46 protein-coding genes and 1 tRNA gene (2 of these 47 cut by a window edge) are annotated in these 57,671 nt (G+C 36.8%); 19 read left to right on the plus strand and 28 right to left on the minus strand.

What is annotated here, in order from left to right:
- Window positions 1-736 carry the final stretch of a Gfo/Idh/MocA family protein gene (locus EV201_RS00220; RefSeq protein ID WP_130305398.1) on the plus strand. Its footprint begins 749 nt before the window's first position, so 736 of the gene's 1,485 nt are visible here — the last part of the coding sequence; the start codon falls outside the window, past its left edge; it ends in the stop codon at window positions 734-736.
- Window positions 737-862: 126 nt separating this feature from the next.
- Here the strand turns inward: EV201_RS00220 and EV201_RS00225 are convergent, their stop codons facing one another.
- Window positions 863-1,420: a 2'-5' RNA ligase family protein gene (locus EV201_RS00225; RefSeq protein WP_130305399.1), complete on the minus strand. Its 558-nt coding sequence runs from the start codon at window positions 1,418-1,420 to the stop codon at window positions 863-865.
- 360 nt (window positions 1,421-1,780) lie between these two features.
- Window positions 1,781-1,854, minus strand: a tRNA-Arg gene (locus tag EV201_RS00230).
- A 214-nt stretch (window positions 1,855-2,068) separates the two neighbouring features.
- Between EV201_RS00230 and EV201_RS00235 the strand changes: the two genes are divergently transcribed.
- The gene (locus EV201_RS00235) at window positions 2,069-2,662 is read left to right on the plus strand and encodes a YceI family protein (protein WP_130305400.1); all 594 of its coding nucleotides are present in this window, start codon (window positions 2,069-2,071) and stop codon (window positions 2,660-2,662) included.
- Between the two features lie 87 nt (window positions 2,663-2,749).
- Here the strand turns inward: EV201_RS00235 and EV201_RS00240 are convergent, their stop codons facing one another.
- The 4 genes from EV201_RS00240 to EV201_RS00255 form a co-directional block, all read right to left on the minus strand.
- Window positions 2,750-4,111 (minus strand): OmpP1/FadL family transporter, encoded by a 1,362-nt coding sequence (locus EV201_RS00240; protein ID WP_130305401.1) that lies wholly within the window; start codon window positions 4,109-4,111, stop codon window positions 2,750-2,752.
- 237 nt (window positions 4,112-4,348) lie between these two features.
- Window positions 4,349-5,422: an AMP-binding protein gene (locus EV201_RS00245; RefSeq protein WP_130305402.1), complete on the minus strand. Its 1,074-nt coding sequence runs from the start codon at window positions 5,420-5,422 to the stop codon at window positions 4,349-4,351.
- Entirely contained in the window at window positions 5,403-6,461 is a 1,059-nt protein-coding gene (gene menC, locus EV201_RS00250; protein ID WP_130305403.1) for an o-succinylbenzoate synthase, read from the minus strand. Before menC ends, EV201_RS00245 begins: the two co-directional genes overlap by 20 nt.
- A gap of 21 nt (window positions 6,462-6,482) precedes the next feature.
- Window positions 6,483-7,385 carry a 1,4-dihydroxy-2-naphthoate polyprenyltransferase gene (locus tag EV201_RS00255; RefSeq protein WP_130305404.1) on the minus strand — a complete coding sequence of 301 codons (903 nt, stop codon included), beginning with the start codon at window positions 7,383-7,385 and terminating at the stop codon, window positions 6,483-6,485.
- Window positions 7,386-7,596: 211 nt separating this feature from the next.
- Here EV201_RS00255 and EV201_RS00260 point away from each other — a divergent pair, with 211 nt between their 5' ends.
- The 3 genes from EV201_RS00260 (at window position 7,597) to EV201_RS00270 (ending at window position 10,760) form a co-directional block, all read left to right on the plus strand.
- Window positions 7,597-8,052 (plus strand): ferritin-like domain-containing protein, encoded by a 456-nt coding sequence (locus EV201_RS00260; RefSeq protein ID WP_130305405.1) that lies wholly within the window; start codon window positions 7,597-7,599, stop codon window positions 8,050-8,052.
- Window positions 8,053-8,102: 50 nt separating this feature from the next.
- Window positions 8,103-8,573: a ferritin family protein gene (locus tag EV201_RS00265; RefSeq protein ID WP_130305406.1), complete on the plus strand. Its 471-nt coding sequence runs from the start codon at window positions 8,103-8,105 to the stop codon at window positions 8,571-8,573.
- A gap of 114 nt (window positions 8,574-8,687) precedes the next feature.
- Complete coding sequence (locus EV201_RS00270) at window positions 8,688-10,760, plus strand: PKD domain-containing protein (RefSeq protein WP_165389545.1); 2,073 nt, start codon at window positions 8,688-8,690, stop codon at window positions 10,758-10,760.
- 48 nt (window positions 10,761-10,808) lie between these two features.
- On the opposite strand, the gene EV201_RS00275 is transcribed toward EV201_RS00270, so the two are convergent.
- Window positions 10,809-11,459 (minus strand): HAD family hydrolase, encoded by a 651-nt coding sequence (locus EV201_RS00275; protein ID WP_130305408.1) that lies wholly within the window; start codon window positions 11,457-11,459, stop codon window positions 10,809-10,811.
- A 174-nt stretch (window positions 11,460-11,633) separates the two neighbouring features.
- Between EV201_RS00275 and EV201_RS00280 the strand changes: the two genes are divergently transcribed.
- From EV201_RS00280 to EV201_RS00295, 4 genes are all read left to right on the plus strand, one after another.
- A complete protein-coding gene (locus EV201_RS00280) occupies window positions 11,634-12,926 on the plus strand; it encodes a Y-family DNA polymerase (RefSeq protein ID WP_207224355.1) in 1,293 nt (430 codons plus the stop codon).
- On the plus strand, window positions 12,919-13,353 hold the full coding sequence (locus EV201_RS00285) for a LexA family protein (RefSeq protein ID WP_130305409.1): 435 nt from the start codon (window positions 12,919-12,921) through the stop codon (window positions 13,351-13,353). The genes EV201_RS00280 and EV201_RS00285 overlap by 8 nt, the downstream gene beginning before the upstream one ends.
- Entirely contained in the window at window positions 13,353-13,811 is a 459-nt protein-coding gene (locus EV201_RS00290) for a 2-thiouracil desulfurase family protein (protein WP_130305410.1), read from the plus strand. The genes EV201_RS00285 and EV201_RS00290 overlap by 1 nt, the downstream gene beginning before the upstream one ends.
- Before the next feature lie 122 nt (window positions 13,812-13,933).
- Window positions 13,934-15,325 carry an MATE family efflux transporter gene (locus EV201_RS00295; RefSeq protein WP_130305411.1) on the plus strand — a complete coding sequence of 464 codons (1,392 nt, stop codon included), beginning with the start codon at window positions 13,934-13,936 and terminating at the stop codon, window positions 15,323-15,325.
- On the opposite strand, the gene EV201_RS00300 is transcribed toward EV201_RS00295, so the two are convergent.
- The 10 genes from EV201_RS00300 to uvrA all read right to left on the minus strand — a co-directional run bounded on the left by EV201_RS00300 (window position 15,303) and on the right by uvrA (window position 30,408).
- A complete protein-coding gene (locus EV201_RS00300; protein WP_130305412.1) occupies window positions 15,303-17,504 on the minus strand; it encodes a patatin-like phospholipase family protein in 2,202 nt (733 codons plus the stop codon). The genes EV201_RS00295 and EV201_RS00300 overlap by 23 nt on opposite strands.
- 45 nt (window positions 17,505-17,549) lie before the next feature.
- Window positions 17,550-19,919 carry a GAF domain-containing protein gene (locus EV201_RS00305; RefSeq protein WP_130305413.1) on the minus strand — a complete coding sequence of 790 codons (2,370 nt, stop codon included), beginning with the start codon at window positions 19,917-19,919 and terminating at the stop codon, window positions 17,550-17,552.
- A gap of 284 nt (window positions 19,920-20,203) precedes the next feature.
- Window positions 20,204-21,472: a DEAD/DEAH box helicase gene (locus EV201_RS00310; protein WP_130305414.1), complete on the minus strand. Its 1,269-nt coding sequence runs from the start codon at window positions 21,470-21,472 to the stop codon at window positions 20,204-20,206.
- Between the two features lie 105 nt (window positions 21,473-21,577).
- Window positions 21,578-21,916, minus strand: a complete 339-nt coding sequence (locus EV201_RS00315; protein WP_130305415.1) for a DUF5655 domain-containing protein — start codon at window positions 21,914-21,916, stop codon at window positions 21,578-21,580.
- Window positions 21,917-22,019: 103 nt separating this feature from the next.
- Window positions 22,020-23,537 (minus strand): DUF5686 and carboxypeptidase-like regulatory domain-containing protein, encoded by a 1,518-nt coding sequence (locus EV201_RS00320; RefSeq protein WP_165389546.1) that lies wholly within the window; start codon window positions 23,535-23,537, stop codon window positions 22,020-22,022.
- Window positions 23,538-23,675: 138 nt separating this feature from the next.
- The gene (locus tag EV201_RS00325; protein ID WP_130305417.1) at window positions 23,676-24,686 is read right to left on the minus strand and encodes a FecR family protein; all 1,011 of its coding nucleotides are present in this window, start codon (window positions 24,684-24,686) and stop codon (window positions 23,676-23,678) included.
- A gap of 82 nt (window positions 24,687-24,768) precedes the next feature.
- Complete coding sequence (locus EV201_RS00330) at window positions 24,769-25,317, minus strand: RNA polymerase sigma-70 factor (protein WP_130305418.1); 549 nt, start codon at window positions 25,315-25,317, stop codon at window positions 24,769-24,771.
- Window positions 25,318-25,454: 137 nt separating this feature from the next.
- Window positions 25,455-26,759 (minus strand): carboxypeptidase-like regulatory domain-containing protein, encoded by a 1,305-nt coding sequence (locus EV201_RS00335; protein ID WP_130305419.1) that lies wholly within the window; start codon window positions 26,757-26,759, stop codon window positions 25,455-25,457.
- Window positions 26,760-27,027: 268 nt separating this feature from the next.
- Complete coding sequence (locus tag EV201_RS00340; protein WP_130305420.1) at window positions 27,028-27,528, minus strand: hypothetical protein; 501 nt, start codon at window positions 27,526-27,528, stop codon at window positions 27,028-27,030.
- 87 nt (window positions 27,529-27,615) lie between these two features.
- Window positions 27,616-30,408, minus strand: a complete 2,793-nt coding sequence (gene uvrA, locus EV201_RS00345) for an excinuclease ABC subunit UvrA (protein WP_130305421.1) — start codon at window positions 30,406-30,408, stop codon at window positions 27,616-27,618.
- Window positions 30,409-30,582: 174 nt separating this feature from the next.
- On the opposite strand from uvrA, the gene EV201_RS00350 reads away from it, so the two are divergent.
- The gene (locus EV201_RS00350) at window positions 30,583-31,182 is read left to right on the plus strand and encodes an RNA polymerase sigma factor (protein WP_242610436.1); all 600 of its coding nucleotides are present in this window, start codon (window positions 30,583-30,585) and stop codon (window positions 31,180-31,182) included.
- Window positions 31,183-31,263: 81 nt separating this feature from the next.
- The gene (locus tag EV201_RS00355; protein ID WP_130305422.1) at window positions 31,264-31,503 is read left to right on the plus strand and encodes a hypothetical protein; all 240 of its coding nucleotides are present in this window, start codon (window positions 31,264-31,266) and stop codon (window positions 31,501-31,503) included.
- 45 nt (window positions 31,504-31,548) lie between these two features.
- Here EV201_RS00355 and EV201_RS00360 read toward each other — a convergent pair whose 3' ends face one another.
- Window positions 31,549-32,520: an MlaD family protein gene (locus tag EV201_RS00360; RefSeq protein WP_130305423.1), complete on the minus strand. Its 972-nt coding sequence runs from the start codon at window positions 32,518-32,520 to the stop codon at window positions 31,549-31,551.
- Between the two features lie 58 nt (window positions 32,521-32,578).
- Window positions 32,579-33,673 (minus strand): N-acetylmuramoyl-L-alanine amidase family protein, encoded by a 1,095-nt coding sequence (locus EV201_RS00365; protein WP_130305424.1) that lies wholly within the window; start codon window positions 33,671-33,673, stop codon window positions 32,579-32,581.
- A 265-nt stretch (window positions 33,674-33,938) separates the two neighbouring features.
- Here EV201_RS00365 and EV201_RS00370 point away from each other — a divergent pair, with 265 nt between their 5' ends.
- Window positions 33,939-36,563, plus strand: a complete 2,625-nt coding sequence (locus tag EV201_RS00370; RefSeq protein ID WP_130305425.1) for a putative LPS assembly protein LptD — start codon at window positions 33,939-33,941, stop codon at window positions 36,561-36,563.
- A gap of 36 nt (window positions 36,564-36,599) precedes the next feature.
- On the opposite strand, the gene EV201_RS00375 is transcribed toward EV201_RS00370, so the two are convergent.
- Genes EV201_RS00375 through EV201_RS00390 form a run of 4 tightly spaced genes read right to left on the minus strand, consistent with a single transcriptional unit; the run spans window position 36,600 to window position 39,590 of the window.
- Window positions 36,600-37,166, minus strand: coding sequence for an anthranilate synthase component II (locus tag EV201_RS00375; protein ID WP_130305426.1), 567 nt, complete (start codon window positions 37,164-37,166; stop codon window positions 36,600-36,602).
- A gap of 30 nt (window positions 37,167-37,196) precedes the next feature.
- Window positions 37,197-37,514, minus strand: a complete 318-nt coding sequence (locus EV201_RS00380; RefSeq protein ID WP_130305427.1) for a PQ-loop repeat-containing protein — start codon at window positions 37,512-37,514, stop codon at window positions 37,197-37,199.
- Between the two features lie 56 nt (window positions 37,515-37,570).
- Window positions 37,571-39,133, minus strand: a complete 1,563-nt coding sequence (locus tag EV201_RS00385) for a SpoIIE family protein phosphatase (protein ID WP_130305428.1) — start codon at window positions 39,131-39,133, stop codon at window positions 37,571-37,573.
- Between the two features lies 1 nt (window position 39,134).
- A complete protein-coding gene (locus EV201_RS00390) occupies window positions 39,135-39,590 on the minus strand; it encodes an Hpt domain-containing protein (RefSeq protein WP_130305429.1) in 456 nt (151 codons plus the stop codon).
- 361 nt (window positions 39,591-39,951) lie between these two features.
- On the opposite strand from EV201_RS00390, the gene EV201_RS00395 reads away from it, so the two are divergent.
- The 7 genes from EV201_RS00395 to EV201_RS00425 all read left to right on the plus strand — a co-directional run bounded on the left by EV201_RS00395 (window position 39,952) and on the right by EV201_RS00425 (window position 49,038).
- Window positions 39,952-41,667 carry an SPOR domain-containing protein gene (locus tag EV201_RS00395; RefSeq protein ID WP_130305430.1) on the plus strand — a complete coding sequence of 572 codons (1,716 nt, stop codon included), beginning with the start codon at window positions 39,952-39,954 and terminating at the stop codon, window positions 41,665-41,667.
- A 282-nt stretch (window positions 41,668-41,949) separates the two neighbouring features.
- On the plus strand, window positions 41,950-43,053 hold the full coding sequence (gene gcvT / locus EV201_RS00400; protein WP_130305431.1) for a glycine cleavage system aminomethyltransferase GcvT: 1,104 nt from the start codon (window positions 41,950-41,952) through the stop codon (window positions 43,051-43,053).
- Between the two features lie 313 nt (window positions 43,054-43,366).
- Window positions 43,367-44,443: a 3-phosphoserine/phosphohydroxythreonine transaminase gene (serC, locus tag EV201_RS00405; protein WP_130305432.1), complete on the plus strand. Its 1,077-nt coding sequence runs from the start codon at window positions 43,367-43,369 to the stop codon at window positions 44,441-44,443.
- Between the two features lie 151 nt (window positions 44,444-44,594).
- Window positions 44,595-45,518, plus strand: coding sequence for a 3-phosphoglycerate dehydrogenase (locus EV201_RS00410; RefSeq protein ID WP_130305433.1), 924 nt, complete (start codon window positions 44,595-44,597; stop codon window positions 45,516-45,518).
- A 74-nt stretch (window positions 45,519-45,592) separates the two neighbouring features.
- Window positions 45,593-46,843 (plus strand): DUF1015 domain-containing protein, encoded by a 1,251-nt coding sequence (locus EV201_RS00415; protein ID WP_130305434.1) that lies wholly within the window; start codon window positions 45,593-45,595, stop codon window positions 46,841-46,843.
- Between the two features lie 122 nt (window positions 46,844-46,965).
- Window positions 46,966-48,192: a DUF438 domain-containing protein gene (locus EV201_RS00420; protein ID WP_130305435.1), complete on the plus strand. Its 1,227-nt coding sequence runs from the start codon at window positions 46,966-46,968 to the stop codon at window positions 48,190-48,192.
- Window positions 48,193-48,315: 123 nt separating this feature from the next.
- Window positions 48,316-49,038: a hypothetical protein gene (locus tag EV201_RS00425; protein WP_130305436.1), complete on the plus strand. Its 723-nt coding sequence runs from the start codon at window positions 48,316-48,318 to the stop codon at window positions 49,036-49,038.
- A gap of 63 nt (window positions 49,039-49,101) precedes the next feature.
- On the opposite strand, the gene EV201_RS00430 is transcribed toward EV201_RS00425, so the two are convergent.
- The 5 genes from EV201_RS00430 to EV201_RS00450 all read right to left on the minus strand — a co-directional run.
- Window positions 49,102-51,126, minus strand: a complete 2,025-nt coding sequence (locus tag EV201_RS00430; RefSeq protein WP_130305437.1) for an MGH1-like glycoside hydrolase domain-containing protein — start codon at window positions 51,124-51,126, stop codon at window positions 49,102-49,104.
- Between the two features lie 66 nt (window positions 51,127-51,192).
- Entirely contained in the window at window positions 51,193-54,345 is a 3,153-nt protein-coding gene (lacZ, locus tag EV201_RS00435) for a beta-galactosidase, LacZ type (protein ID WP_130305438.1), read from the minus strand.
- Between the two features lie 88 nt (window positions 54,346-54,433).
- Complete coding sequence (locus tag EV201_RS00440) at window positions 54,434-56,065, minus strand: dipeptidase (RefSeq protein ID WP_130305439.1); 1,632 nt, start codon at window positions 56,063-56,065, stop codon at window positions 54,434-54,436.
- A gap of 59 nt (window positions 56,066-56,124) precedes the next feature.
- On the minus strand, window positions 56,125-57,435 hold the full coding sequence (locus EV201_RS00445) for a S28 family serine protease (protein WP_130305440.1): 1,311 nt from the start codon (window positions 57,433-57,435) through the stop codon (window positions 56,125-56,127).
- Window positions 57,436-57,598: 163 nt separating this feature from the next.
- Window positions 57,599-57,671, minus strand: the 3' end of a protein-coding gene (locus EV201_RS00450; protein WP_130305441.1) for a proline racemase family protein. The gene runs 968 nt beyond the window's last position; 73 of the gene's 1,041 nt are visible here — the last part of the coding sequence; the start codon falls outside the window, past its right edge; it ends in the stop codon at window positions 57,599-57,601.

The raw sequence follows: 57,671 nt of genomic DNA on the forward strand, positions 1-57,671 counted from the left end.
ACACGAGAATAAACGTAAAGCTAATGTTTACCCAACTCATGGTCTGGGGCCAATTTGCCAGGCTATGAACATCAACCGTGGTGATAAAATGGATTATTTAACCTCTATGATGTCAGAGGATTTTACCCTGAAGCATCGTATTGCTGAAATGGCTAAGAAAGACCCATTTTTTGAGCAGTTTGTAGGCTGGGAAATGAGGGGGAATATGGATATGCAGATGATTCGTACCAATAAGGGACGCACCATCATGATTCAGCATGATATCAGTTCGCCAAGACCTTACTCCCGAATTCATATGCTTAGCGGAACCAAGTGCTTTGCACAAAAATGGCCAATGCAGCATATTGCTTTTGGACATGATGTAATAGACGAAGCTAAATTTAAGGAATTAGAAGATAAGTATACCCCGGAAATCATTCGTCGAGTAGGTGAAATGGCCAAGCAAGTTGGAGGTCATGGAGGTATGGATTTCGTGATGGACTGGCGTTTGATCGACTGTTTACGTAATGGTTTACCAATGGATATGGATGTGTACGATGCTGCATCATGGTCTTGTATTACACCATTGAGCGAGTGGTCTATTGCCAATAAATCGAATTCAATTGAAATTCCAGACTTTACACGTGGTGCCTGGAAGACTAATAAACCAATTGATTTGACTTTAAATGGTGGAGGAACAACCGGCGTACGTAATCTTAAAAAGGCCGATTCAAAAGGCCAACTGGAAGTGCATTAAACTCAACAAACATATATTTTTTTTAGGGCGAATGGTTGATTCCAAATCGATAAGGTTTAAGAATTAGCTGTTCGCCATTTTTAATTGGATATTACAGTTTGGGATTATGCCTGATTAGTATGGTATTTATTGATTTTTAAAATCAAATTCCTGGAAAATATCCCAAAATTTCCCATTGTGTTTTAAGAGAAATAGACTTTTGCACAAAAAGGAGGCTTCAAATTCCCTGTTCTTAAATTCACCCCAGGCTTTATTGAAGTTCTGCGTACTTAAATCTCTTGTGGCAATGGTCATATGAGGATGAATGTTTTGACTGATTTCCTTTTTGCCAATCTCAACTTTTGTACTCAAATCAGGAATGAGTTTGGCATGAAGGGCTATGATGGGAGTGTGGTCAGAAACCTTTACAAAAATAACTCTAGGCTTAAAGCAGTCAAAACCTGATATACTTATTTTAAAACTGTCTTGTAGGGCTGCAAATTCGCCTAAAGTCTTGATTAACGATTGTTCTATTTTATTGCTGCTTCTGAAAGGCATTTGCAGGGTGATGTGTGCAGGGGATTTTAAGGCATGTTTGGCATTAAATCGTTCCTTCATTTCCTTTTTCAGAACCTCAATTTTCCCCCTCAGTTCCATATGAGGAATAAGAGCAATGAAATAGAGATTTGTTTTTTGAGCAGACATGTCATTTAAACTTGAAATTAGACTACGGTTTTAATTTCGCTATTTTTTTTCGATATCTAAATTATGACTATGAAAAACTCATTCGTCTCCCTGTGTTTTTTAAGTGAACATGGAGGGATTTTTCCTCATTTTATTCGTCATGAATATATTGCGCCCCCGGTTCTCATTTCATTTAGGATTTTAAAATTTGCGTATAAAAAAAACTCACCAGTTTCCTGATGAGTTTGTTGTGAACATGGAGGGATTATTCGCTCGTTCCTCGCTCATTAATGTATTACGAACCCCTATGGGTTCTCATCCATAAATTTTATTGCAAAAAAAAATCTTCCAAGTTTATTGGAAGATTCTCTATAATCTAGGTGAACATGGAGGGATTCGAACCCCCAACCTCCTCGGCCGTAACGAGGTGCACTATCCAGTTATGCTACACGTCCGTTTTGTCTCAAAGACCCTGCAAATATAGGCATTCTGAGATTTATATTACAAGTTTTTTTAGAGGTTTTTCTGAAAAAATCACTTTCCCCTTTTGAAGGGGAAGCTTAAGTGAAGATTAACAAGTGCTTAACAAATATTACTTTTTCATATCTCAAAATAGGAGTATATTTAAATTTAGTTTAAATAAAAGGATGGGTAATTAATTCAAATACTATGAAAACAAAAAGAATACTATTAGGACTGGCATTTGTAATGGGTGCTTTATTGGTGAATACCAATGTGAATGCTCAAAAAAGTATGAGTTTAAAGATTGATGACAGTAAAGTAGAATGGACTGGGAAGAAAGTAACTGGGGAGCATCATGGAACAGTGGTATTTAAATCGGGTAGTTTGCAGATGGATGGATCCAAAATTGTAGGGGGCGAATTTGTAATGGATATGACCAGTATTAAAAACACCGATATTACAAGTGATAAATATCGTGGTGATCTTGAAAAGCATCTCAAGTCTGACGATTTTTTTGGTGTTTCTAACTTCCCTGAGTCAAAGTTTGTAGTTAAGGAAAGTAAGAAATTACAGAATGGTAAAGTTTTGGTAAAAGGTGAGATTAGTATAAAAGGGATTACTAAACCCTTGGAATTTGAAGTTGACTCTCATCAGCACGGCGACTCTTTTCATATGAGTGGTGTAATGGTTATTGATCGTACTTTGTTCGGCATAAAGTATGGTTCGGGTTCATTCTTCGATAATCTGGGTGATAAGACCATTTATAACGACTTTGAACTAAAGTTCGATCTGATGTTTTAAGCATTGAGATTCATTTATAAAAAAACGCCACATCATAATGTGGCGTTTTTTGTGGATTGAGAATTATATTCTCTAATAAAATATTGATTAGAATGAATAGGCAATTTCCAATTCGATCTGACTCATTTTAATTTCAATAGTCTGGTTTGGTACCATTTTACCTTGCATTGCTTGTTCTGCATCGAAGTCCATAGGGTTATAACCTTTAACTGAACATTCTGGCGCATAAACAAGAGCAAAATGTAAGGCATTCCCTTTTTCATTTAATTCTTTAGAACAACCTAAAGTAATGTGATCGCACATGACACCAGGAGCTAGGATATTAAATAGAACTTCTGATTTTTGAATAGGTTGGTCACAATGTGAGTATCCTGCTCTTAAAGTCCAGGTTTCAATTCCTGAATATTCAGCACCAATTTTGTAACAATTAATATCTTCCCATCCAAAACCAGCACCGTTATCTGATCCCAGAGGGACATAATTTGGATTTGGGTTGTATCCACCTGCGCCATCGGGAATCATTGGAGCAAGAGCCATTGGATCCATTGGGTTTGAAACTGATGCTATATCAGTATAGTTGATGCGTTTGAAGTCAGCTGCAAATACCCAGTTTTCATTAGCCTGATATGCTAGACCTACTGTCCAGGTTGATGGAATATTGAAATCACCTTGTTCAGCAAAAAGTCCGGCATAGTCGTCAAATTCACTCATATAAACCATCGTCTGGTAACTGGCACCAACACTTAGTTTTTCAGTTAGTTGGCCTAAATACCCTAATTTAAAACCTAAACCATAAGCATTATCGTGGCCATTGTCTGTTAATTTCGTTGCGTCGCTAGACATACCATTCATGCCAAAAGCGCCTAATCCTTTAGCTTCGAAATATTGGTAAGCCGCAATTGCTGTCACCCCAAAACTATGCTTTTCACTTACTTGGTAGGCATAACTTAAGTTTAGGAAACATTGTCCCAAATCAACACCTGTATCAGCGTTTGGCATACCGAAAGTTCCAAAACCATTTTTAGGTGCATAGTCTGTATTCATACCGCCATTACCATATACAGCTACAGAGAAACTGCTTTTCTCATTTAATAACCAGTTGGCACCAAATGTTGGCATGAAAAAGACTTTGCTATCACTTTCGACAGTTCCGGGAGCTAAACCAAATGTACCATCCATCATAGAAGGGTTTCCGGTAACAGTGTATTCACGGTTTGGGTTAAACATGTTAACACCAAATTGGTATTGGTTACCAAGTTTCACTAAAGAAGCAGGGTTACCATTAATGAGTGAGTTTTTGTACCAAGCGATACCAGCTCCGGCCATACCTTTGTTTTGTGTACCGTAAGCAAGGCTAAAATAGCCATCTGTAGCGCTGGCTGATTGTGTTGTAATTATTCCAGCCAAAAGCAGGGAAGCTGAAATAAGAAATTTTGATCTCATTTTCATAGGTAAATAATATTTGAATATTAGTTGTTATCAATTCATGTGTAAAATACTAACTATAAGAATATACAAATATGTTATATATCAGATATGTACATATGGAGACTTTTATGATCGGTCTTAATGTGTTGATTATTAATTGTTGATGTGGGGTTGTTTTTTTTTGGAAGTAGGCTAATACTTATTTGGAACAAATAAGAGTGATTTTTGGACTTGTAAGATACTGTTAATTTGTATCAATTAATCCTCTTCTGTAAGTCTTGCCAGGCTGGCTTTTCGTTGAATCTTATTGGTTAAAGTGCGCTCAAATTTTGAAAGGAAAAAAATATCGCGTGGACGTTGGAATTTTTCTAAATAAGCATCAACTTTAGCCTGAATCTTCTTTTTTTTCTCGATGCTTTTGTTCTTTGATTCAATTATAAGAATCATTTTTTCACCCAGGTGTTCGTCTGGAATGCCAATAAGAAAGAATGGCTCATTTATAAAAGGATTCAGCTTTTCTTCAATTTGTTCAGGGAATAATTTTATTCCTCCTGAATTTATAACGTGATCAAATCTTCCAAGCCATTCAAATTCTGAATTGGAGATGAGTTTTACGATATCATTCGTTGTGATCCTTTGATTTAATAGTCTGGGAGCATCAATTTCTAAACACTCTCTTTTGTCTGTAGAAAGGGTTACACCATTTAGAGCTTTATATGTATCCGATTTATCAAGGCCATTTAAGTTTTTTATCGCGATATGCGAAAGGGTCTCGGTCATTCCGAAACTGGCATAACAATGTGAGCTGAGGTTTTGGATTTTCTTGTTTAACTTTTGATCAACAGCACCACCTCCAATTAAGATGGATTTGATCAATTGAATTTGATCCGTATTATGTATGCTGTTTTGAACCTGAAGAGGAATCATTGCAGCAAAATCGATTGGAGAATGGAGTCCGTTAAGGGGATGGCCATCGGGCTTGACACAGATCAGTTGCATTTGCCAGATTATGGCACGAATAAGCATCATTTTTCCCGCAATAAATTGGGGAGATAAGCAAAGAAGGGCCGTCTGTCCCTTTTCAAATTTGAAGAATTCGCCCGTCATTTTTGCAGACTGTATCATCTTCTCTTTTTCCAGATTGATTGGTTTTGGAGCTCCTGTTGATCCTGACGTTTTAGCTTGAACATAAAGATTTTCATCGAACCACTCCAGAATAAAGGCATAAATATCCTTTTGCCATTGCGCTTTACAGATCTGATTTTGTTCGTTGCAAAGCGCCAATAGCTGAGTTCGATTGAGTTGATGAAAATTAAGCTTCAAGCTGTTCATTAAGATCCCATTTTTTGGATTGATTGTAAATTAAGTGGCCTTCTGTAACTTCAAGTGGCGATTCGATATTATTGGTGAAGAGTTGCCCTGTCCCCAAGCCTTGGGGCATTGGATTGTTGAGTGTATATACCCACTGTGCAATAGCATTTAAGCCAATATTAGATTCAAGGGCAGATGTGGCCCACCAGGGAATTGCATTTTTATTGGCAATATCAATCCATTCCTGGCTGCCTTTAAAACCACCAACCAAACTTGGTTTTAAAATAATATACTGTGGTTGTATTTGTCGGATTAATTCAATTTTGTCTTCGAGTTTGTAAATTCCGATTAATTCTTCATCCAAAGCAATAGGCAGTGGCGTTATCTTACAAAGTTCTGCCATAGCTTCCCAGTTGCCTGCTTTTATGGGTTGTTCTATGGAATGAATATCAAAGTCTGCGAGTGCTTTGAGTTTGTTTATGGCATCATCAGGATGAAAGGCACCATTGGCATCGACGCGGATTTCAATTTCTTTAGCTGAAAACTTCTCTCGGATTGATTGGATAATGCTGAGTTCTTCATCAAAATTAATGGCCCCAATTTTTAACTTGATACAATTGAAACCTGTATCAATCTTCTCCTGGACTTGCTGTTGCATGTAAGCTTTATCGCCCATCCAAACCAAGCCATTTATGGGGATTTGTGCTTCATTATTTGTGAAATCAGAATCGAAAAGAAGACGTTTCCCACCATTTCTCAAATCCCTTAAAGCCATTTCGAAACCAAAATAAAGAGATGGCCATTCGGTTAAATCGCTAATAAAATAGTTTTCTATTTTGTCGATGTTCTGGCAAACCTCGTGAATTTTATCTTCGTAGTTTTCTCTGTCATCAGAACTTAATCCTCTAATGATTGAGCATTCGCCAATCCCCTTAATTTCAGGATTTTGTTCATCCCATATGCGAACAATCCAAGCTTCCTTTTTTGTGAGTATTCCACGAGAAGTGCCACTGGGACGTTTAAAATCTAAAGGGTAATAATGAAAGTCGGATACCAGCATCGTTTGAGAATAAATATAAAATTATAAGAGAGTTCCAATTCCAAAAGTTAGACTGAATAAGAAACAAGATATCGCTAATTTTTTTAATTCAGGATCTAATTTTTGAGGTTCGTCATTTTTTATGACGGTGTTCATATGACGTATGATGAGAGGGAAACTCAAAAGATAGATAAATTGAAAAATCGATTTGTAATGAATTATACTATAGGCGATAGCAAGCAACATGGCTAAGCTAAGAATAATGAGATGGTAATTTTTTGCTGCTTTTGAGCCAATTTTTACAACTAAGGTTCTTTTACCGGTTTGTGCATCATTTTCAATGTCGCGCATATTGTTTAGGTTGAGCACACCAGTGCTTAAAAGGCCGACAGAGCTGGCTGGGAGTAAAATATCCCAGTGAAGATCTCCGGTATGCAGGAAATAGCAGCCAAGAACGCCAACTAAACCAAAAAAGATGAAAACAAAGAGGTCGCCAAAGCCCATATAGCCATATGGATTTTTCCCAATTGTATAATTGATAGCGGCTAAAATTGCCAAAATACCTATTGCAAAAATAACAAGTGCCTCTTGTAGATTAATGATTTGAGCCGCTTCGTAGATCAAAAAAGAACCACTTGTTAAAGAGATAGTTATGAAAACATAAAGCATGTTTTTCATTTCCTTTTTGCTAATATCACCACTTTGTACAGCTCTTTCGGGCCCAACACGATTAGCATTATCTGCTCCTGAAATAGAATCACCTAAGTCGTTGGCTAAATTCGAAAGAATCTGAAGAAAAAGGGTGGTTGTGATGGCTAGGATAAATATAATTGAATTGAACTGATTATATGACGCTGCTATAAGACTGCCCAGAATAATGCTGGATAGAGCCAAGGGAAGTGTTCTCAGTCTAAAGGCATGTATCCATGCTTTTGTTTTACTCATAGTTCTGTGATTTATTGAATCACAAATTTAACCAAATTACGATAATGCCTTAAGTTTTATTGAGATCAATTTTTAAGAAAAGCTTAAGTGGCTGGTGTAAAAGCTCTTGTTCCAAGATTTAATATTTCGTAACTTTTCGTAAATGCGAATTATTTTATACACAAGGCTATTCGAGGTTGAATAAAATTCACGTTAAAAAAAATAATTTACAATGAAAATTTTTAGAGATTTTAAGGAAATCATTGACTTTGCAATTGACAGTGAGATGAATGAAATTCAATTTTATTCAGAACTAGCCGAAACAATGGAAAGGAAGAATGTTAAGCAACTGTTTCGAAGTATTGCCCTTGAAAAAACGGCTCGTATGCTTCAGTTGGAAAATATGAAAGATATTGGTTTTCTATTGGATGTAGACTGCGTACAAGATTTGAAAATAGCGGGGTCTTTTTCTGAAATTGATTTTACAAAAAGAAATTTGTCTTATCAGGAAGCCTTGATAATGGCTATGAACAAAGAAAAAGAGAAATTCATACTTTATCAGGAATTGGCAGATTGTTCTACGGATACAACTTGCAAACAAACATTTTTAAGTCTGGCGAATCAAGAAGCACGTCAAAAGTTAAAGTTGGAAATTGAATATGATGAATTTATTTTATATGATAATTAGAATTTCTGTTCTGATTGTAATCACTTCGTTCTTATTTAATACATGTTGTTATGGAAAAATATAATAGTTTAGACGAGGTTTTGAATTTTGCTATAGAGCAAGAGCAAGGGGAGGTGGATTTTTATAACGATTTGGCAGATAAAATGAGAGTCCCTAAGGTTGAAGAGCTGTTTAGAGATATTGCCCTTGAGAAGCAGAAACACATTCTTAAGTTGGAGGCCATACGAATAAGTGGCAATTTTGATCACAATTCTTATGATCAGATAAAAGAGTTAAGAACAGACCACTATATTGCCAATGTGGACTACTCCAACGAAAACCCGAGTTATGATGAGGCTTTATTAATGGCTATGGAGAAAGAAAAAGCAACGTTTATGTTTTATTGGGATTTGGCTGAGCGGGTTACCTCTTCCGATCTGCAGGATCTTTTTTACATGCTTGCCTTACATGAAGCCAAGCAAAAAGTAAAGTTGGAAATTCAGTTTGATAGAGGGTCTGAGGATGAGTTTGATGAGGACTAAAATTAACCTTACTAAGAAGGAATTGCCCCATATTGATGGGGCTTTTTTTGTTTGAGTCTCGCGTATCATTATAAAATGATTATTTTAGCCTTCTATCAACAAACATCTACATCTATGCGCTTAAAATTTTTAAGCTACCTAAGCTTTATAATTATTCTGTTATCAACCCATCCCTTAATGGCTCAGATTTCTCATGGAGGCAATCCTTATTTTAAGTCGATTGCCAATACAATGAAGTTTGAAACTTTGGTTATGCCAGTTGAAAATATGCTCAGAATTAAATCGGAGAGAGCGGGTGAGTCTCATTCAAGGTTAAAACATGATAAATTTGCCCATGAGTTTGTTTTGAATAAAACGACTGAGAATTCAGGGAAATGGACTGTTTTGTCGAATGGGCAACGCGTTTGGAATTTAGCTATATCCTCGCCGGGGGCCTATTCGTTAAATTTGGTTTTTGATCGGTTTCGTTTGCCAAAGGGAGGGCAATTGTTTGTTTATAATTATACTAGCGATAGGGTGTTGGGAGCTTATACAGAAAAAAATAATAAAGCTTCAGGACGATTTGCAATCGAGCCTTTGGAGGGGGACGAACTGATTATTGAATATATTGAGCCTCTGAATCCGGAGTTTAAAGCGGAGCTTAAACTCGGAAAAGTTTATCACGACTATAAGAACATCTTTAAACTTTTGGATTCTAAAAGTTCACAAGTCAAAAGTGCGTCCGGTAGTTGTAATGTTAATATAAATTGTCCGGAGGGATTGACCTGGCAAATTGAGAAGCATGCTGTCTGTCATATGACGTATGGCGGATGGATTGCGACAGGAACCTTAATAAACAATTCAAAGAAAGACGGGCGTCCTTATATCTTAACAGCTCATCATGTGATTAGTGAAGAGGCCATTGCCGAACAGGCAATCTTTTATTTTAATTATGAAGCTGATGTTTGTGATGGTGTATCTGGCTCCAAGACTCAAACCATTTCGGGTTCGACTTTGAGAGCGACAACAACACATTTGGATTTTTCCTTATTGGAAATGAGTGCCATACCACCATCTATTTATCAGCCTTATTATGCCGGTTGGGATCGATCTGGAAGTGTTCCCAATCAAACGGTTTGTATTCATCATCCCAGTGGTGATGTGAAAAAAATATCGATAGATTATAATCCGCCTTCAACAGACACTTACACCGATTCGGATTACACTTTCGATGATAATACGCATTGGCATATTGAGAATTGGGAGGTGGGTACAACCGAAGGGGGATCATCGGGTTCACCCTTGTTTGATACCAACCATAGAGTGATAGGTGATCTTACGGGGGGAGATGCCAGTTGTTCAAATTCTGTGGATGATTATTTTGCTAAGTTTTCTGCAAGTTGGGATACTTATCCTGCCAAAGAAAATCAATTGAAATATTGGTTAGATCCCGATGATACAGGTGTGCTTGTTTTGGATGGATACAATCCCTCTATTCAAACGGATAAGAGTATAGCTTGTGTGGAATCTGAGGTGGATATTTCCTTTGATTTTGGTATGGATTACGATAGTTATTTCTGGGATTTTGGAGACGATGCGAATCCGAAAACTGCTACGACTGCAGGGCCACATAAAGTGCAGTATGCTACATCCGGAATTAAAACAATTAGTTTGGTTTACACCAAGGGTGATCTGATATTGAATGAATTTACCAGCTTGGTAGTTGTTAATGAGACAGAGCCTGATTTTACTTATTTGTTTAAGCAAAAAAGTTTTGATTTTAAAGATGCTTCAAAGAACGCTGTTAGTTATCTATGGGATTTTGGTGATGGACAGAGCTCTACGTCAACAAATCCGAGTCATGTGTATAAGAATGCAGGTAAGTATAGGGTGAAATTGACTGTAAACAATGCCTGTGGAGACAGAAGTCTGACAAAAGAAGTGAATACATCTTATGATTCAGAGCTCGTGATTTATCCAAACCCAAGTAAGAATGTAAAAACCAGAGTCGACCTCAAAGCTGTTTTGTTTGATCGGATTGATTGGTGGCTCTATGATACGCGAGGCGCAGAGCGTTTGAGTGGTTTTGTAACGAAATACAATTCTTTTATCGATCTTGATTTAAGATTATTTCCTGCTGGACTCTATGTTTTAAAAATGAATATTGATGGTTCTGTTGTGAACCGAAAAGTCATCGTATTGAAATAAAAGTAAAAAAGACAGGTTTCTATAATAAGTAACCTGTCTTCTGCTATTTTAAATATGATTTAAGAGTTCTGAAGCTTCGCTAATAATTTCTTTAGCTCCATTAGCTTTCAATTCTTCGGCATCACGGAATCCCCATAATACGCCAACACCGTACATTCCAGCATTTTTGGCCGTTTCCATATCCACTCCTGAATCGCCCACAAACATGAGTTCCTTGGGAGATAAGCTCATTTTTTTAGCGGCCATTAAAGCTCCCTGAGGATCGGGTTTTCTGGCAACCTCATCGCCAGCTCCAATTACGAATTCAACATTCCATTTCGCAAGAAGAACTTTGACTACTTTTTGAGTTAGATGGTTGGCCTTGTTAGAAAAAACCGCAATTTTAATTCCTTTATCATTGAGTTGATCAAGAAGATGGGCAACACCCGGATAAAGTTTTGTTTTATTGATGCAATTCGCTTCATAAACCTCGAGCATTCTATCCAAGTTCCCAGAGAAATGCTCTTCTGTTCTTAAGCTTTCAGGTAAGGATCTTTTTACCAGTTTGCGAATTCCGTTTCCTACAAATGTTTTGTAAGTCTCTATATTGTGTGTAGCCAGATTTTGTTCTTCCAAAACTTGATTCATTGAATCTGCAATATCTTCAATAGAATCAGCAAGTGTCCCGTCCAAATCGAATACGATTCCTTTTATGCTCATTGTATTTTTTTAGTGTGTTTGTAAATGACTTCATTTGATAGAATAGTCTTTGCAAATATCGGTATCAACATTTTACTGACAAAAGATTGTCTGTTAAATTTAGATTTCATTTATTATTTGTGTCTTACATAGCATTTAATTTTATTGTCTTCAGTTGCCTGAAATAAGCACCATATGGCAATTATCTACTACCTTTGTGCTATGTATGCTTTAGTCGATTGCAATAACTTTTATGCTTCATGTGAGCGGGTATTTAAGCCTTCTCTCAACGGCAAACCTATTGTTGTTTTATCAAACAACGATGGCTGTGTTATTGCACGGAGTCAGGAAGCCAAAGATCTGGGGATTCCAATGGCAGCAGCAGCTTATAAGTTTAAAAAGTTGTTTGAAGAGAAAGAGGTTTCTGTTTTTTCTTCAAACTATGCTTTATATGGCGATTTGAGTCAGCGAGTAATGACCATTTTATCAGGTTTTGCTTCTGAAATGGAAATATACAGTATCGATGAGGCTTTTCTTGATTTGCATGGTTACGATTATGTCAATTTAGATGACTATGCCAGAGAAATAAAAGCGAAGGTGGAAAAATGGACGGGTATTCCTGTATGTATCGGTTTAGGCCCAACAAAATCATTAGCAAAACTAGCCAATCGAATTGCAAAAAAATACAGCGATCGGACCCATGGTGTTTATCTTATTGATAGTGATGAAAAACGTGAAAAAGCGCTTAAGTGGGTAGCTGTAGAAGATATTTGGGGAATAGGCCGACAACACGGGAAAAAACTCAGGGCTTACGATGTTAAAACGGGTTATGATTTTATTCAAAGGGCTGATCATTGGGTTCGGAAGGAGTTTTCAGTCGTGGGTTTGCGTCTGAAACATGATTTGATGGGTATCCCCTCGATACAAATGGAGCAATGGCAGACCAAAAAGTCAATTTCTACAACACGAACCTTTGAAAGGACAACAAGTGATTATGAAGAAATCAGGGAACGTGTCGCAACGTTTACGGTTAGTTGCGCTGAGAAGCTTCGAAAACAAGGATCTTCTTGTTCAGCGTTGATGGTTTTTATTCAAACCAGTAAGCATCAAAAACATTTGCCGCAATATCAGAATTCTTTGGCTATTCATGTTCCTTATGCAACCAATTCGAGTATCGATCTGGTGAAGTTTGCAACACAAGCTCTGAAAAAGATTTACCGCGAGGGCTACGCCTATAAGAAAGCTGGTGTGGTTGTTCTCGACCTTGTTGATGAATCGCAAAAACAGTTATCTCTTTTTTCAGGTGAAAATCCGAAGCACACACTTTTGCATAAAGTGATGGATGCATTGAATAATCGGTATAAGGATAGTACCGTAAAGTTGGCTTGTCAGGATCCCAAACGAACGTGGAAAATGAAGCAGGAAAAATTATCGCCTTCGTTTACTACGAAATTTAGCGATATCTTAAAAATAAAATTGAATGACTAAAGAAAGCAAACTCCAATTTTTTATTCCATCGAGCAAAGAAAAACTATTGCTTCCTTTTGTTAGTGCTAAAGTTCAGGCTGGTTTTCCAAGTCCAGCTGATGATTTTATAGAAACAAAAATAAGCCTTGATAAGGAACTTATAAAGAATAAGGAAGCTACATTTTATGCCAGAGTTGAAGGTTCGAGTATGATAGGGGCTAATATTCACGATGGTGATCTTCTTGTTATTGATAGAAGTCTGGAGCCTCGTAACAATAGAATAGCGGTTTGTTTTATTGATGGTGAATTTACCGTGAAGCGCCTTAGAATAGAGAAAGATCATATTCTTTTGATGCCTGAAAACGAAAAGTTTGATCCAATAAAGGTCACTCAGGACAACGATTTTGTTATTTGGGGAGTTGTAACTTATATTATAAAAGCCGTTTAATGTCTCATAAAATATACTTAGTTAGTGCATGTCTACTCGGAATTAATTGTAGATACAATGGGAGTAGTAGTAAAATACCGGAGCTTGAAACTTTGGTTGATTCAGGACGAATAATGCCTGTATGCCCGGAAGTATTGGGTGGATTAAGTACGCCTCGTGATGCTTGTGAGATTGTTGGTGACGCTAATGGGAGTGAGAAAGTGCAGACAAAATCAGGATTAGATTGTTCTGATGCATTTAAAAAAGGAGCGCAACGAGTAATGGAAATTTGTAAGGCTTGTGATGTCGAAAAAGTTATTCTGAAAGCCAATAGCCCCTCATGTGGTTGTGGTTTTATCTACGATGGGACATTCTCCGGAAAACTGATCGAAGGCAATGGATTAACGTCCCAATTGCTTCTTGATAATGGGATTGAGGTTTACAATGAGAATAATTGGACAGAGGCAGAATTTATTTAAACAGGATCTTCAAATAAGTCTTATCGGATTATAATATCCCACCATTTCATTTACCTTTGCAGGCCATTTGAATATTACGATATTCTCTTGTAATACTTAGTTTTATACACTTATCAGAAGCAATGGCAAGTCAAGCAATTCGTTCATATTTTCAATTATATCAATCGCATTACAAGGGGCTGATAAAACTAGGTATCCCGGTGATTTTGGCTCAGTTGGGGCAGGTTACTGTTGGGGTAATCGATAATATGATGATTGGCCATGTGGGAACACTGGAGCTGGCTGCAGCATCATTTGCAAATACCATTTTTTGGTTAGTCATTGTTTTGGGAACTGGTTTTTCATATGCCATCACCCCTCTTGTTGGTAAGGCAAGAGGAAACTATGAGATGAATCAGGTTGGTGCCTGGTTCAAGTCGTCTATGTGGGCGGTTTTGAGCATGGGGGTCCTTTTAAGTCTTGTGACTTATATGATCAGCTTGTTTATGGATCAGATGGGGCAGGCGGCTAATGTGATTCTTCCGGCACGAACTTACTTGTGGATTATCAGTTTCTCAATTTTGCCCATGATGGTTTTTATGGGTTACAAGCAATTTTGTGAAGGCTTAGCCAATACGAAAGTCGCGATGAATATCGTTCTGATTGCCAACCTGGTCAATATCATATGCAATTATATTCTCATCAATGGGAAATTGGGTTTGCCTGCAATGGGATTGAATGGTGCTGGTTATGGCACTTTGATTTCCAGAATTTTCATGGCTGTTAGCTTCTTTTATGTTTTTAGAAGGGGGAAAAGTTTCAAACCTTATGGTGAAATTATTGCAACGGCACAGTTTGCGATTAATGACTTCTTTAAGATATGGAAAATGGGAGTTCCAATTGGAGCACAGCTGGTGATGGAAGCTTCAGCTTTTATGCTGAGCACCATTATGATGGGGTGGATCAGTGTTGCCGGATTAGCAGCTCATCAAGTTGTTTTGAGCATTTCTACGATTAGTTTTATGGTCTATTTGGGGATTGCATCAAGCACAACAATCAGGGTCTCTTCTCTTTTTGGGGAAAACAAAATAGAGGAGATGCGACAAGCAGGCTGGGCAGCCATTCATCTGGTTGTATTGATGGTTATTGTTATTGGTTTAGTCTTTCTTTTTCTCAGGAATCAACTTCCAACCTTATTCTCTGATGATCCACTTGTTATCGCTTTAGCGGCACAGTTTATCGTTGTAATGCTCATTTACCAGTTATTCGATGGTTTGCAGATTGTTTTTGGCAGTATCTTGAGAGGGATGTCTGATGTTAATATGCCAACACTTTACACCTTTATCGCTTATTTTATAGTATCCCTGCCTACGGGTTATCTCTGTGCATTTACCTTTGGATTAAAAGAAGTTGGTATATGGTGGGGCTTACCAGTTGGATTGGGAACGGCTTCAATCTTATTTATGTTTAGGTTCATCAAATTGTCAAAGCGAAAATTGACAGAAGAAATTTCTAAAACCAATAACCTAAATTGATAAAGCCACGCACTTTCTTTTCAATATCTGAAAGACTAAGTGTCACTTCCATGGGGCCAACCAGAGAATTATAAGAGTATGTTAAACCAACACCTTTAACCCAACGACCTTCAGTTAGGGCACTGTTAATGTTGTCAACAACTTTCCCAATATTGGGTTTAAGAATTAAATAATTGTTTTTGAATAATTCAAATTGGATGTCAGTGCGAAAAACAAAGGAGTTTTTAGATGCAATTTCCATTCGTCTTAATCCAACAAAAGGTGTTTGGATATCGAAATAATTGGTTTGATCAAGTCCACCTGTGTAGGTTAGAAAGACTGTTGGAATGTTTTTTCCCCATATGATACGACCATAGAATTTAGGATAAAGAGTCAACCTTTGACTAAGAGATATTGCTTTTTGTGCTTTCAAATAGGCTACTGAAGCTGGTCGGCCATTGTCATCAAGTGTTGAGCCATTATTCGTGATGAGTTTGTACTCCCCATATAAGCTGAAACCCCTTTTAGGGTAGTAAGCCCTTTCATGCGAATCCATATTAATGAATGAGTAGTAGGTGAAGTAATAATCTTCGTCAGATTCATCGACGAATGGAATTGAAATTTTGGTTGAGACCCGATAGAGCTCCATTTTCCCACCAAATCCTATTGAGTAGGATTCTCTAAAAGTAGAGTGAATATTTGCATCTAATTTTAAGTATTTTAGATCGTAACTGCCTACTTTTTCGCCATCTTGAAAATCAAATACTTCAGCATCGTTTATATCGAGTTTTAGTTGATAGCCTGGTTTTAAACCATTATCCAGATTGTATGTTGCTGTAAAACGGGGATTTTCAGATAATTTTAAATCTAAAGAAAGGCTCGATCCATCTTGTATTTTATTTTGAAAGGTTGTATTTAGAAGAACCGATGCTTTGTTATCATCGTCGTAATGCATTCCGATATTAAAACGATTGGTTCTGCGTTCTTTAACATCAATTACAAGTGTTTTTTCATTTCCCCCCAGTAGTTGAAAGCTAACTTTATCAAAATATTTACTCCCATAGGCACGATTAATTCCCTGCTGAATTTTTTTTAACGAAATCCAATTCCTTGTTTCAAGATTAAGTTTTCCTAAAAGAGTTGATTTTCGAACATGTTTTAGACCATTGATTTGGATATTGTCAATGAAAAATTCACTTGATTCTGAAGCGACTGGGTAGTTTTGGTTTTGTGTTTGAACGAGTTGGTATTTATCTATGAGCTGTTGCAGAGTACTTTTCTGTTCTTTGGCTTTCTTTTCACCTAAATAAATCAGGCTATCAGCTTTTTGAAAATCTGCAATTGAATATTTTTTTATATTTGGCTTGATGTAAATATCACAGAGTTTTCTATTCTTTTCGAATTCTTTCTTTGCCATCAAACTGACAGTTTGGTTGATGATATCTTCAATTGAATGAAGTTCTTCCTTCTCTTTAGGTCCAGTTTGCACATCAACACCAATAACGATATCAGCTCCCATTTTTAGGACTTGCTCCACGGGGAAATTATTAACCATGCCTCCGTCCGCCAACAGGCGTCCGTCTATTTCGATAGGTGTGAAGATGGTTGGGATTGCCATACTTGCTCTTAGGGCTTCTGAAATATTGCCCTTATCAAGAACTACAGCCTCGCCAGTTTCTAGATCTGTTGCAATACAGGCAAATGGGATTGGAAATGTTTTGAAATCGGTTTTATTATGAAACTCAATTGTGTATCTTTCAAATAAATTGATAATGTTTTGTCCTTTAACAATACCTGCAGGTATTCTAATTCCCTTGGGTTTTATAGGGAAAGAGATCACATAACGATCTAGGTTTATTTTGTCTTTTACATGAATGTACTTTCTCGAAATTTTATCACTTAGCAGTGTTTCCCAATTTTGGGTTAAGACCAATTTTTCGATATCAGCAGCCGAATATCCCATGGCATAAAAAGCCCCAATAATGCTCCCCATGCTGGTTCCCGAGATATAATCGATTGGCATATTTAACTCTTCGAGCACTTTAAGAACACCAATATGAGCAAAACCTTTGGCACCTCCACCACTTAAGACCAAGCCAATTTTAGGGCGTGTGTTCTCATTTAAGCTATCCTGCTTGATCTGAGCAGATAGATTTAGACTAAGTAATAAAATTAAAGAAGAAAGTATTATTCGGTGCATTTAGGTAAGTTGTTGAGTTTCAGTGTGTTTTTGTGTGTATTGAAATTAGTTGTCAAGTTCGATTTCCTGAGCCAGTTCTGTAATGTCTTTGGGCTCGTTTTCACCTTTCTTTATTGTGACACGAAGGGCTCTTAATCCATAAACGCCTTGTAAATCTTCTAAGACTAGATTCTCAATTTTATTCTCGAAATAGCCTTTGGAAATAAGATACTCTAAATAGCGTTGATATTCAAACATTTCATTACCCTGTGAAAAGATAATTGATATTTTCCCAGGTTGTGTCAGGCGTTCATTTGTACCTTTGATGACAGCTTTGTCAATTCGTTTTTTTACAATCTCGTAACGAATGTTATAGGCTCCGTCTACATCAAATTTCTTTTCATCCTGTCGGAATCGGATTGATAGTTTTTGTGAGTGGACAAGAATGAGCGCAGTTGTATCCAGCGGGACAGGTAATGATGCCTTTAATTTTGCCGTTTTACGACTCATTTCACAAGTGATAATAAGTTGCCACAATCTTAAATTTTTAAGATACATTGGGTTGTAGCTTTGTTCTTTAGTGATTGCTTCACCAATATATATATTGTGCTCAACGCCATCAGTTCTGTATTTCTCAAAATAATGAGGATACATGTGTTGTGCCTTTTCTTGTTCTTTATCCAGGTATTTAATGACACAACTGTTTATCATGGCAAGAGAATCTTCAAAATCCTTCCGGCATTTATATACCATTTTTAAATCGGGATCAAGACTCTTCTCATATTTGGAAATAGCTTCTTCCAATTGCTCATCTTTAAAATTAAGATGCAAAAATAAGGGGTCGATATGTTCCTGAATAAAGTTGAGTATATTGGATTCATCACCTGATGATAGTCCTTTTTCTATGCTTTTGCTGTACTCCTCAATTTTGTAGATAACCTGATCGTATATAGGCATCTTTTTAAGACGGTAAGCTTCTATAAAGACCTTTTTTGCTAAATTAAGTTGTTCCAATAAATCGCATTGTATGCTGTGGTTTCGTTCTTGAGATGAATTACGAATATCAATTGCGCCATAAAGCGGATGCACTTCATCGAAAACAATTTCTTCCATCTTGGCGTTTTCATCGGTCACACGTTGCTGAAGCAGATTGTGGGCAGCGTCCTCAAATCGCCACTCAACGCTAGGGTGAATGGCTGTGCATTCTTCTTTGATGGTGGCTTGAACTTTGGTTTGAAGTTCATTACTCGATCGCATTAGTGCTATTGAGAAGACAGGCATTAAATCCTTAATCGTTCTGAGCTTCGTGAATTTGATATCATAAGCATTGGGTGATCCAATTTCAAGAATTCCAATGGGTTGATCTTCAAAGATCAATGGTGTTAAGATGATGTTGTTAATCCCCTTGCTAAGGATGCCTTTTTCAATTGGTCCAATATTTTTGTGATTAGACAGATCGTTGATAATCACAGGTAATTTTGTTCTTAAAGCTTCCTCGTATATGGAATTTTCATAATCACAACAGTTGAAATCAGAACTACCCAAAAGGCCATGCCAAAAATCTGTTCGGTTTTGCACGACTCCGTTTTTAATGTTCAAAGCCATTATGCCTAATCGTAATTGTGGATTACTGAAAAGGGAACGAATATTTTGCTCTAGATTTTTAAAATTGAGAGGTTTAATAATACTGGATTTTTCAAGTAAATCTGTTTTGAGAGAAGAAATGACCTCTAAGTGTGTCACATCAATATACTTGTATTTCGTAAAGCCTGAAAATTCAAACTGATCAAGAGGTAATGTTTCAAGCCACAAATCCATGTTTAAAGGATTGTCAATAAGCTTTTTTATGTCATTTTCAGATAGTTCTGTGAGTTGGCCTTTGTATTTGATATCAATATAGGTGGAATCCAAATCGAATTTATAATAGTTAACCAAGCCATTTAACTTATTATCCAATCGATAACGAATGAAATAATCGATATTGATATCCGAGTGATAAAATTCTTTTAGAATGATGGAGTAAGCATACATAAGCTTTGAGAAAAGCAGCATGCATTTATCATCATTAAAATCATCTATCATTATTAAACTCTTGGTTTCATCAGCAGCAAGTTCTTTGTTTAGGGTCGACTGAAAAAAAGCTTTGTCATCAAGTGGCGCTGCAGTACCGCTCATTGTCGTTTCTAACTCAAGGGGTGAATAAATAAACGACATTAGAATCCGTACTTGTTTGTCGTATTTAGCAAGTTCTTTAGGAGAGATAGATTCTTTAAGAAATACAGGGTAGTCTTTTATTTGTGATAAGATGAAACGTGCTTGAGCTGAATAAACATTATCATTCTTAATTTCTTGTTCCAGGCGCTTGATTAAAGGCAAAAAACTAAGATTGCTTTTGAAAGGTATTTCTGATATACTGAGTTTTAAATTTGGCTTCATGTTTTTTTCTTATCAATTGATATCTTTTTCATAAGTTAATCAATTTGATTAAAATAAAGATGCATTGGGCTATGAAAGATATCAATGTAATTATGTCTTGTTTGGAAGGTAAATTTACAAATTGGAATCTAAATATTGAGTAATCTTCTTTGAAAATCGGTAAAGCTTATAAATTGGAATGGGAATAGCAGTTTAGATGGGGGGATTTGCAGGATTTGATGCAAAAAAAACTCCGGGTATTGGAACTCGGAGCTTAATTTTAGGGATATTAAATGTGATGCAGACTATTTTTTTTGCTTTTTCTGCTTCTTCTTAATTTTTTTAGCTTTTGCTTTTTTAGTATCCAGTTCAAAACTTTCAGCTTCCTGCATGAGCTCTTTTAAACTTTTGGAGTAGTCTTCTGAAAAATCGATAGTGGTTGAGTAATCCTCTTTTGAGATTTCCATTACTGATATTTTCTTTCCAATATATTCTTCAATTTCGCTGAGCATGAGTTTTTCTTCATCACTACAAAATGAGATGGCAATTCCCTTTTGCACCCCACGTCCGGTTCGCCCAATTCGGTGTACATAGTTTTCGTCTACATCGGGTAAATCGTAATTCACAACGTAATCAACATTTGGAATATCAATGCCTCGTGCACTCACATCGGTAGCGATTAAAACTTTGATGTTTCCTGTCTTAAAATCTTTGAGTGCTGTTAAACGATCCTTTTGTTCCTTATCACCATGAATCGTGAGAGTTTTGATATTCACTCTTTCCATGGCTTTAGAGACTCTTTCGGCACGAACTTTAGTTCTAACAAAAACCAGGATTTTACTATCAGGATTGTCTTTGATGAAACGTTCAAGGAAGAAACGTTTATCGTCCATTTTAATAAAACCAACCGTGTGCTCCACATTTTTTGAAACAGGATCCTTAGGAGAAATCTGAATTCGAATGGCTTTGGTAACCAGTGAATAAGCTAGTTTCTTGATGCGTGGACTAATGGTTGCAGAGAAAAATAGAGTTTGTCTTTTTTTAGGCAAATATTTAATCAGATCCTGAATGTCTTTGATAAAACCAAGATCAAGCATATGATCGGCTTCGTCAAGAATCAGGGTTTCGACATCGTAAAGGTGAATGTAGCCTTGGTTTACAAGATCGAACATTCGCCCTGGCGTGGTTATCAGAATGTCAATCCCTTCCTGCAATTTGGAAATTTGTGGTCCTTGTTCTACGCCTCCAAATACACAAAAACTCGTCACTTTTGTTTTTTTTCCGATTTCCTGAAAAACCTCGGTAATCTGTATGGCAAGTTCACGAGTAGGTACCATCACAACCGCTTTGATCCCTTCAGATTTCTTGTTTTTTTTATTTCGATGTAGTTTATCGATAATTGGAATAGCAAAAGCCGCAGTTTTACCCGTACCTGTTTGAGCAATTGCCAAAACATCTTCACCCTTCATGATAGGAGGGATTGCTTTGAATTGTATATCTGTAGGGCGTTTGAATCCTAAATTTTCAAGGTTGTTTTTTACCTCCGGACTAAAGCTATATTGATTGAATCTCATTGATGTGTTTCTGAATTTTTCTTAAAAATAGCGAGAGCTGCTATTTGCTTTTGATGTGACAAAGATACAAGAATCTTTTGATGTATCGTGAGCTTCTTTTTTTGATTAATTATCTGTTGTCTTTTTTTCGATCAAACAATAGGCATCATTAACCCAGGCTCTAATCTGATCATCGAACTCAGAAAGTTCTCCTAAGACAACTCGATGTAAAACCCGGTTTTTCGAAATTCTTTGGCAAAAAGAAATGGGAAAAATATCTTCCTTGCGATCTAACTGAAATTCAAGTTCTAAATTGTTTTGTTTTGTGTAAACGGATAGAAAGGTCGCATGAGTGTTTATCTTAACGCAGGTCTTAAGATAAATAATACTGATACTTTCATATGTGTCGAGATGGGTCAGAAGAGCCTCGAAAATTAACTGAATCTTCTCATTCATTCTTTTCATATGATATGCTTTATCACTTACAAAACAAGAATGATATTGATTTTTACTTTTGAATGTTCGTTTACAGGTTGGGCAGTTCCACATCGATGATACAAATCAATTGTTAATCTTCTTTTTTGACGACTTGTTGCATGTTAGCATTAATTCTTTTCAATGCTTGCTGTATACTTTCTTCGGGTTCAATATAATTTTGACTTCCCCAAAATCCGGCATCATAAGGCAGTCTGGTTTTGGACATTACCGTTCTAGGTCGTAAGCGTTCTTTGTATTTGAATCGTTCAGTATTGATCGTATCCACTTGAGTTACCGCCATCTCGAAGCACGTTTCGAAAGTTTTGGAAAAGAACTTACGTTTATGTTTTACCTTAAATTTCAGATTTCCTTTTGTGTGATTGAGATAATATTTTCCATTAATATTTTTATAAGAAACGACATATTCAATTCTTAGTGGTCTGACTTTAGTCTTGGATGATTTTTGTGCAATAAACTGATTTTTAGTTTCATTAATCCTTTTTAGCGGGTATGAGAATTCGGCTCTGATAATAGATAAACTGCGGGTGTCTAAGTAGATCGTTCCCTCAAATAGTAACTCTTTTAGGTTGGGTTTGGGTTGGAATCGAATAATATACACCGGATGATCGTTAAACGAACTTATACCATCCATCTGAAAATAATAAAAGTCTAAACTTTCGGGTGTGAGAAAATCAATTTTATTCTTTACAATATCAAGTTGTAAACAGCCTTCGACACCGCCTTTTAGACGTAGCGATACGGTATCTAATCGATTTGAGTCATAAATTTTTCTCGATTGGAAAACCTTTGCCATATCAACTCGGTTACCTGATTGATAAGATGATTTATAAATATCAAGAATGGATTCCAGATAGATCATGTAGTTTTTATTCTTACTGACAGATTCCCTGTAAAATGCTGTTAAAAGGCTTGACTTTTTGGGATAATTCTGCCCGAAATTATTAATGGCAGATTTAAGTAAAGCAAGTGGGGCGGTATTTCGGATAACGACTTCTTGTAATGAAATATAGTCTTCCTGAAGTTCAACTGTAATTTCATCGCTGCTTATTTGAGCTAAAGGAATTTCTGTGTTTTTAAAACCGATAAAAGAGATGGCGAGGGTATCGTTAAAATGTTCAGCTTGTATATTTAGTAGAAACTCCCCATCAATATTACTGATTGTTCCAACAGTTTTGCCTCGCAAACCAATATTTGCATAGGCCAGGGCTTTTTTGTTTTTTTTATTAATAATCCGTCCCGATATCTTTTTTGTTTTCAATTGAGGTCTTAAAACCTTCTGGGCTATGTTTTCTTTTAAGCTTGCAGGAACGATGATGATTTGTTTGTTTATCAGTTGAAAATTTAGGGTTGTATCGGGGATAATTTGTCTTAATACAAGTTTTAGGATTTGATCTTCAGCAACAAGATTAACCCGTGGTTTTCCTATTAGAATACTGGCATCGTAGGTGAAATAGGTATTGGTTTTTTTTGCAATGGAATCTAATGCGTTTTCAAGACTTAAATCAATTAGATTGATCGATATTTTTTGGTTGAGCCCCTTGTTTTGGCTTAAGCTGACCATACTAATCAGTAATAGGCAAAAGATCATTAATGAGCTTTTTGTCTGTATTTTAATGATTGTATGGGCGATTTGCTTAAACATGTATTCGTTTTTAATGAGAGGATAGGTTGAGTTCTATTCTACTTGGTTTATCTTACCAAGTAGAATATTTGTTGAAAGGCTAAATTAATTCGCTTTTTTAATCAAAATTATCTTGCCTTGTTTTTCGTAAACCAGGTTGAATGGGCTACACATATAGTTTAGAATATTATCCAAAGGTTCGTGATCGAATGTTGAATTCAGGGCTAGGTTTTCAAGCTCAGCTTCCTGAAAACGAATCTGTACTTGATAGGTTCTGCCCAAAACTCTGGCAACCTCATGAAGTTTTGTATCTCTAAAGATTATTTGGCGAGTTTTCCATGATAAATAGTTATCATCCCGAGTAACTGTTTTTTCAAGTTTAGATTCTTGCAAACTTGCAAAGTCACCAGGAATTAAAATAAGTTTATTACTTGGTTTGTTTATCGATGAAAACTGCACCTTTCCTGTTTTAACAAGCACCTCAACTTTATTATTAGTTGCAGCATTAATATTAAAAGAAGTTCCTAAAACTTTAACTTCGGCATCTTGAGCTTTAATAACAAATGGCTTATTCGGATTTTTAGCAATATCGAAAAATGCTTCTCCAATTAATTCAACCCGACGTTCGTTAGCCTTGAATTTTTTTGGATAAATCAGTTTTGAATTTGAGTTAAGAGTAATTACAGATCCATCTTCAAGCGTAATGCTCTTGTTGGTTTCATTTAATTCGCAAACAAATGTTTTGTTTGGATACAAATGCGTGTAGGTAGTTTGGGCTAAAAGTCCAATACCAAACAGGATTATGATTGAGGCAGCAACTCTCATAAAAGTTTTGAATGGAGAAGGTCTGTAAATTGAAAGCTTTGTGTTTGTAATTTTTTTGCGGACAATTTTCTTTTTGACATTCATCCATGCATTTTCCGAGTCAAAAGCTTCTTCAGCAAAATATAGGTCAGCATGTTTCAAATCCTTTCCAGAAGCTTTTATTGCTTCAGCATAGCCAGGATTTACCGCCATCTCCGCTTCGAAAACCTCTTGTTCCGATTCTGTCATTTCGCCACTTAAATATTTCGAAATGATTTCCCAATCCAGTGTATGTGAAAATTTTTTAGTCATTCTGTTTGTTTTTGGCAGCTATTGAAAGTTTAGCTGCAGCAATAGTCTTGTTAATTGTTTTTCTTTGGTATTATAGTTTTACTTAAAAGAAGCATATGTAATCTTTCAAATTATGCCGAAATGCCTTTAGGGCTTTCCCCATATTGGCTTCGACTGTTTTTATCGAAATGGAGAGCTTTTGAGCAATTTCCTGATACTTTAAACCTTCAAATCGACTCATCTTAAAAATGGTTTCACAGCGTTGAGGAAGTGATGAAAGAGTCTGTTGTACAATTTTGTTTATCTCTTTTTCTTCAAGTTTATTTGTTGAAGACTCGTTTTCGTTATATTGATATTTAAGATATTCCTTGTATTTGTTATGGCTGCCCATTTTTCTTAAAACCTGCAGGGCATTGTGATAGGTAGATCGATATAAATAAGCTTTTATTGATGTGTGAATATTCAGATCTTTTCTGTTTTCCCAAATCTGACAAAAGAGGTTCTGAACAATTTCTTCAGCTAGATCTTTTGTTTTGACAAAGCGAAGGGCATAAAGACATAATTGCGGGTAAAATTCTTTGAAAACTCGTTCAAATTCCTTTAAGTTGCCTTCTCGTATTTGTTTTGTAATATTATGATTGTCCTCGAACATTCTTTCGTTTTCGTTTATTTTTAATGTTTAATTAAAAATAGGTCTTTTTTTCTAGTCTCGTTGTAAGTAATGAAATTTAGTTTTAAAATATCCCGGAGTGAGAACTCCAGGATATTTTTTGATTAGTAGGTTACTTTTTATTTCCCTTGTCTTCTTAATTTACGAATGGCAGCTTCAATTGACTGATCTGGTTCAATGGTATTAGATGCTCCCCAGAAGTCTTTATCGCTGAAGTTTCCAATTTCATCTGTCATTACTTGATTGGGTCTGAATCGATCTTTTGCTTTGAATCTTTCAGAGGCAACATCGCTTCGGTCTGTAATTGCCATTTCAGTCATTACTGAAAATTTGGAGTTGAACAGTTTACGTTTCCAGTTGCATTTGAATTTGATCTCTCCACGAGCATAAGAGAAATACCATTTGCCGTCTTTCTCCTGATAGTTTACAATATAGTCAGCCGAAAGAGGTGTTACTTGTGCTCCAGCTGGTTTTTTGCGAATAAACATCTGTCTGACTTCTGATTCGTTTTTCATATTTAAGCTAAATCTAGCACTACTCAATGCGAGTTTGTTTGCATCAATATAAAACAGGCCGTAATACAATGGTAAGTCAATACCTTCTTTTTGCTTAAATTCGATAACATAATGGATTTTGTCATTAAGTTTTGTGATGTTTTTAAAGGTGTAATCGTAATTCTTAATAAAATCTCCCGAAAGCAAGTTGTATGGGTTTTTAATAATATCAAGTAGCAGTGTTGTGTTTGGTCCGCCTTGTAATTTAAACAATAAGGTATCCATTTTTTTCACATCCTGACTCTTACGTCCTTTGTAAATTTGAACCTGATCGTCTCGCATTTGTCTGTAGCCTGCCTTATTAATGTTCACAACGGCTTCAGATAATGCAATATAAGTTCTGTTCTTCTTAATGGTTTCCCTGTAGAAACCTTTCATCATATTAGGATTGAGCGCGTAGTTCTCAGCAACCCTGTTAAGAATGCTTCGTACCAGGAATAATGGATCGTGAGGGTAAATATTGATTTCACCAAGGGGTATGATTGCGGATTCCATTTCAAGGACGTTTTTTCTTGGTTTTAATGAAGCAATTGTAAATTCCTTGTTTTTATATCCAATATGGGATACTGTCAGTGTTTTTGCATCTGAATCTTTAGCAATCTTTAAAAGAAATTCACCGTCGCTATTTGTCACAGTTGCAACATTGGAGCCGTTTACAGTAATGTTGGCAAAGATCAGAACCTCACCTGTTTCTTTGTTTTTAATTTTTCCCTTGTAAACATCGTACTTGAGCGTGTCGATGACTTGTTGCGTTTTAGCTTTCTTTTTCTTTTTGAAATTGAAGCTTTCAGCTCCCATTACTTGGCTAAAAGAAAGGACCAAAATTAATGAAAGCAATATCGAAATCTGTTTTCTGAAATTTGTTTTCATGATCGTATATTTTAAATGTTTAAAACTGTTAGAGTATTATTCTTGAGAAAGATTGGCCTGATCCTTCTGTCTTTCTACTACTATGATGCATAATCAGGATGATACCCTATCAGAAAACAATAAAATATACATTTTTTTTACGAGATGTGCTTCATCTGTCTGAATGTTATGTGTTTGCGGTTTTGTTTTGTCATGTATAAACAGAAAGGCCTTATTACTTTTGAGAGTAATAAAGCCTTTGTTTTTTTATCAGCGATGTTTGTTGATTTTAGTTGGGGGCTTTTTCTTCAGCTTGTTCAATCATATGAAAAGCTTCATGCAACCAGCCCTTACGATCTTCACCAACAGTCGATATTGCATTTTTTAATTTTCTCATCTCGTTCTCCTTGGATTTAGGATCAAGGTTTTCTTCCATGTTTTCGATTACGGTGAAAGCCTCAAATGCAATTTCGAAATCGCCTTTTATCAATAAATCAACAAAAAGGCCAAGGTGATCTGCAAACTTTAAGCTTGATTGCCAACAAAACTCAATTAGCTTTTTTTGAATAGTTTGATATTTTGGATTCTGTATAGCCGCAATAATTGGTTCAACGGCTTTGGGATCTTTGATGTCAAAAATAAAAGCATACAGGGCCTTTTCTATTTCAATATGTACAGGAGAAATTAAGTAGTCCAAAATTGCTGGTAGATCATTAATGCTTCCTTTTGTGCGCAATTTTTCAATGTTTTCTAAAACAAGTTTGTTGTCTTTTAAGTTTAAATCTATCATAGTGTAATTCTATTATTTACTGTGTTGAAATCGGATGTTTTTACCAATAAAATATGGATTTACCTCAAATTGAGGATCGACATGTTTTTATAACTTTTCTTTTAAAAATGCTCCCGTAAAAGAATCTGATTTATTGATGATATCCTCTGGTATGCCTTCGAAACAAAGGTTTCCTCCATTATTTCCACCATCCGGACCTAAATCAATAATCCAGTCAGCGCATTTAATCACCTCCATGTTGTGCTCAATTACAATTAAACTGTGACCTCTGGCAATTAAGGCATTGAAGGCATCCATTAGTTTGTTGATGTCATGAAAATGAAGTCCTGTTGTCGGTTCGTCAAATATAAACAGACAGGGTTCTGCTTTTTCTTTTGCTAAGAATGAAGCAAGTTTTACCCTTTGGCTTTCACCGCCACTTAAGGTGCTTGATGCTTGTCCAAGTTTTACGTAGCCTAATCCAACATCAACTAAAGGTTTTAAGCGTTGGGCAATTTTCTTCTCTGTTTTGCCTGTTGATTCCATGAAAAATTCAGTGGCTTCATTCACGGTCATTTCGAGAATATCATGAATGTTTTTCTCACGGTATCTAACGTCAAGAATATCATCTTTGAATCGGCGTCCTTTACAGCTTTCGCATTGCAAATAGACGTCAGCCATAAATTGCATTTCCACTTTGATGATTCCTTCGCCCTGACATTCATCACATCGACCACCATCGATATTGAATGAGAAATGTGCAGATTTAAAACCGCCATATTTTGATGCTTGTTGATCTGCATATAATTTTCGGATCTCATCGTAAGCCTTCAGGTAAGTCACCGGATTGGATCGGGATGATTTTCCAATGGGATTTTGATCTACAAATTCCACATTGTTAATCATATGCAAGTCACCCTTTAAGGCGTCGAAATGGCCACTCTTATCTGAATAACCGCCGTAATGTTTTTTTAGGGCAGGGTATAAGATGGTTTTGATAAGAGATGACTTACCCGAGCCACTGACACCGGTAACCAAAGTCATGGTGTTCAGAGGGAATTTAATATCCAGTGATTTCAGGTTGTTTTCACGTGCACCAACAATTTCAACAAAATTATTCCACTTTCTTCTGGAAGTTGGCGTTGGAATGCTGCGTGTTTTGGAAATATACTGTGATGTTAAGCTTATATCTGAATTTTTAAGCTCCTCCAGATTTCCCTGGAATACCAGTTCACCACCTAACCGGCCGGCATAAGGACCAATATCAATAACCTGGTCAGCAGCCATAATGATATCCTCGTCGTGTTCAACTACGACAACCGTGTTGCCCAAATCGCGTAACTGACGGAGAACCTTTATTAAAAGCTCGGTGTCTTTTGAGTGCAGGCCAATGCTGGGTTCGTCGAGTATATAAAGTGATCCAACCAAGCTGCTTCCAAGGGATGTTGCAAGGTTTATTCGCTGTGATTCACCACCGGATAAACTGCTTGAAAGTCTGTTTAACGTTAGGTAACCTAAACCAACATCAGAAAGGAATTGTAAACGATTTTGAATTTCGATTAAAATACGTTTGGCAACTTTTTCGTCGCTTCCTTCTAGCTTAAGATTGTTGAAGAACTCATTGAGTTCTGATATTGGCATTAAAACCAGATCCTGAATGTTTTTACCTGTAATTTTAATGTAGCCAGCTTCTTTTTTTAATCGTGTGCCACGACAATCCGGACAGGTTGTTTTGCCTCGATACCGTGATAGCATGACACGATATTGAATTTTGTATTGTTTGGATTCTATATAGGCAAAGAAAGCATGCAGGCCCTTAAAATGTCTATTCCCAGTCCAAAGCAATTGTTTTTGTTCTTCGCTAAGTTCGAAGAAGGGTTTGTGAATTGGAAAATCAAATTTGTCAGCAGCAAACACCAATTCATCTTTCCACTTTCTCATTTTTTCTCCCTTCCAACAGACAACAGCATCTTCGTAAATGCTCAATGTTTTATTGGGAATCACCAGATCTTCATCTATGCCAATCACTTTACCAAAGCCTTCACATTTAGGACAGGCTCCGATAGGATTATTAAAGCTGAAAGTATGAGTGTGCGGGTCTTCAAATGTTATTCCATCGGCCTCAAAGCGGTTTGAGAAATTATGGTAGTTCGTCGTTTTAGAATCGGTAATAGAGATTAAACATTCCCCTTTACCTTCGTAAAAGGCAGTTTGTATGGAATCAGCCAGTCTGCTTCGGGTGTCTTCTTTCTTATCAACACGAACTCGATCAATAATGATATGAATATCACCTTCTATGGATAATAATTCCTGATCTTCTAAAACATCAAATATTTTGTGAGCTTTTCCTTCAATTTCAATTCTTGAAAATCCTTGTTTTGACAGAATTTCAAGTTGTTCTTGTCTCGTCCGTTCGGCATTGGGATGAAGTTCCGCCATAATCATGACAGTGGTATCAGTTTCTTGTGATAGAGAAAAGTTAACCACATCGCTAACGCTATGTCTTTTAACCAGAGTATTTGAAATAGGGGAGTAGGTTTTTCCCACTCTTGCAAATAAGAGCTTCAGATAGTCGTATATTTCAGTAGACGTTCCTACGGTTGACCTTGGGTTGCGGGTATTCACTTTTTGCTCAATGGCAATAGCTGGTGGTATCCCTTTAATGAAATCGACTTCGGGTTTATTTATTCGCCCAAGAAACTGACGGGCATAGGCCGACAGGCTCTCAACATATCGGCGCTGACCTTCAGCATAAAGTGTGTCGAAAGCCAGAGAGGATTTTCCTGAACCGGAAAGCCCTGTGATCACAATAAATTTATTGCGAGGAATTTTTAAGTCGATATTTTTAAGGTTATGGACTCTTGCTCCCTTTATAGTGATGAATTTATCTTGATGAATCATGTTTGTTCCGTGAAATGCTGAGCGAAATATAAAATCTTACAAATTTATTTAAGTTCTTACGATTTGCAAAACTCTTTAATATTTATAATCTTGCAGGTGATATAATAATTGACACACTAAAACCTACTTCGCTTATAGATCAATCTCTACACAGTATTACTTAAAATATAAAATGTGAAATTGGAGAAGTTTGATTTAAAAAGCGATCAATATTATATTGAGCGATTTATTTCCGGGGACCAGTCTGGGATAGAAATGCTTATTACTCGCCACAAAGATAGGGTGTACACCTACATTTATTTAATTGTTAAAAATAAAGATCTGACTGAAGATATCTTTCAGGATGTATTCATTAAAGTCATTCAATCTTTACGAGCAGGAAAATATCGCGACAACGGTAAGTTTTTGGCTTGGGTTTTTCGAATTGCCCATAATTTGATTATTGATCATTTTAGGCAAGAAAAAATGAATAAGGTTTATTCAAATGATGATTTTGAGCTGGATCTTTTTAATTCGGATAAGTTTAGCGATGATAATTGTGAGGATATCATGATTCGATCTCAGGTACATTACGAAGTGAAAGAATTGGTAGATCGTCTTCCTTCGGATCAGAAAGAAGTGATTGTTTTGCGTCATTATAAAGGCTTGAGTTTTAAAGAAATTGCTGATGATACCGATGTGAGTATCAACACGGCACTGGGACGTATGCGTTACGCCTTGATAAATCTGAGGAAAATGATTGATGAAAATCAACTCAACCTGCAGATGTTCTAGCAGAAGAGATGTTTTGTCAAATTAGATATACTAAAATGGAATTGCTCGCGTTATAAATGGTATAAACCAATTTGTATGCGAATGAATTCAATTTTTACACTTGTAGGTTGGGCATCAACAATGAGTCATGATGATTTTCTTACTGAACTTGAAAGCATCTCTATAGATGACTTGATGGGATCGGGAGATTTAATCAGATATATTGATGATTCACTGATTGAAGCACCAGCTAGTTTGATTAAAAGAATTTTACGTTTCTCAGATGCTCATCGAAATGTAAAAACATCTTATGAAGGTCTGAATGATCTGATTTTGAACTAAAAAAAAAGCCAGGTTTAACCTGGCTTTTTTGTGAATGGTTCTAATCTATTTTTTACGCTTGTCCTTTCGTCCAAAGACAGAAAGATGAACATATCTTTTGGGATGATCTTTAAGATCAATTAATAACTCATCCAGATGTTTTGATGCAGATTCCATATGATAATATAGACTGTCGTTCTTAAGAAAGGCTCCCATGCTACCTTTTCCCGAATTTATTTGTTGAAAAATTTCGTTTACCTGGGCTAAAGCCGCATTGGCATTGTTTACAGTCGATGTTATTTCAGCTTGTTTCAGGGAGTCTGATATACTGGAGAAGTTGTTTAAAATTGTACTGATATTTTCTCCATTGGAATCCAAATTGCGTGTTATCGATTTAAGATTCGCCAATATTTCCTCCATATGAGATCGTTGTCCACTAACCAGAGTGTCAAGATTTCCAGATGTATTTTCCAAATTGTCTATTGCATTCTTAATATTTGAAAGGCTTTGCGAGATATTATCACGGGCGTCTGCATTAAAAATATATTGGATTACAGTCAGCACAGAATCGACGCTAGACATCAATCGTTCAGCCTTATTTTTCAGAGGCAGCATTTGCATACTCACCTGTTCTTTAAGGTCGCCTTCGATGCTACCATGAATGGTATCGCCAGCTTGCAATATCACTTTGGAATTGCCAGGATTAATTTGAATTTCTTTGGTTCCCATAATGTCAGAACTCACAATTCGAACTGTTGTGTTCTTTGGGAGGTGGAATTCGTTACCAATTGAAAAGGATACAATAAGGTCATTAATATTTGATTCATTAAATTTGATCGCCTTTATTTGACCAATTTTAAACCCTTTTAGAGTTACAGGACTGGATTTTTTTAGCCCGTCAACTCTTTGATATTTTGCGTAAAACACTTGCTCTGTCGAGAAAATGCTGTTTCCTTTAAGGAAATTAATTCCCCAAATAAAAATTGTAATGGCAGCTACAACCAATAATCCAATAGTAGCTTCTTTTGATATTTTCATTTAAGTGTCGTTGTGTTATTTCTCTGTTTTATCTTTAATCAAAGGTATAGAATAATTATTATGATTTTTGAATGTTTCTGGCTTCTTTGATAGAAATAGGTTTTCCCTTGTAGTAAGCAACTATAAAACAATCTGAAATTTGTTTTTTTATCTCTCTTTTTTTGTTGATTACCGCTCTCAAATTTGAAGAATGGGCAACAGAATATTTATATGTCCCATTAATAAAATTCTCTTTAACTGTTCCCAAGCCCTCAAATACTTTTGAGTTAAGCGGAATTTTTTCTGAGGAGGATTTGATTTGAATACAGAAACTTACACCATTTGAATTCGCATCGGGCAATTCTTGACTTTTTACTTCAAGCGTTCTTGAACTGTGTCTTTCAATTTCCTCCTTATACGATCTAAAGGCTCTGAAGATACCTGAGGCCATATAGTCTTGCCCTTTGTCGGACATTAAAAATTTCTCTTCTTTAGGATTCGAAATAAAACCCACTTCGATTAATACGGAAGGCATGCTGGCTTTTCTTAATACCCAAAGCTCAGCCGCTTTTACCCCTCTTGATCGTCTGCCAACTCTGCTTTTAAACTGATGTTCGGCGTGTTGAGCCATCGATGTGCTGTTATCAATATGCAGGCTATGCATCAGGTTAAATATAATATATGAAGCCGGATCTTTAGGGTTAAAACCTTCGTATTTATTGCTGTAGTCATCTTCATAAAGCATCACGGAGTTTTCTTTCATCGCCACAGCCAAGTTATCTTCCGATTTGTGAAGTCCCAAAATAAAAGTCTCAGTCCCATAGGTTCGTGTATTGTTTTTGAGGCTGTTGGCATGAATAGAAATGAAAAGATCAGCCTTGCATCTATTGGCAATCTCAGGGCGTTCTTTTAAAGGGATGAAAACGTCGGTATCTCTGGTGTAAACGACTTTGATGTTTGGGAAGTTTTCTTTAATATATTTTCCGGTTTTCAGAGCTATACTGAGCGCAATGTTTTTTTCGTAGCAATGTTTCCCAATAGCACCAGGATCTTTACCACCATGGCCGGCATCAATGACGATTGTGTTAATTTTATATTTGGAATTTTGCCCCCTACTAAAAAAACTGCTCGAACAAAGAACTAAAACCATTAAAAAAACTGATACTCTATTCATTATATTTTGTGAAATTTTATTTGAAAAAATATTCAGATATGAAATCTTTATAAAAGAACTTAAAAAATGATTCTGAACAGTGATTATATTAGGGAATATAGTAGTTTTATTTGTAATTTTGGCGACCTGAGACCTTTCTATTTGAGATTGATGAATGTCAAAACTGGATGTGAAAGTGTCTTACGGGCTTAAAACTTAGCGTACTACATCTGATTTTTAAGTTTATTAGTCGATCTCATTCTTGTACAAAAATAACAGATAAAAATTGCAATTGAAATTACAACAGAAGCTTTTTATACTTTTCATTTTTAGCTTAGTTCCGTTAAATATATTTGCGGGTTTAAATCTAGTAAACAATGAAAGTCCTGGCTGGGAGTCTTCTTCGGATGCTCTTGAGGAAGTAAATTGGTATGCAGAACTTTTGCAACAGGTTGATTCTTTAAATCTGAAGTCGGGGACTAAGAAGAATGTAGAGAATGATTCTTTATCTGCAGATTCAAGTGCAAATAAAAAGAAACCTTTTCTTGAGACGGCTATCGAATACAATGCTGATGATAGTGTCACATTTTCGCTTACAGGGCAGAAAGTATATCTAACCAATAATGCTTTTGTAAAATACGGTGCAACGGAGTTGCGAGCCTACTATATTGAGCTCGATATTGCCAAAAAAGAAGCGTTTGCATACGGTATAAAAGACAGCACGGGTACATTTATTCATACACCAGAGTTTAAAGACGGAGCTGAGGAGTTTACGTGTAAAGAGTTAAAGTATAATTTTGAGACAGGTAAAGGCTTAGTTAATGAAGTGATTACGGAGCAGGAAAGTGGTTACGTTCATAGTGAACTAACTAAAAGAATGGATGAGAATACTTTCTTTTTAAAAAATGGGAAATACACAACTTGTGATCACCCTCATCCACACTTTTATGTGCGAATGACAAAGGCTAAGATGATTAAGGATGATAAAATTGTATCTGGTCCTTTACATATGGTTTTGGAAGATGTGCCATTGCCTATTGGACTTCCTTTTGGATTCTTCCCTTTTAGCAGCAAGTATTCTTCGGGTATCTTATTGCCGAGTTATGGTGAGGAGCAACGTAGGGGATTTAATTTGCGTGGTGGAGGTTATTACTGGGCAATTAATGATTACGTGGATTTGGCAATTCGTGGTGATGTTTTTTCTAACGGTTCATGGGGGGGGTACCTTGAATCGAAATATAAAAAACGCTACAGATATAGCGGTCGTTTGCAAACCGAATATCATAGAAATAAATATGGTGACAAAGGTTTAGATGATTACTCAGAGGTGAAGGATTTTGCGGTTAGATGGACACATACTCAAGATGCAAAAGCAAATCCTTACCGAACTTTTTCTGCTTCGGTAAACTTTTCTACCTCAGAGAATGATAGGAATAACTCGACCAATATCAATAAGATTGTGAACAACCAGAAGCAATCGAGTATTTCGTACAGTAAGAAGTGGCCAGGTAGTCCTTTTAGTTTGAACGGGTCTTTACGTCACTCTCAGAATAGTCGTGACACAACCATTGCGTTGACTTTACCAAGTTTATCACTTAATATGACTCAAATTTATCCTTTTAGAAGCAAAGGAAAGAGTTCCAATTTGAAGTGGTATGATAAAATTGGTGTGAGTTATACCTCGAAAATGGAGAATAGAGTCAATATTAAAGAAAAGAAGCTGATGTCCTCTTCTCTGACTAAAGACTGGAAAAACGGTTATCAGCATAGTATTCCTGTTACTACGAATTTTAAGTTGACACGTGATTTAACCTTGTCGCCAACTCTTAATTATCAGGGTGTTTTGTATTCCCGTTCAATTCGCAGGCGTTGGGAAGAAACATTGAATGATAATAAAGGGGGGATTGTAGATGATACGATTCAGGGCTTTCAGTATGCACACAATTATTCTACATCAGCATCATTGTCTTTAAGCCCAAAGATATATGGGATGTATACTTTTAAAAAGACCTCAAAGATTGAAGCGATTCGTCACGTGATGACCCCATCGATTAGTGTGAGTTACACACCAGAGATTGGTGTTGATCGGGATAAGTATTACAGAACTTATAAAAAAGACGGTCAGGATATTGAATATTCAATTTTTGATGGAAGCCTATATGGTACACCAACCGGGGCAAAGGAGTCTGGAAGTATTAATTTAAGTTTGGATAATAATATCGAAGCAAAAGTTAGAACTGCAAATGACACCACCGGGAATGAGGATTTTAAGAAAGTGAAGCTTCTGGAGAGTCTTAAGTTTTCTACCAGTTACGATATGTTTAAGGATTCTTTAAACTGGTCGAATATTCGAATAAACGGTCGCACAAAGATCTTCAACAATAAACTCGACCTGAGCTTTAATTCAACGGTAGATCCTTATGCGCTAAATGCGAATAATATTAAGATCAATAAATTTGGTCCACGATTAACGAATGCTTCAATTGACGTAGGTTTCAGATTGTCCTCAAGTGATTTTAAAGGAGATAGTGAAGAAGAGAATAAGGGGGATAAAAAGCAGGATCAGATTCAGTACGTTCAGTTTGATGTGCCTTGGTCATTCTCATTGGATTATGGATGGACTTATTCAAAACCAACTGTAAAGAGTAACGTTAATCAGAATATAGGATTGCGTGGTGATTTTAGTTTGACTCCAAAATGGAAAATTAATTTCTCTACGGGTTACGATTTTGCAAACAAGGCAATTACTGCTACTCAATTTTCATTGACGAGAGATTTGCATTGCTGGCAAATGACCTTTAATACGATTCCATTCGGTACTTATCAATCCTATAATTTTAGAATTAATGTGAAATCTTCAGTGCTTCAGGATTTGAAATACGAGAAGAAAAAGGTTTGGCAAGACTATTAGCCCAATCTAAAGGCTATTGCAGAAATCCAGAATAAATTAAGACGCAATCCAGTTTTTTATCATTTCAGATCCCTGTTCTGTCATGATTGATTCGGGATGAAATTGAACACCGCAAATGTCAAGTTCATTATGGCGAATTGCCATTATGAGCTTGTCATCATCAGTAGCTGTAATTTTAAGACAAGAGGGGAGTTTTTCTCTGTTCAATGCCCACGAATGATACCGACCTGATTGGAATATCGATGGTACATTCTGAAATAAGCATTCTTTTTTGTCTGTTACGAAGGTTGATTTTGGGATGCCATGAATAATTTTGTCGATATTGAAGATTTCTCCACCAAAATAGATTCCAATATATTGCATTCCTAAACAAACCCCTAAAATTGGTTTAGTCGTTTTGTATTGATCGAGAATTTCACCCATAACTTTCACAGTTCCGGGTAAGCCAGGACCTGGTGAAAATATAATTTTATCACAATCGTCAATTGTTTTCCAATCCACGTTATTGTTGCGCATAACAATGACTTCATCCGAGAATTGTTCCACAGCATGAGCAAGGTTGTAGGTAAATGAGTCGAAATTATCAATGATGACGATTTTCACAACTGTTTAATTAAGAAGATTGAAAAGATGTTATTTGATTACCCGACGCTTTAAAATTGCCAGTGAGGTTGGTTTGCTGTTGTAGCGATATTTGGCGTAGATCAGATAGAATACCATAATTAAGTTGAACAGGTAGTTGAAATATAGTGGAATGTGATAGACTTTGTTGGTGATATCATCGATAATAATATACCAAAAAGTGAACACCTCACCCAAAAACCACAGCCATATAAATAGCTCATTGAGGTCATCTACTTTTTGTGTTTTAAAAGTGTGTATAACCTGAGGTAATCCGCAAATAGCAAAAAGGATGCTGCCCATCCAGCCAATAATTTCGTTTGGAGTCATGTTTTATATTTTTTGACAAATGAACAAAATTAAAAGCGAATAGGGAAAGTAAAAGCCTAATTTTTTTGAACAAGAAAGAGTGTTCTGTCATCATCAAACTTGGAAATATTCAGTGTGTGTATCAGTTGGGTTTCAATATCAGCAAGACGAATTGTTCTTTTACTTACGACTTGTTTGATGCTATTAAGGAAAACATCTTCACCAATCATACTTCCTGTTCGATCGTTTACAGCTTCAACATAGCCATCAGTATAGAGTAGGAGTTTGTCACCCTGATTGAAATCCTGTATTAAACTGAGGTAGTGTGCATCGGGAATGACACCCAGAAGTGTTCCCACAATATTAAGTTGGGTTAGTTTATTTTCTTTGGCATTGTAAAATAAGGGTTGAAGTGCTCCAGCTGAAGCAATGCTGATTTGTGATGTTTTTGAACAAATGCCAATGATACTTAGTGTTGTGAAAACCTCGCTGAGTTTTAAATCTTTAAAAATAGATTGATTGATTATTTCGAGAAACTTACCGGGTGATTTTATAAAATCGAATTCCTCTCGATTCATAAAAAAGTTAATTGTACTTCGGATATAGGCAATATAGGCAGGTACAAAGAACCAGGCATCCCATTTTTTACCCATCACGTCACCAACGACAATAATTTTTTTCTGCTTATCGACATCGAAGGTTTCATAAAAGTCACCACCAGCCAATTTGTTGTATGCCTGGTGAATTACCTGGATGTTGAAGTCGTGAATATCCTCATTATATTGATTCTCGAAACGAACAGGTGATTGTTTAGCTGCCGTATTTAGAGCATTGAAATATTTATTTTTCAAATTCAGCTCTTGCTGAACCGATGAGTTTATCTGATGAATAATTAATCTTTCGTCGAGTTGTTTATAAAGAAACGAGTCGATGTGGTTGGTTAAAAGATAATCAATCTTATCAGTATCTTTTGAGTCTGAAATTAAGATGTCAATGGGAATAAGTTGTTCTGTCGTTTTGCTAATTTTATCCAGAATTGAAATGGCCCAAATGGCATTGTCGTCAATTATAATTCGCCAAACATTCTCCTTTTTGAGGTATGAGAATAAATTTTTGTCAGATTTAATGATCTTGACAGGTGTTTTTATGTATTGTAGAGGCAATTTAAACTTATTGTCTTTGTGAGTGCAAAAGACGATGTTCCCTTTATCGAAACTGAGGTTGTGCTTTCTTGAGTGATCAGTAATCTCCTTTCTGAGTTGTGTTTTCTTTATATGGGCTCTGATTTTTGATATAAAAACTTCTTGTTTGAAAGGTTTTGTTATAAAGTCATCAGCACCGTCATTTAAGTTTTGAATCCATGTTTCTTCTTCTTTGTTGTCTGATAGAAAAATGAATGGTGTGAGCTTATATTCAGGTGTTTGTCGAATTTGTCTAACCAAATCATTTCCGCTCATTAGTGGTAAATAAAGGTCGGATATGATTAAGTCAAAGTGTTGATTTTTTGTTTTTTCAATGGCTTCTAATCCATTCTTTGCCAATGTCGATTTATAGCCAATACCTGTGAGGGTAAACTCAATATACTTAAGCGTTGCTGTATTGCTATCAACGACTAATATGTGGGGTGAATGTTTTGCCATTTTAAAGCTCGTGTAAAGCTTTTTCTAGTTCTGAAATCGCTTTGGGACTTTGGGTAAGGAAATAGCTGACAAGTTCCGGAATATATTCCAGATTGATATCATTAATGTCTTCGTTTTGTACGTTGTTCCATATCTTTAAGTCCTCATCATCGAGTTTATGATTATCGGTAATTTTATTTTGAAGTTCAATTTTTTTATTTCCCTTTGAATAGTGTTCAATTTTTTCCAGACAGTCACCCAATTCACTCATCCCCATTATTCTGACAGACGACTTTGCTTTGTGAGCAATCGCTCCCAATTGAGCCCATTGTTTGTTTTTAAAATGGTTCGAAATACCTTCAGTAAATTCGGGATTTTGTTCGATAAAGATTTCAACCATTTCTATCATGATGTCTTTATTGTTACCAGACATTTCTTTTAAGTATGATAAATCAATGATTTGAGTACTAGAATCCATTTTTTACTTTTGAATTGATTAATTAGACTAAAGTCCTTTTATTTTGTTTGTTCATCTTTCTGATAGTAAACAAAGCGGTGCGATTGGGTAAAATTTGATTATGAACAAGTTCTGAAAATCATGAATGGCCCCGACCGACTCTTTAAGCTTTACTTACATACAATATTAATAATTTATTTTCAATTAAGCTATTGCATTTTATCCTGGCAATTATGACCGTTAAAAAGGAAGGGTGGATTATGCGGATCAATTTAGGGTTTCCTGACTTGATTATGCCTATTAAAAAATCATTGGATAGCTCACGTATTATATTTTAATTTTCTTAATTTAGTTGAATCTTATTTAACTAAAGATGTGATCTATGCTGTTGTTCCGAAACCTATTGTTTCTTTTCTTTATTTTCTCAGGAAATATTTATGCTCAGGAATTTATCCGAATCGACCGTGATGAATTTGTTGGGGATAAAATTGAAGGGAAGAAACTTTTTAGAAATATAAGTAAGGCTAAAAAGTTATTTCGAAAAGGAGAATCATCTGCTTCGGACTGTTTAAACTTGCTGTTGGCTTGTGATAAATTTAATAATGCGAACCCCGAATTGAATTACAATATTGGTTTATGTTATTTAAAATATGGAAAGAAAGAGTTATCTAAGCCCTATTTTGAAAAAACAAAGGCTCTGAAACCCAACTTAAATAAGAATTTGTATCTTTTTTTAGGACAGGCATATCAGTATGCCGGGGATTTTACAAATGCAATTTTGAATTATAAGGTTTACGTTGAGATTCTTCAACACGAGGGAGTAAAACGGAACCGGGAAGATTTGAAGAAGGTCTTTCGTTATATCGAAGAGTGTAAAAATGGGCAAGTGCTTGCTCAACAAATCCAGACTTTTAATGTTGAAAAAATGCCTTCGCCAATCAATTCTGAATCTAATGATATTCTTGCAATTCGAGATGGTGTAAAACTTTTCTTTCATTCGGATAGAACAATTGTTGGCGATAAGAAAAATAGAGCGACAGAGTCCTCTCTAAGGGGATTTAGTGTTGCCTTAATCAATGGGGAATGGTCGAATTTTAGTGTGTTAAATGATGAGAGAAAATCGAGAGATTTACCGCTGATGGTTGCTCAAACAGATGAGAATCAATATGTATTCTACGATAAAAATATGGGCTTAGGTGATTTGATTTTTATGCAACAAGATGGTAAATATTGGACCAAGGAGATGGATGCTTTTTTTGTGAATGAGAGAAATTCTGATGAATCATCTGCTTCTATGACCTCAGATGGCAATGAGCTTGTGTTTGTAAGCGATAGAAATGGGGGGCAAGCTGATGTGTTTTATTGCAAGAAGAATGATGACGGAGAATGGAGTAAGCCTGTAAAATTAGATGATCAGATCAATACGGAATTTGATGAACGGGATGTCTTTTTATCAGATGACGGATCTGTGATTTATTTTAGCTCAAAGGGGCGAAATACCATAGGTGGGTACGATATTTTCAGATCGGAGAAAGATGAAAATGGAAATTGGATGGAGGCTAAGAATATGGGAATGCCAATCAATTCGGCTTATGATGACCGACATTTCTTTCCTTATGAAGGGGATTCGTTTTTCTTTGATTCCAACAGGGGAGAGAATGGAAAGTTTGATATTTATTCAAAAAAAATAATTTTTGATAAAGTCATTGAAGAAGAGGTTGCTGATCCTATTGAGCCAGAAGCAAGGATTGAATCATCTATACCTGTAAATAATATTGAAATTTTACCCGAGGTAATTCCAGTACCTATCCCCATTGTTAAGAAAGTAAAGTCAATATCGACTTCGTATAAAATTCAAATTGCAGCGTCGAAAATTGAAATGAAAGATGCTGAATTGAAGAAATTGTATAGTGGAAAGGAGCCTATTGAATTGTCTTATGATGACGAGTGGTATCGTTATTCAATAGGAAATTACGAACGATTGGAAGATGCAATATATTATAAAGACAGGTTAGGGCTTGATAAAGCTTTTATCGTAAGTTTCGAGAATGACATAAGAGGAAAGATGATTAGCAACTACAGTTTAAATAATAAGTAGCAGGCAGTTTGCGATGAATAATACCAATTAGATAAAAATATGCTTTATAATACAAAGGATATTTTGAAGTTTAATTGGTATTTTTTTGCCTAGAATTTGTATTCTTTTACATTTGCAAAACAAAATAGAATGAAAATTCGATAAGTGCATTTACAGGGAATAAATGATTGATTATATTCGTTGTATTTGAGAGAGTTAAATAACAATACTTAAATAGGAGTTGACGTGTTTTTCTTAATGTTAGGGAAGACATTACAATCTTAAAATTCAAACAACAAACAGATGAAAAGAACTGCATTCACTAGTTTTCATGAAGAATTAGGCGCTAAGATGGCTGAATTTGCTGGTTATAATATGCCTATTGAATACACTGGTATTAAAGATGAGCACATGTGTGTTCGTGAGAAATTAGGTGTATTTGATGTTTCTCACATGGGTGAGTTTTGGGTAAAAGGACCTAAGGCTTTTAGCTTTGTTCAAAGATTGACCACTAATGATGTGGCTGCTTTAACAGATGGAAAAATCCAGTATTCATGTTTTCCTAATGGAAAAGGTGGTATTGTAGATGATTTGTTGGTTTACTGTATCGATTCAGAGACTTATTTATTGGTTGTAAATGCGGCTAATATCGAGAAAGATTGGGCATGGTGTTGTAAAAATGCTGAAGAAATGGGCTTAGAAGTTGGTAAAGAACTTTATAACGCTTCTGACGAAATTTGTCAGTTGGCTGTTCAAGGTCCTCTAGCTCTTAAAGCAATGCAAAAGCTTATTGATGTTCCTGTTGAAGATATGGAATATTACACTTTCAAGAAAGTGAACATGGCTGGAATTGAAAACGTAATTTTCTCAACAACTGGATATACCGGTTCTGGCGGATGCGAAATTTATGTGGCAAACGAAGATGGTGAGAAATTATGGAATGCAGTAATGGAAGCAGGTAAGGAGTTTGGTCTTCAGCCAATTGGTTTAGCTGCTCGTGACACGCTTCGTCTTGAAGTTGGATTCTGTCTTTATGGTAACGATATTGATGATGAGCATTCACCAATTGAAGCTGGTTTAGGATGGATTACAAAGTTTGTTGATGGGAATGACTTTATTGATAGAGAATTCTTTGAGCAACAAAAAAATGATAAGCCTAAGCGTCGCTTGAAAGGTTTCGAAATGATCGACCGTGGTATTCCTCGTCATGGTTATAAAATTGAGGATGCTGAAGGGAATGAAATTGGTGAAGTAACTTCAGGAACGAGTGCTCCGGCTGTTGGAAAATCAGTGGGTATGGGATATGTGAAAGAAGGTTTCTACAAAGTGGATACTGAGATTTACATTCGTGTCAGAAATAAAGCACTTAAAGCAAAAATTGTGAAAATTCCTTTTTACAAAAACTAAGCATATTTAATTACAGGTTGAAGTTGAATGAAGCAATTTTAATCTGCAATCATACTATAAAAGCAGGCTTGTGAATGATCACAAACCTGCTTTTTTTTTGTTGGCTTGGGCGTAATATCTGAAAACGATTTCGGTTAGTGAGTGTTTTGCTATTTAAATAATAGCTATTCAGGTAGATAAGTGGAAATGGAGTGCTCTGTTTATTTTTGTTGAAAAACATATAAAAAATGGTTTATGACCGCGTTATTCTTCATTTTTATTTGCAAATTTGCCCATGAATATGCAAACGTTCACATTTTAAAAAATATTGAAAATGAAAGTACATAATTTTTCTGCAGGACCCTCAATCCTTCCAGACTCAACAGTAGAAAATACTGCTGCAGCTATTAAGAATTTTGCCGGAACAAGTCTTTCTCTTATGGAAGTATCTCACCGTAGCAAAGAATTTGTTGCCGTAATGGATGAAGCGATCGCTTTATTCAAGGAATTATTGGATATTCCAGCAGGATATTCAGTAATGTTCCTAGGTGGTGGAGCTTCTACTCAGTTCTGTATGATTCCTTACAACCTGATGGCTAAGAAATCAGCTTACTTAAACACGGGTGCTTGGGCAAACAAAGCTCAAAAAGAAGCGAAGTTATTTGGTGAAGTTGTTGAAGTTGCTTCTTCTAAAGAAACAGTTTACAACTACATTCCAAAAGGATACGAAATTCCTGCTGATGCAGATTATTTCCATATCACAACAAACAATACCATTTATGGTACAGAGATCAAGCACGACATGGACGTGAATGTGCCTCTTGTTGCTGATATGTCTTCTGATATTTTCTCTCGCCCTGTTGATGTATCTAAGTATGCATTGATTTATGGTGGAGCGCAAAAGAACCTAGCGCCTGCTGGTGTTACTTTTGTAATCGTTAAAGACGAGTTACTAGGTAAGGTTGATCGCACGATTCCTACAATGTTGGATTACCGTACACACATTAAGGGAGAGTCTATGTTTAATACGCCTCCAGTAGTTCCTGTATATGCTGCTCTTCAAACTTTGAAGTGGATCAAGGAGCAAGGTGGTGTTTCTGCTATGCAGAAGATGAACGAAGAAAAGGCTGCGGTTCTTTATAATGAGATTGACCGTAACCCAATGTTTAAAGGTACTGTTATCAACGAAGAAGATCGTTCATTAATGAATATTTGTTTCGTAATGAATGACGAGTATAAGGAATTGGAAAAAGAATTTTTCGATTTCGCGACTTCAAAAGGTATGTCTGGAATTAAAGGTCACCGTTCAGTTGGTGGTTTCCGTGCTTCTACTTACAATGCTTTACCAAAAGCAAGTGTACAGGCATTAGCAGACTGCATGAAAGAATTCGAAACAATGCATGTAAAGTAATTACCTGATTATATGGATTTGAGTTGGGGAACTTGCTCAAATCCTTATTTTGAGTCATTAAAGCATGAGGAACGACTAAAGGGATCCGATAAGGATAACTTCGATTTGGCTGGCAATGACATTTTATTTTTAAACGTTTTAAAATAATAAAATGACTAAAGTTTTAATTGCAACCGATAAACCTTTTGCTCCTGCTGCTGTAAACGCAATTCGCGAAGTAGTTGAAGGTGCAGGATATGAACTAGTTTTGCTAGAGTCATACACAGATAAGGCTGAATTAATAGCAGCTGTTGCTGATGTTGATGGAATGATCATTCGTTCCGATAAAGCCACCCGCGAGGTGATTGAAGCAGCAAAAAACCTAAAAGTAATTGTTCGTGCAGGTGCAGGATACGATAATATCGATCTTGAAGCTTGTACTGAGAAAGGTATTGTGGCCATGAATACACCTGGCCAGAACTCAAATGCTGTAGCTGAGCTAGCATTAGGAATGATGGTTTTCCTTGCTCGTAAAGGTTACAATGGGAAAGCTGGTGTTGAGTTAAGAGGTAAAAATATCGGTATTCATGCTTATGGTAATGTAGGTAAACATGTTGCTAATATTGCTAAAGGTTTCGGAATGACCGTTTATGCATTCGATCCTTTTGTTGCAAAAGAAGCTATCGAAGCTGATGGAGTTAAGGCAGTAGATACAGTAGAAGAGCTATATAGCACTTGTCACTATGTATCATTGCATATTCCTGCCAACGACAAAACCAAAAAATCAATTAACTACGATTTGTTGAACAAGATGCCTGAGGGTGGTATCCTTGTAAATACAGCTCGTAAGGAAGTAATTGATGAAGAAGGTATGTTGAAACTTATGGAAGATCGTAAGGATTTTGCTTACATCTCTGACATCGCACCTGACTGCAAAGACGAATTTGCTGCTAAATATGAAGGTCGCTTTTTCTTTACTCCTAAGAAAATGGGAGCACAAACTGCTGAAGCGAATATCAACGCTGGTATCGCTGGTGCCAATCAGATTGTGAATTATATTGAAAAAGGAGACGAAACATTTAGAGTAAATAAATAGGAAGTAGATATCTACTTTTCATTTCGTTCCTTGTGTACTGATAATAGAATAACAAACATACAAAATACCAAATCATGGCTATTGTAAAACCATTTAGAGGCTTACGCCCAACAAAAGATATCGCTAAAGATTTAGCTTGCTTGCCATATGATGTAATGAACTCGGAAGAGGCTGCTCAAATGGCTGAAGGTAAAGAATGCTCTTTACTTCATATCACTCGTGCTGAGATCGACTGTCCTGCTGGAACTGACGTTCACTCTGAAGAAGTTTATGAGAAATCAGTGTCTAACCTTAAGCTATGGCAAGAAAAAGGTTGGTTAAAGCAGGATTCAGAAGCTAAATTCTATATCTATGCTCAAACTATGGACGGACGTACTCAGTACGGTATCGTTGCAAATGCTGCTTGTGAAGACTATAAGAATGGTGTCATCAAGAAGCACGAACTAACTCGTCCGGACAAAGAGGAAGATCGTATGATTTTGACTCGTTATACTGAGGCTAACCTTGAGCCAGTATTCTTTTCATACAAAGCTGTTCCAGAGATTGACGCTATCGTAGCTAATATCGTAGAGAACGAAGAAGCTGAGTACGATTTTGTTGCAGAAGACGGATTCGGTCACCACTTTTGGCCAGTAAACGATCCTGCTACTAATAAAGAGTTGGAAGAGTTGTTCGCAACTAAAGTTCCTTCTACTTACGTAGCTGATGGTCACCACAGAACGGCTGCTGCCGCTCGTATTGGTGATGAGTTTGCTGCTAAAAATCCAAATCACACAGGTGATGAGGAGTACAACTACTTCATGGCTGTTCACTTCCCAGATAATCAGTTGGCAATTATCGATTACAATCGAGTAGCTAAAGATTTGAACGGAATGACTGAAGTTGAATTTCTTGCTAAATTGGAAGAAACTTTCGAAGTTGAGTGCATGGGTGAGGAAACTTACAAGCCAGCTAAATTGCACGAATTTTCTATGTATTTAGATGGTAAGTGGTACAAGCTGAACGCTAAAGAAGGTACTTATGATGATAAGGATCCTATTGGTGTATTGGACGTAACAATTCTTTCAAATCACGTATTGGATAACCTATTGGACGTTAAAGATCTTCGTACGACAACCCGCGTTGAGTTCGTAGGTGGTATCCGTGGATTAGGTGAGTTGAAGAGACGCGTTGATAGCGGTGACATGAAAGTGGCTTTCGCTTTATACGCAGTTTCTATGCAACAATTAATTGATATTGCTGATACAGGCAACATCATGCCTCCTAAAACAACATGGTTTGAGCCTAAACTACGTTCTGGATTATTGATTCATAAATTGGACTAATTCCAATTTAATCATATTTTTTTGGAAGGGAATGCCGTTTGGCATTCCCTTTTTTTATGGATTAAGTGTGTTGACTCAGTCAAAATAGATTATTTTAGAGCTTAAACCAATAACGTTTAAAAATGTCAGAATTTATAAATAACAATCAAGCTCGAATCGATTCCCTTTATGACTTTTGTTATCGACTCATTGAAGGTGAGAAAGGGGCCGATCTGATAAAGAAGTATCAAGGAGCGATTGATGATTTAAGAGCAAACGATATAGTCGTTGTAGTTCACCGACTAGTTGAGTCAGATTTACCGATGCCAATTTTAAAAAAGGGAATCACTAAGGCTTTGAATGTTTTTCATAAATCGATTTTGGCTCAAGATCGTGTGTTACTTCCCGAAAACCATTTTCTTAGCTATTTGCAAAAAGAGAATCGGGAACTTGAGAGGCGTTTACAGGCCCTGAAGGTTTTAGTTAAAGATTTTAATAAAATTGGAGCGGATACTCCAAAGATTGCTAATCATTTGAGAATTGGAATTGAAGATCTGATGCAAATGGAGAAGCATTATATCCGCAAAGAGAATATTTTGTTCCCTTATTTCGAAAAAGAATACCCTCAATACAAATGTCTGAGTGTGATGTGGTCGATACACGACGATATCCGAAGAAATCAGAAGGCTTTATTGATGGCTCTTTTGGAGGTGAATTTGGATAAAAAGCAGATTAATAAATTGTTGGGAGATCTGTTTTTCGATATGTATGCTATTATATTTAGAGAAGAGTATTTGTTGTTCCCTGTTGCTTTTAATGCTGTGAATCAGGATGCTTGGGACGATATGTTAGAGCAAAGTGAAGCGTTGGGATATGCTTATATCGATGCTCCCAAACGCGATAAATTACAGAAAACGAATGTAAATCAGTCTTATGAATCTGATTTTTTAAGTGACAATAAGCTTGAAAACACCCTACTTAATTTCGATACGGGTTTGATGACTTTAAAGCAGGCGATTTTACTTCTGAATAACCTTCCTGTTGATATTACAATGATCGATGAGAAGGATAAGGTTTGTTTTTTCTCCAATCCTAAAGAACGTTTTTTCCCTAGGTCGAAAGCTATTATTGGGCGTACCGTTCAGAATTGCCATCCACCCGAAAGTGTACATGTGGTGAATGAATTGGTTGAAGCCTTTAGGAATGGGAGTAAGGATCGTGAACCCTTTTGGATTGAAATGAAAGGTCGTTTTATACTGATTCAATATTTTGCCCTTCGTGATGAGGATGGGACTTATAAGGGTTGTATTGAGGTGAGTCAGGATTTAACAGATATCCGGCAGCTTAAAGGAGAAAAACGATTGATGTAAATTATTCTTATATTGAAGGGTTGTAATGACTGTTTAGTCCTTACTTTATCTTTCATAAATTATTAAATTAAGTTTATAGAGATTTCCTTATATTTACATTTCAAATTCTAAATCGACCACCCCATGAAATACGATTATTGCAAAGATGATATGATTTTAAAAGTGTATCCAACTGCAAGTGCTTGTTTCGAAACGGCTTTTTCTTTTATGAAAAAGCATTTTTGGATGTTGATTCTGATCGTTTTTGTAGGGGCGGCAGTAGATACGCCCATGTGGTTTATCCAGCAAGGTAAATTCGAATCGGATGGTTTAAATTTTACGTTCCATTCTTTTGAATTAATACAGACCCTCTATTATTTCGCGATTGCTTCGGTTTATTCCTACGGTGTTGTTTATGTATTTTTAAAGGCGGTAAGAAAAGAGAATTTTATATTTGAGGAAACCCTATTAGGTTTTAAAACCTACACCAGAGCGGTATTGAGTCGTATATTGGTTATGCTGATTGTTGGTGTTGGAATTATACTTTTAATTGTACCAGGTATATTTTTGGCTTGTCGATTGATTTTTGTTCCTTACTTGATTATGGACAAAAAGCATGGGGTCGTTGAATCCCTTAAGATAAGCTATTACATGACTAAGGGGTATTTTTGGACCATCTTAGGCATGGGGCTACTCTCTTTTGTTTTTATAATTTTGGGGCTGGTGTTTTTTGGGGTAGGAATTCTTGTTGCTCTTGTATGGATCAATGCTGCATTTGCTGTTTTTTATAATGCTGCTGAGGATCTTCATTATGAAGACGCTTGTAAACAGATAGGCTTGGTTATTGAAGAAGAGGAGAAAAGCTGATTTAAAGAAATCGGTTCATTAAATATAAAAAGGGGATTTCATATTTTGAAATCCCCTTTCTTATTAATTGTGTTTGTCGCTAAGCAGCATTAGGTAGTGTGCTGCTGACCACGAGAAATGATTCGCATTTAAACCTTTTCCACTGATGGGATGATAGTTCTCTCTGATAGGCGCATCGTCAAGCAGACCTTCGGTATTGTGCAAAAGCTTCTGACTTAATTGATCGGCTTCCTTTTGGTAGCCGTAACGCTCAAGTCCCTTAATGCCAAAGTAGGCTTGATCTAACCATACCGGACCTCTCCAATAACCTTTCAGAGGATTGAATTTTTTATGATCGGCAACCAGTGTGGGGAAGGGAACCTTGGTTGCAAACTTTGTGGAATCCATCAGTACTGTAACTACTCTTTTGGCCTGTTCTTTCGTTGCAATGCCAGTGTAAAGAGGAATCCAGCCTTCTGGTCCTTGTTGTACAGTCAATAGTTTTCCTGTTACAATCTCCCTGTCATAGAAAAAGCCTGTTGCTTCGTCCCAAAAATCAGCTGCAATGCGTTGCTTGAGTTCTGTTGCTTCCTGCTTGTAGGTTTTGGCTTGATCAGCACGTCCAATTAATTTTGCTAATTCTGCCAAATCTTCTTTTTCGGCCTGTAGGTAGGCATTCAGATCTACGGATTCCTGATTCATCGACCAGCCATTCTCATTATTTTTTAGCATTTTCGAATCATCGAAGCGAACCGCATTGTCCATTCCAGATTCCCATTTAGCAGCGATGAGGGAACCGTCGGTTGAGCCATATTCGCACAAGCCGTTTTTGTCGTTATCACGATATTGGTACCACCAATTGTGGTACTTAACTAATTTAGGATATATCTCCTTTACAAACTCAAGGTCGGATGTAGCCTTGTAGATTTCCAAGACTGCCCAGCTAGCCAATGGCGCTTTGGTATCGCGCCAGTTGTTCTCTTTGGAATCGAAATACACACAATCGGCAACCATGCCCATTTCGTCCTGATACTGGAACATAGAGCGGAGGTTGCTCTTTGCCAGTTCGGGATTGAAACGAACCAGGGCAACTGCTTGTTTCCACGAATCCCAGGACCAAAAACCGTAGAATCCCTGATAAGCCGCTGATGGAAAGACGCCTGCATGGTTTAAGTCACCTGCTGCTGATCGCCAGTTGGTCAGTAGGGTTTGCACACATTTTACTGCCAGTTTACGATTTTCATTCTTTTCCAGTAATGGGTTTTCACTGTTCAAAGCTTTTTTCAAATAGCCATTCCATCTGCTTTTATTGTCAGCAAACAATTTGTCAGTCTGATTTAGCCAATTAGCGTACATATTTGTTTCCTTGACTGCTTCTTCCTGATTAAAGTAATAGGAGTGAAGCAGGCTGATCTTAAGCGCTTCTCCCGACGCAATATCTAGCTTGTCTTTTATAAACATTTGGTAAGAATGTTTATCAGGTGAGATCTGAATCGACTTATCGGAGTCGTTATGCAATAGGAAAAACTCATCACCTCTATCAAAATCAATTTTTAAACCATTCTCTGTTTCACTAAGTGTGATCCCTTTGGGAAACAGCTCACCTTTCCAGCCGACAAATAGGCTTTGGGTTTTCTCGCTTTTGTTTGTGATAAGGGTTTGAACAAGAGCTGTTCTTTCACTCACAAAAATCAGGCTGAGTTTTAAATTTAAGTTTTCCAGATCCAGATTTTGTTCCAGTTTGCCAGGCTTGTAGTTCTGTGTTGCCTGTGCTTTGCTCAAATCGATGGCAGTCATGTTTTCGGCATCAGTCAGCTCCAGTTGGCATAGGTTTTTACTCAACCACTGTCCCCACATTTTCATGGTTAGTGGGCCTGAGAATCCGCCGTAATACGAGGTACTATCAATATGGGGCAGTGCATAGCCATGCCAGGCACCTAAATCGGAAAATCCGAAGGGTGCAAGTTCGTATTGTGCCTGTGGGATACCTTGTATGTTCAGGATATTGACCATTTCTTCCTGAAGATCTCCAATTTTATCAGTTTTTGGCTGACAAGCACTCCAAAACAGGAGGGCTAAGAGAAGTAAGGTGATATTTTTAGATGTCATATTAGCTGTTGGTTATCGGTTATCATTTTCTGTTATTCATTTTGAAAATTGATAACATGTTAGTTTTTATTTAAAACGCAATTTACTTAATTCGTTCAAATCTTTCTCTCCATTAATCGGACGAATGATGAATTCGTAGCTGTAATCTTGTGCAGGAATTGAATATTCTGAATGCACGGGTGCTCCCCATGAGTTATCACCACCTACGCCCATCTGTTTGTAGTCGATTTGCCAGCTGATGACTTCACCTGTCTTAATTTCAGCTCCATGTTTCTGAGGATTTCCCTTGCCGGAATGGTAGAGCTCTTTATAGTCAAAAGGTAATGCTGAGCCGGACAGTTCTGATTCTGCGATCACCATTAAACCTAAAGATTGTTGATTGGTAAGAGCCATCCATCTCAGATCGGTTTTGTTACCGGTTTCTTGCGGACGCACATAAGGGTGATATTGCTCGGCTACGCTGCTTTTGTAGTGTCCTACTGGGTAGCCAGTTTTCCTATCGCTCATATTTTCCTGTGGGCCTCGACCAAACCATTCAAACTGATCAAAGGTTTTAGCTAACTGCATTTGCATCCCTAAACGTGGTAACATCGGAATGGTATTAGCCTCAGGATGATAGCTGTTTTGAACCTTGATATCTCCATTGCCATAAACCAGATAGCGGGTTTCATATTTGCTTGAAACTATAGGCAGATCAAGGGAAACAGTTACTTCTATTACTTGATTGCTTCGTTGTTTGCTTTGGAATGATATGACTTGAGCTTTGGCTCCAGCTTCTTTCCAAACCTGGCATTTAGCAGGCATCCCATTACCCAGATCATTATCTGTTACCGCTCGCCAAAAGAAGGGTTTTAAGTCCTGCGCCATTAATTCTTTTCCATTAATCTGGTATGAATTTAAGTTTCCTGTTTTTTTCGAAAAGCGAATTTGTACGTTTTTGCTTATTATAGTTAATTCATTTTTATCGTCTTTCAGTTTTACTTTTTTAAGTGTTTTTATTGGTTGTGCTACAATCGCCTTTGATATGGGCAATTGGAACTGTTCCCAGGCTACTAAATGTCCCTTTGGCACAAGGGGCTGTTCGTATTTGGTATTTGCATTTAGCTCTAAAAAATATTCCTTGCCTGCCTTGGGTTCAATATCCGTATAAGGGACTGTTATGATTTGTTCCTGATGGGCTTTAAAATCAATACCATCGATTGTTCCTTTCGCAATTTCGGTTGCATCTTCTTTGAGTGTCCAAGTAAAATCAAAGCCGGATAAGGGAATGAAATCGTGTCGGTTGATAATTTTAAATTGATGAGCTGAATGATCTATTTTTTCAAATGCAATCGGCTGGTACACTTTTTTTACCTCCCAAATGTGTGGGTGGATTTTCCTGTCACTGCTTACCAAACCGTTGGCGCAGAAGTTCGAATCGTTCTGTATCTTATAGACTCCCATATCGCCACCATAGGCAAAAATGGTATCGCCTTTTTCTGTTACTTTTCTGAAAGTCTGATCGACCCAATCCCAAATAAAACCACCCTGTAGTTGTCTATGTTTGTAAATCAAATCCCAGTAGTCTTTCAGGTTACCCACGCTATTTCCCATGGCATGGGCATACTCACACTGTATCAGTGGGCGCGTCTGTACTTTTTCAATATATTTCATCATTTCCCACATGCGATCGTACATGGGACAAAAGATGTCGGTGTTTGATTCCAGACCGGAATCTTCTGATTGAACCGGACGAGAGCTGTCGTGCTTCTTGAGCCAATCATAAGTCGCATGAAAATTTTGACCTCGACCAGTTTCGTTGCCAAGTGACCAGATGATAATTGACGCGTGGTTTTTGTCCCTTTCAAACATCGACTGGGTTCTGTCCAGAAATGCTTTTTTCCAGTTGGGTTTATTGGCTAGTGTTTTTTCTTTATTGTAGGGTTCAGCACCGTGAGCCTCAATATTGGCTTCGTCAATCAAATAGATGCCATATTCATCACAGAGCTCATACCAGCGTTCGCGATTGGGATAATGTGAATTTCTTACGGCATTGATATTGAATTGCTTCATCAATTCTATATCTCTGATCATCGATTCTTCGGTAATCACGCGACCATGGTCGGCATCGTGCTCATGACGGTTGACCCCTCTGATTACGATAGGTACCCCGTTGATTTGAAGCAGTCCGTTTTTGACTTCGCTTGTGCGAAAACCAATCTTGCGGCGGATGACTTCAATGTCTTTTTTATTCGTGCCTTTTAGGCTGATCTGCATGTCGTAAAGTTCAGGTGTCTCTGCCGACCATTTGCGAACATTGGGAATTTCTCCTGCAAAATTCACTTGATTATCACCTTGTTTTAAGCTGATTTTAATGTTCTGATTGATGACGGTTTTACCCCCATCTAAAACTTGAACATTTACAGTTTTTGTTTCAGTTTTTGAATCGGTCTTATTCAGCTCAACTTCAAGTTTAAACAGTCCATTTGTGTAGTTTTTATCCAAGTTGGCATGAACAAAGAAGTCACGAATATGTGTTTTGGGACGGGCATACAAATAGACATCCCTTTCGAAGCCACTCACTTTCCAATAGTCCTGATCTTCGAGATAGGAACCATCGCTAAAGCGATAAATTTCTACGGCAAGTTGGTTGAGACCTGTTTTTACATATTTCGTCAGGTTAAACTCAGCAGGGGTTTTACTGCCCTGACTGTAGCCCACTTTTTTGCCATTTACCCATAAATACATGGCTGAACGCACACCGCCAAAATGGATGTAGATTTCCTCACCCTTCCAATTTTCTGGGATGTTAAAGTTCCTTTTGTAAGATCCGACCGGATTGTAATCGTGTGGAATATTAGGTTCGTTGTTTGGGAAAGGGTAGGAGACATCGGTATAGATGGGCACTCCGTAGCCTTGCAATTCCCAATGACCGGGAACTTTAATGTCCTTCCAGTCAGAAATATCATAGTTTGTCTTGTAAAAATCCACAGGACGATCAGCCGGTTTGCGAACCCAGTTGAATTTCCATGTGCCGTTCAGATTGATGTAATATTCTGAATTCTCTTTTGAATTTTTAAGAGCATTGTTCAAGTTGCGGTAGGCAAAATAGGATGCTCTCGGTTTTTCTTTATTAATGCCAATGACTTGTGGATTTTCCCAATCGTTGACAGTTGCATTCTCTTGAGCAAAAATGCCCTGGTAGAAGAGAATCAGCAATAGCGTTAAAGTTGTTTTCATTTTATGGTTCGTTATCTCTGGTAAGTTTTAATTTTCAGGTTGAGACGCACAATTGTGTGTCTGTATTTAATTACTATTCATCAATGGTTTAGCTTCCTTGTTTGTTGTTTGTGTATTTGGTGATTAGAATATTCCTGATTTTGGTGAACAAATCAACCACACCTTGCATGTTTTCATTGCTTTTTTGAGTCAGGAATGCCTTAGCTTTTTTAGGATTTTTAGTGTATAGTTCTGTTGCTTTTTTGTCATTGGCTTCCATATTATCGAACAAACTTTGCTGAAAAGGATCACGATACATTTGCATATCCTTAACGGCATCCTGCCAACGCAAATACATCAGGTTGTCCACAAAGTCGATGGCCCAGCGTGCTGATGTCGGATCGTATTGGTTTGGATCGTAATTTTTATAGGATTCGTGAATTTCCTCTGTGCCAGCATAGATGGGCACATACGGAGATGTGAATTGATTATCCTGGAAAACCCAGTAAACGCCACCAATAGCATCGGGTAACCACGATCGCAACTGGCAGATCATACCATAGTTACCTTTTGATACATTTCTACGGTTGGTAATATCCAGTAATTCGCGCATGGCCGTTGTAGGAAAGGGTGTTGTTAAAGGGCTTTTTTCAAGTTTGCCATCTTTCGTAGGAACGTACCAATCCGGATCTGAGGTTTTATCGTAAATGGTCCCTTCAAATGTTGATCGCTGAAAAGCCATAATATCCTGAACAGAGATCTTTTTCTCTGGTTTCACCGAGAAAGGGTAGAGTGAAACATCCTCAACATATTGATGGTAGGCATCCTGTCCTTTAAAAGGATTACTTAAGCTACGATCAGGCCACTCCTTTAAATTGGGAGCAAAGCTGCTGTAGAACAACCAGAATCTGCCGCTTGCCCATTCTCTGAAGCAAGGGCTGTAAGCCTTTTGCCAGATGAAGGGTTTTCCCGAATCTTCTTTGTACCAGCCATGATCGATAGCGACTTGTTTGTAATTATCTGATGCCATAAACCATTCCGGTTTCGAAAGATCAATTTCTTTGATGATGCTCCAGTTGGGTACAATGGCAATGTGATCGTCCGGTACACGTTGAGCAGCCCAAATGGCACCCGCTTTCCCGGATTCAGGAGTCCAATTCTTACCCACTGCCACAATTTCAAGCACCCAAACTTCATTGGGGTCGGCTATGCAAAGAGCCTCAGATTCAGGACCACAAGAGGGGAGGAATCCATATTTATCCATCAGTGATGTAATTAGCTTTATAGCTTCGCGTGCTGTTTTACAGCGCTGCAAGGCAAAAATCATAGCTTGCTCAACGGTCATGATTTGTTTGCCAGTTTCCCTATCAACCTGCAACTCCGGCTTCTGACTGAGTGTACTTTCAGCTATTGCCAGTTGGTGTTCATTCATGTGCGAATAGGCTGAATGAAAATAGGTGTAGGTTTGTTCCACTTGTGGAATTTGGCCGATAATCTCACCGTAATTATCCAATGCCCCATTAATTTCCTGAATGCCGTAGTAAACGGGGCACATGCTTCCAGCGGGGAATTTTTGCCCCTGCACAACACGAATTCGGGTATCGTTCCCTCCATAGGTGTGCGAGGTAATCACTGAACCGTCTACTGTTGCTTTTTTACCAGCTACAATATCGGTGCAGGCTTCTGCTTTTTGTCCAATTGCTATGCTGATGAGGCTTATTAGAATGATTAGCTTTTTCATATATTTTAGTGTTGTCTTTTGTGGGAAAACTGATAACCGAAAACAGAGAATAATTTTATTTAGTTACTAATTAATTTTTCTTCGTCAATATCCATTTCCAACCAGGTTTCCAGTGTTTTCACAATCTCTTTTTGCATTTCAGGAGGAAAGCTTTTGATGCGGGTGCTGTGTGCTCCGGCAGGATTTACGAATTTTTTGCATTTGTCATTACCATTTAAATCCACTTGAGTGGCTGACCATGTATCATATTCTCCATAAATAAATAATATCTTTTCTGCATCGGATTGTAGCCAATGATTGACAGCCTGCATCGATTCCGGCCTGAAAGTTCCTTCAACCCCTTTAGGCAATGTGAAATCGAAGGTTAAATCTTTTGGGTAGTTAATGTATTTCTTAAAAGGCGAAACCTCGTAGCTGTACATGCCAATCTCAGTCAGTGCCTGATAGAAAAAGGGTTGTTGTTTAATGATGTCTTTATCTTCGAAGAAACTAAATGATGAAGCTTTTGTTAAGTGTTGGAATAAATCTTCAGGACTGGCATCCGATCCCGGGATTTCATCGGAATTGGTATTGCCCCATTGCCAAAAGGAAAAAGAATATTCAAGGATATTTAGATCCAAAGCCTTTTCCAGACCTATTGAAAATTGGTAATCTTTTTCTTTAGCAAGTTTATCCAGTAATGGTATGAGATCGGTCTTCTTTTCGAAACAAGCAATCTGAAAATCCTTGATTTTTTTTCGAGTTAATTCATCTCCTACACTAGCCAGATGTTTGTGTATTCTGTCATCCTCCCGGTTGAGGTTCATCGGAGCTACGTAAGGCACACTCACATCCACATCATCGGGATAATAATAGCGGTGGTAAATGGTTGTTTGCCCGCCTTTACTGATACCTGTTGTAATCCATTTATTCTCATAGATCTTTTTTAAGGCTTGAATGACAGTATGTTGGTCGGCAGCTGCTTGCTTAATAGTAAGCTTGTCCCATTGCAAACTATCGGGTCTTGATTGTTTGAAATACCGATGCTCAATGGTCAATTGATTGGCATCGATTAGTTTACTGAGTTCTCCGGCTTTGTTAGTCCAGATGTTATAGCCTTGTATTTCAACAACCATAGGTTTTGAAAGATCGCGGTGTCCCAAAAGAACTCTTTGCTTAAAAGTACCCAGTTTTGGGTTTTCGTGATCGATAGGCTGTGTAAACCACATTTCGTAATATCCATTGAAAGTGGTATCACCAACAATTTTTTCGACACTCACATTGGGTAGTTCGCTAAGTTGAGTGAGAAGATCTTTAGTCTGTGTTTGGCAGGCTGCCATAAGCCCCATAAGGGTAATGACTAGTAAATATCTGAATTTTTTGATTTTCATATGATTTCAATTTTGAGTTTTTTATCAAAAAGAAAACCTGACAGCTAAAGTCTAAGGCTTACTGCAAATAAGGTGAATCTTATATAATTCTTTTGACTCAGCTTACAGGTTTTCTATCTTCATGGTTGTTGTTGTTGTTGTTGTTGTTGTTGTTGTTGTTGTCTTATCTAAAAATAAACCCATCCTTTAGGGGATCATTGGGATCAAAATAAAATTCATTTTGTCCTGTGATGGAA

The sequence above is a fragment of the Ancylomarina subtilis genome, assembly GCF_004217115.1.
Taxonomy (GTDB): Bacteria; Bacteroidota; Bacteroidia; order Bacteroidales; family Marinifilaceae; genus Ancylomarina; species Ancylomarina subtilis.

Coding starts and splice junctions, on each gene's coding strand:
- EV201_RS00270 (WP_165389545.1), top strand. CDS start 8,688: ATGCGCTTAAAATTTTTAAGCTACCTAAGCTTTATAATTATTCTGTTA.
- EV201_RS00385 (WP_130305428.1), bottom strand. CDS start 39,133: ATGGCAAAACATTCACCCCACATATTAGTCGTTGATAGCAATACAGCA.
- EV201_RS00340 (WP_130305420.1), bottom strand. CDS start 27,528: ATGATAGATTTAAACTTAAAAGACAACAAACTTGTTTTAGAAAACATT.
- EV201_RS00280 (WP_207224355.1), top strand. CDS start 11,634: ATGGCAATTATCTACTACCTTTGTGCTATGTATGCTTTAGTCGATTGC.
- menC (WP_130305403.1), bottom strand. CDS start 6,461: ATGCTGGTATCCGACTTTCATTATTACCCTTTAGATTTTAAACGTCCC.
- EV201_RS00225 (WP_130305399.1), bottom strand. CDS start 1,420: ATGTCTGCTCAAAAAACAAATCTCTATTTCATTGCTCTTATTCCTCAT.
- EV201_RS00235 (WP_130305400.1), top strand. CDS start 2,069: ATGAAAACAAAAAGAATACTATTAGGACTGGCATTTGTAATGGGTGCT.
- EV201_RS00395 (WP_130305430.1), top strand. CDS start 39,952: ATGCTGTTGTTCCGAAACCTATTGTTTCTTTTCTTTATTTTCTCAGGA.
- EV201_RS00255 (WP_130305404.1), bottom strand. CDS start 7,385: ATGAGTAAAACAAAAGCATGGATACATGCCTTTAGACTGAGAACACTT.
- EV201_RS00430 (WP_130305437.1), bottom strand. CDS start 51,126: ATGACATCTAAAAATATCACCTTACTTCTCTTAGCCCTCCTGTTTTGG.
- EV201_RS00355 (WP_130305422.1), top strand. CDS start 31,264: ATGAATTCAATTTTTACACTTGTAGGTTGGGCATCAACAATGAGTCAT.
- lacZ (WP_130305438.1), bottom strand. CDS start 54,345: ATGAAAACAACTTTAACGCTATTGCTGATTCTCTTCTACCAGGGCATT.
- EV201_RS00310 (WP_130305414.1), bottom strand. CDS start 21,472: ATGAGATTCAATCAATATAGCTTTAGTCCGGAGGTAAAAAACAACCTT.
- EV201_RS00420 (WP_130305435.1), top strand. CDS start 46,966: ATGTCAGAATTTATAAATAACAATCAAGCTCGAATCGATTCCCTTTAT.
- EV201_RS00390 (WP_130305429.1), bottom strand. CDS start 39,590: ATGGATTCTAGTACTCAAATCATTGATTTATCATACTTAAAAGAAATG.
- EV201_RS00295 (WP_130305411.1), top strand. CDS start 13,934: ATGGCAAGTCAAGCAATTCGTTCATATTTTCAATTATATCAATCGCAT.
- EV201_RS00260 (WP_130305405.1), top strand. CDS start 7,597: ATGAAAATTTTTAGAGATTTTAAGGAAATCATTGACTTTGCAATTGAC.
- EV201_RS00445 (WP_130305440.1), bottom strand. CDS start 57,435: ATGAAAATCAAAAAATTCAGATATTTACTAGTCATTACCCTTATGGGG.
- EV201_RS00440 (WP_130305439.1), bottom strand. CDS start 56,065: ATGAAAAAGCTAATCATTCTAATAAGCCTCATCAGCATAGCAATTGGA.
- EV201_RS00330 (WP_130305418.1), bottom strand. CDS start 25,317: ATGTTCGAGGACAATCATAATATTACAAAACAAATACGAGAAGGCAAC.
- EV201_RS00305 (WP_130305413.1), bottom strand. CDS start 19,919: ATGAAGCCAAATTTAAAACTCAGTATATCAGAAATACCTTTCAAAAGC.
- EV201_RS00410 (WP_130305433.1), top strand. CDS start 44,595: ATGACTAAAGTTTTAATTGCAACCGATAAACCTTTTGCTCCTGCTGCT.
- EV201_RS00275 (WP_130305408.1), bottom strand. CDS start 11,459: ATGAGCATAAAAGGAATCGTATTCGATTTGGACGGGACACTTGCTGAT.
- serC (WP_130305432.1), top strand. CDS start 43,367: ATGAAAGTACATAATTTTTCTGCAGGACCCTCAATCCTTCCAGACTCA.
- EV201_RS00320 (WP_165389546.1), bottom strand. CDS start 23,537: ATGATCTTTTGCCTATTACTGATTAGTATGGTCAGCTTAAGCCAAAAC.
- EV201_RS00240 (WP_130305401.1), bottom strand. CDS start 4,111: ATGAAAATGAGATCAAAATTTCTTATTTCAGCTTCCCTGCTTTTGGCT.
- EV201_RS00365 (WP_130305424.1), bottom strand. CDS start 33,673: ATGAATAGAGTATCAGTTTTTTTAATGGTTTTAGTTCTTTGTTCGAGC.
- EV201_RS00325 (WP_130305417.1), bottom strand. CDS start 24,686: ATGACTAAAAAATTTTCACATACACTGGATTGGGAAATCATTTCGAAA.
- EV201_RS00285 (WP_130305409.1), top strand. CDS start 12,919: ATGACTAAAGAAAGCAAACTCCAATTTTTTATTCCATCGAGCAAAGAA.
- EV201_RS00290 (WP_130305410.1), top strand. CDS start 13,353: ATGTCTCATAAAATATACTTAGTTAGTGCATGTCTACTCGGAATTAAT.
- EV201_RS00425 (WP_130305436.1), top strand. CDS start 48,316: ATGAAATACGATTATTGCAAAGATGATATGATTTTAAAAGTGTATCCA.
- EV201_RS00245 (WP_130305402.1), bottom strand. CDS start 5,422: ATGAACAGCTTGAAGCTTAATTTTCATCAACTCAATCGAACTCAGCTA.
- EV201_RS00335 (WP_130305419.1), bottom strand. CDS start 26,759: ATGAAAACAAATTTCAGAAAACAGATTTCGATATTGCTTTCATTAATT.
- uvrA (WP_130305421.1), bottom strand. CDS start 30,408: ATGATTCATCAAGATAAATTCATCACTATAAAGGGAGCAAGAGTCCAT.
- EV201_RS00380 (WP_130305427.1), bottom strand. CDS start 37,514: ATGACTCCAAACGAAATTATTGGCTGGATGGGCAGCATCCTTTTTGCT.
- EV201_RS00360 (WP_130305423.1), bottom strand. CDS start 32,520: ATGAAAATATCAAAAGAAGCTACTATTGGATTATTGGTTGTAGCTGCC.
- EV201_RS00265 (WP_130305406.1), top strand. CDS start 8,103: ATGGAAAAATATAATAGTTTAGACGAGGTTTTGAATTTTGCTATAGAG.
- EV201_RS00415 (WP_130305434.1), top strand. CDS start 45,593: ATGGCTATTGTAAAACCATTTAGAGGCTTACGCCCAACAAAAGATATC.
- EV201_RS00315 (WP_130305415.1), bottom strand. CDS start 21,916: ATGAAAAGAATGAATGAGAAGATTCAGTTAATTTTCGAGGCTCTTCTG.
- gcvT (WP_130305431.1), top strand. CDS start 41,950: ATGAAAAGAACTGCATTCACTAGTTTTCATGAAGAATTAGGCGCTAAG.
- EV201_RS00300 (WP_130305412.1), bottom strand. CDS start 17,504: ATGCACCGAATAATACTTTCTTCTTTAATTTTATTACTTAGTCTAAAT.